The organism is Winogradskyella undariae (assembly GCF_013285155.1).
Taxonomy (GTDB): Bacteria; Bacteroidota; Bacteroidia; order Flavobacteriales; family Flavobacteriaceae; genus Winogradskyella; species Winogradskyella undariae.
Genome location: NZ_JABTEL010000003.1, coordinates 1 through 57,671, shown reverse-complemented (window position 1 = coordinate 57,671; position 57,671 = coordinate 1). Strand labels below are relative to the sequence as shown.

The window sequence follows — 57,671 nt, the reverse complement described above, 5'->3', positions numbered from 1 at the left end:
CTGTTGATAGCGAAGATTTTGTACTGCTCAAATTATATGTTTTTTGTAAAAATGATTGCGAAGATAGTCTGAAAAATAATCCTAACCAACGTTAAACTTTAGTTTTAACAATAGCACTTGACTATTACGACATTACAATTCGACAATGATGTTTAGAAAATTAAAGTTCTATAGCAATGAAATTAAAAATCATTATACCAATTAAATATATCTGTTCTTACACCAATACTAAACCAAAGTGTATTAGAATCTGTAGTTGAAGCAGTAATAGTTTCAGGATTATAGTCTCTATAAATAATATTTGTAAATACTTTTAAATTGGTTGCTGGGTTTAATAAATAACCAGCTTGTATTTCGGTCATAAAACTATTAGTTTTATTTCCTTGTCCTATTTCTATACCTATATCTGCATTACGATCGTTATAATCTCTGTAAATATCTCCACCGTAAGAAAAACTATCTTCATCTGTATTATAATCTAAACCACGTTGCCCAAATATAAATTTAGCATCACCAAACCATCGTTTATAATTATAACGCCCAATTAATACCAATTCTTTAAAATTAGCACCCCAAAGATGTGCCATTGGTTGATTAAAGTTTGCATAATTTAGAATTTGTGTATTATGAGAATAAACATAAGGTCTTACACGATTATATTCTGCTTGAAGCAATAAATTATCGACATCAAAGGCATTAAAATATTTAACCCCTAACTGATATCCGAATTTATTTTTCCAACTTTTTTCTCCAGCTTTAACATCTCCTAATGAAAATTCATCTAAAACAAATTGTCCATATAGGTTTACTTTATTATTCCATTTATATTTTGAAGATAATCCTAAAATAGCATTACCGGCACCTTGACCTGTTTGAAATTCTATAGCTCTAAAAAATATGATAGGATTTAAATAATTAACATCAAAACCTCTTCCATTTGAATCAGCCCATATTACAGATTCAAACAAACCTATATTTAATCGTTTAGAAACATTCCAACTTAAATAATGATTAGCCATATACTTAGTTAAAAATGCTTTATCATCTACAACTTCATCTCTAACATCTTTTAACCACATCCACGTGCTGGTATATTTAATTTTCCAAAATGTAGCATTCAGTTTTAAGTATGGATAAGGACTTGAAACATCACTCTGCAATAAAGAACGATAACCATCACCAATAAAATTTTTACCGTGACCAAATTGTACATTTAAAAAGTCTGCTGGTGTATAAGACAAGTAAGCTTCTGCAACAGGGTAATCGTAAGCATCCTCTTTAAAACTCTTTGCTATTCCTCTACCAGGAATAATGGCTGGATCTGGTCCAAAAGCCTTCAAGCTCTCTGCATATTGATTAAAGTAATCCGCAAACCTACCTTGACTTTCATAAACCGAAGCTGATAAATTAAAACGTTTTCCTAATCCGGCTTGAATATTTACACCTCTTGTATTGTTCCAAGTGGTATTAAAATCAGCCTCAGTATCTTTTCCTACTTGTAAATCTAAAATAGGATCTATTGTAAACCAATAATCTTTACCTTGAACTTCTACTAAGTGCTCATTAAACAACTTTCTACCTAACCAAGAATCTGTATCTTTTACTAAGCTTTCTTTTTCTGCTTTAATATCATAATACCTAGCCACATCAATATAAACAAATGGTTTTGATGCGGTATGACTATTAGTACCAATAGCATTCATTTCGTCATCAAACCTTGCGTAATAAGAATGTGTAAAAGGAATATTTAATTCACTACTATATTCAAGTTTCTCATAGGCTTTCAATGCTTTATTAACATCATCAAACTCACTAGACAAAGTAAGATTTAGAGCTTCTTTTTCACTTAACTCCTTTTCTTCTTCAACAGTTAGCTTTACAACCTTTATTGGCTCGGTTAATGGAATATTAATACTAATACTGTATTGAACAAATGTTGGAATACCATTATAAGTTGCTGGTTTTATTTTTGGGAGTGAATCGAAAACACGTTTGCTTTCAATTTTTAATTCATCATAAATAGCATCTATGTATAATGTTCTAAATTCTCCTTCTTTATTAACTTCAAATAAAACTTTAATATCACCCACATAAGACTCATCAATAACGATTTGAGGTGTTTTAAAATTTTTATAAATAAAACTATTCAAAGTGTAGTTGAAACATGATTTTAATTGATCTACTTCAACCGAGTTACATTCCTTAAATACTGGAGATTTCTCGTATGACAATAGGGTTTGAGCATAATCATAAGTGGTCGTTAATAAGATAACAAATAGCACAATGCGCTTCATATAATACTAATTTTTAATGGGCGAAAGATACTTATTTTTTTTAGTAACCATCGATTCTATTTAGGCATAAAAAAACCGCTATATAGAGAATAGCGGTTTCTAATTATTTCTGTTAATTAATTTCTAACTTGATATGTTATAGGAAGAGAATACACTACACCTACAGGAACATCACCTTGTATTCCTGGTTTCATTTTAGGAATCTTATTAATAACACGATTAGCTTCTTTTTCTAAAACAGGATGTGGACCTCTTATTTTTATATCGGTTACATTACCTAATTTATCAATTGTGAATTGGGTAAAAATTCTTTGCTTACCAGATAACCCGTAACCAGAAGCAATATCTACATCAAATCTTTTACCTATTAATTTATTAATTTTATCTGACATACATTTTTTACGACCTTCATTTGTCTTACGTTTTTCACAACCTGGATATACAGGAACTTTCTCTACGGCAACAAAATCGACAATAACATCATCTGATGTATCTACATCTGGTACATCACCTAAGGTAAATGGGGTTTCAACCATAGACTTATTGCTCTTTGGTAAATCGATAACATTTTGAACAAATGGATCATCGTCTTTAACAACCTTAACTATATCGATTAAATCGCTACTAGGCAATTTCTCTATAGTTTTTGGTTTAATTACCTCAACGATGTAGGGCGGCACATAATCGATTGTAAGTTTATCGACCTCAACTTCTTCTTCAACAAAGTTGATTTTCTTTTCTTGAAATTGCATTTCAAAAAGTGCATACGTACCCAATAAACAAAGTATCAAACCTATTTGGAAATAAAGGCTTGAGTTTTTTTGTAAATTTGCATCGTGCTTTTGTGATTTTCTCACCTCAGTAGTACTCTGACCAGTACCGCTGAATTCTTTTTTAGAATTTTTCATAATATGATTTTAAATGTTAATATTATGATAAAATCACAATAAGCATACCAAAACGAAAATCCCGCTCAATTAATTTTGAACGGGATTTTTATATTAGAAAAAATTCTATTTTATTCTTAGTCTTGTACTTGGAATACAATAGGAATAGAGAATGGCATAACCACTGCTTTTCCTCTTTGTTTACCTGGTTTCATTTTAGGTAAACCACCAATAACACGTTTTGCTTCTTTCTCTAATCCTGGGTGAGGACCACGAGCTACAATATTTGTAATGTTACCAGACTTATCTACTTTAAATTGAACGAAAATTCTTTTTTTACCAGGAGGTAATCCTAAATCACCAGCTAAGTCTGTATTAAACTTTCTACCGATATATTTATTTACCTTATCGTTCATACATTGTTTTTTAGCAGCATTTCCTTTTTCCTTTTCACAACCAGGAAAAACGGCTACATTTTCAATAACAGAAAAAGGTACTTCTAAATCTTCTTCTACTTCAGCCACCTCTACCTCTTCAACTTCAACAATTTCTGCTTCCATTTCAGTTTCTGTAGATTCAATTACAGTTTCTTCTATCTCAACCTCATCTTCTACAACCTCAATAATTTCTGGCGCTGCTGGTGGCGGCGGTGGTGGTGGTGGTGGGGTTACTATTTGTTCTGTAATTGGTACTTCTTCATCTAAATCATCATCTAAATTTAGAGAATCTGCAATTACACTTACGGGATCGTAAGTCTTGTGATTAATTGCCATATAGGCTATCCCCATCATTAAGGCTAAACCAACAGCGAAGTACAGCGAACTGTTTCTACTTACGTCTGATTTCGGATTCTTTTTAGGTTCCATATTATTTTTCTTTAATATAACGTTGCTAATTTAACCAATAAATAGTAAAAAAAACAAGGCTTTAGGTTAATTTTATTTATATATGTTTATTTGACTTGCAATTAATGTACCAAAAACGGCACCGATGCTATTTGCAATTAAATCATATGTATCATAAGTTCTATTTTCTGTAATTAGATATTGTAGCAATTCTAATATAAAGCCAAGAAAAATAGCAGCAAAGCATAATTTTAAAAACAAATGCTTTGATTTAAAATAAAGTCCCCAAACTAATGTCAGACACAAATAAGCAACAATATGATAAATTTTATCATCGAATGACGAACCTATACTAGGCACACCATTTAGAGTTATTAAACTCGCAACCACTAATGCCAACGTATAAACGATTGACATTAGCAGAAGTACTTTTTTAACCAACAATAAGTGACTTATAATCTTCTGCAGATAGTAAACCCTCTATTTGAGATGCATCTGAAAACTTTAATTTAATCATCCAACCACTACCATAAGGGTCTGTGTTTACATTTTCAGGTTCATCTTCTAATCCTTCGTTAAATTCTACAATCTCACCAGATAATGGCAACATTAAGTCTGAAACAGTTTTTACGGCTTCAACAGTACCGAATACTTCTTCTGCTTCTAAAGTTTCATCTAAGGTATCAACTTCTACATAAACGATGTCTCCTAGTTCGCTTTGCGCAAAATCTGTAATTCCAATAGTGGCTATATCTCCTTCAATTTTCACCCACTCGTGATCTTTTGTGTACTTTAATTCTGATGGTATATTCATATTATAGAGTAATTATAAATTTTAGATGCAAATGTAATTTTTTAATAGATTCAATTCAAGCTTAATTTCCAAAATTATATCGTAATGTAATTCCAGATCTAATTGAGGTTTGTGGATATGATGTAGAAATAGCAAATTCAGAAAAACTATAATCAAAGTAAAATATAGCTGATAAATTTTTACTAAAAGCATAATCAGCATTGTATTGTAATGCCCAAATCGTTTGCCCTGCTGTAATTTGATTACTATCTAAATCTAAGTATCTTATAATCGTTTTATTATCTCTTACCGATACATCTAAACTCATATTTAAATCACTTACAATGATCTGACCTGGTCCTGCCAGCTCTGATCGGATTCTTAAATCTTTAAAACGGTAACCTAATCCTAATGTATATTCTTTACCTTGAATTTCTGTCATTAAATTATTATCAAAACTAAGCGACAATAATCTATCTGTTTTAATTTCGGCTAAGATTTTAATAGAGTTCTTCATTTCAAAATCTAAACGAATTAATGGACTAAACTGTTCTTCTAAATTAATGTTACTAAATAAAGTTTCATTTTTTAAATTATCAGATTCGTCTAAAGCATCTTCATTTCCTGGCGAATCAAAACCTAAATCTTTATCGTATTCTGTATAATTTAAATTAGTACTAAATTGATTTATAGTATAATTAGAACGATAACCATGTTGAACAGAAAAACGTTTAAAGCGTTCCTTAAACCATGGTAGTTTCATTAAGCCTGTGTATTTTAAGTTCCAATTAGGAATTGGAATATCTCTAAATGCACTAGTATTTACTTTTTCTGGATCAGAGCCTTGATATGCTGATAAAAATGCTGGTAATAATACACGCTGACTATTTTTACCAAAACCTTGTGGAAAACCATCAGCGTCTGTACTGTAAGGTGTATCTCCATAAAATTCTTTTGCTAATCGATTTGCTATGATTAATCGGTTAGCTCTAAAATCATCGAAAGTAGTCGATTGATTTTCATCACTTTTATTAAATGTTGTTTTAAATAATACGGTTGAGATATTAAAGTTCCCGTAAGAGTTTGTAATTAAATCATTATACTCATCACTTAAACCATCATTATTAGTATCTGTTGTATTAAAACTTTCAGTTGTAGTTTCAGCATAAGTTCTATTACCTGTAAAATCTATTTTTAAGTCTGTTAGAGGCTCTACATTAATCGAATAATCAAGTATTTTATTTGTAACCTCTGTGTATTGCTCGTTAAAACTTGAATACGTTGTTAACCAACCGTTACTAGCCGCTAGACTTCTAATATCACTCTGACTACCTAAAGTATACCCAACAGTTGGTTTTAGAGTTCCTATAAATCCTGGAGTTGGTAAATAACCAGGCAAATAAGTACCATTGTTCTCCGCGTAGTTAAACTGTACACGTTTTACCATAGTAACAATATCTATAAGTGTATTATATGCTTTATCTCCTGCACTTGTCTCATCTGCTGCACTATTAGCATTTGTATTGCTTTTTGAATCTGGACTTGGTGAACGTCTACTTGCAACTGTTGATCTTGTTCTTCCTCTACCTTTTTGTTTCCCTTTTCTTACTAACCCTAAAGTCTTGTATAAGGTTTCCATATTAAGAGTAGAGTTAAGCGTATGTGTATTAGAATTCTGAATTGAGTTTCCTAAATTAACTATTTCAGAAACACCTGTTTCATCATCTATAATCTCTAAGTCGGTGTATAAATCAGAACCTTTTTGCCATTGAAAAGCACCACTGTATGCATAAGTAGACCTAAAGAAGCTTAATGCTGGTATTTTATATAATGGCAATTCATAATTTACTTGAATCTGTTGTGTCTGATAATTAGGATCTCCAAAATCAAAGAAACCATCCCAAACATCTAGTTCAGGATCTTGTTCTTCCATTTGATCATCTATAAAATAATTACGAACAATATTAGTATTAGCTGCTGTAAAGTTTAAACTCAATGCATCTGTAATATTATAATTGAAAGCATATTGAAAACTGAATGTGTAACTTCTTCTAAATAATTCTTCAAGACCAATATTATCTTCACCTAATTCTACATCTCTATATTTCTGTTTATTAAACTGTCTATTAAAATCTGAATTTATAGAAAAGCTAGAGGGCAGTAAGTTTAGATTAAAATCTTTTAATATTTTCCAGTTTTTACCTGTAAATAATGAATCATTCTTTTTGAAAGGTTCAATTTTTAATGGCTCAAAAGCATAAACATAATTAGCACCTGCTCTTACGGTTTGATCTAAAGAATTTTCAATTTCAAAATCACGATGTTCTACTTTATTATATGAGTAATTTAAGGTTAGATTTTCTACATCATAGAAATGCTTTTTAGCCTCTCCTGTTTTTTGTTTTCTTACTCCTATAAAATTTACACTTTGACGTTTTGTATAATCCTCTGATTGCTCACTAATAAGATCTGCTTCTTCGCTAGAAGTTGCAGCATCTAATCTAGATTCTAAGGTAAGGTCATTATAATACTCATCATATTTGGGTGTTATTAATTCTTCACTTTGCGAATAATTAAATGGTAATTGAACGCCCCAAGTTTTAGGAAATAATTGTCCTAATTGTATATTAGTAACAACATCATATTGCTTTACATCTTCTAAGCTGCGTTCACTAGGACCTTGTTCTATACTACCAAAACCAACAGTACTTCGTTTTCCAGTTGCACTAATGTCTGCAAAATCCGCAATTTTAGTATCCATACTTAAAATAGCGGCCCAACCCCCTTCGTCCTCCATATCAGACATACGAAGTTCATTAAACCATACTTCACTACAAGAGCTCATTTCTGTAACACCTGAATTTTTTACACCGACCATTAAAACCCTAATATCACCATAATTAGGATTCCCTTTAATACCTACGCGCTGTTTTTTCTCAGTATCTACAATATCTCCATAAAGTGGATTTAATGTTCCTAAAGGATTTTCATCTAGCTCACCATCTATAACATCATAAAAAGTAGCATCTTCATTACTTAAAGTTCCTGCAGAAATACCTAATGATTTAATTGTTTGTAAAAACTCAAGAGGCATCTCAATTTCATTCTGTTCTGGCCAAACTTGTTCTCTTATACTTCCTTCGGCATCACTAGACGGTAATAAAGGCACTTCGATTTGATAATAATTTTCTGTTAAATCATTACCCATTCTAATAAACCCAACCATTTCTGCAGGTTCCAAAAGACTTCCATCCTGTGGTTCTGCATGAATAAACATACGCAATTTCTTATACTGGCGCATATCTAAATCAATATTCTTATAAACCCCTTTAGAATCTGTAGGTGCTAAATCACAAGCCTGAAGTACTAACGACTGCTCATTCTCACTAATAATTGTGTTATTGCTATTTATCTCTTCTTGTTCCACTCCTGGAGGTCTTACATACCCTGCATTATCTTGTATACCTACAACACCGACGCTAAAGTCTACATTAGTACTGTTATTTGTATCATCATTATCTAAATCTAAAGTATAACGTCTCCAATCACTACGAACTAAATCTAAAGAAGCAAAACGCAACACTGTAGTCTCTGTAAAATCAGACATAAATAAACGTGCAAAACGTATAGAACGAATATCTGAAATACCTCCTACTGCTTCGCGAATATCACTATCAGCTATAGGTATTCTAAATTGGTACCACTTTACTGTCCTTGTTCCTCCATTTGCTAGGGTTACATCTTCTGTTTTAACATCATTAACTATTGAGTTAGAAAGATTTAAAGAGTTACTTGTAATATCTATTTCATATTGATAATAACTATTAATAGTATTCATAGTATTATCTCTATTGATATCTTCAACATCGGGTTGTGTAGTAGAACCTCTGTTAGTATCTGTAAAGGTTTCTGGTGAATTCCCTTCTGTACCATTATATTTTTTATAACGATTAAAGATATCTCCATCCGTATTTAAATAATAAGTATAGTTATCATTCGCAGGATCTTCACCAAACTGTGAACCAAATTCCACTAATTCTTCTGTATCATTAAAACCATCAAATCCAACATCCTGATTAGTCCGTTCTGCTCCTGTGGTACCAAAGGTGTAAACAAGAGATTGATTTTCTGGCACTACACTACCAAAATCAGTTCTGGTTAAAGTTGAAACATCACCATCTTCGGGTAAACCATTCTCATATTGCTTTTTACCATCTCTTAAAATATCTTCTGAAATATTACCAAGGTTTAAATATAATTTACCTCCGGCATTTGATGGATTATCTAAAAATGGATCTTGAACCCAAAATTCGATATACTCAACATTAGCCTGTTCAAAATCTGTAGACGTTATTTGTCTTGTGATACCTGCCCAACTGTTAATAGGGTTTAATGCTGTATCATTTGCTGCACTAGGATCAAAATTATAAGGACCACGTTCTCTAGGATAATAAGCTAAATCTAAAGTATTTATTACTGTTGTTTGTCCTTGAGCTATATCTTGGTCATATATTTCGTCTATATAAACACGACGTGTATATAAATCTGAAATATCATCATCTGTTATACCACTTGGTCTTTGAGTACTGTAAAATATAGGATCTACAGTATACCAGTTTAAAAGCGCCCTACCATAACCATTTTGTATTCCATTTACATCACTACCTGGTACATTGTTTGGTAAATTTAAGGGACGACTAGAAAGTGTCCAAGATGTTGGACTTAATAAATCTATAGCGCCTTGAGAACCTTCAAAATCATCAATGTAAGCCGTAGCTTCATCATTAAAATCAGTCCCACTTGACGCTCCTGGTAATAAATAAGCAAACTCTCCTCTTACAGAAAGACTAGAAGGAACATCTGTATCTATATTTGGTAATTTGTTTACCATCCGTGTTAAGAATGGAACTTCTGTTGAATAATTACCATTAAAACCAAAAATCGTATTATTAATAGATTCAGAATTATAATCAGCTTTTTGAGTTACGGGTTGTTCACTAAGATTTAATAATGTAGCTCCTAAAACAAAATTCTCATTAAATTGATGTTCTACGTTAACACCAGCAAATCTTTTTGTTTGTTGACCAAAAACAGAATTACTTTCAACAGATATATTAATTGGTGTGTTTGATGCTATTAATGATTCGTCTAAAATTTCTACACGCCCTAATGTATAGTTTACCGTGTAATCTAGTCCTTCAATAAGTGTACGTCCACCTGCAGTTACTGTTACAGAACCTCTAGGCACATTAAATGCCCCTATAGGAATACCACTATCACTTCCACTACTTGTATAACGTCCTTGTATTTGAAACTTATTTTTCTCTGCTTCATCTAATGCCGCTGTCTTGGTTGATTTATAAAGAATATCATAAACATATTTCTTTTGGTTTTCATTAAACCCACTTTGTGTATCTGCAACATCCTCGTAATCAACATCATTATTACTAGGGTTACTATCATCATCTAAAATATCAAATAAATAACGCCCAAAAGGCTCTGTTTTTGTAAAAATAATTTTCCCATTTTGTGATAAAACAGTAACGCCTTCTACGTAATCAAAAAAACCATCTCCTTGACTTTGTGCATCTCCATTATAATCTAATTTATCTAAATGAAAAAGGCGTATTAATGGTGTTTCTCTTATTTCTGTACCATCCGTAAATGCAGGAAAAGGAACTTCAGAACCACCAACAACCGCTGGAGTTATATAATTGACAGAAGATGCTTCTGTATAAAAAATATTTAATGTAAAATCCTCTTTACTTAATTGATATGCACCTGTATCATAGATATTTTTCATCATTAAATCCCAAATAGGCTGATCTACAGATGTCACAGCACTTTTCAGCATTTTAGTCACTAAACTTTGGTTACTAACTACAGCAGTTCCTGTTGTATTATCTACAGAGGTAGCTTCTACACCATCATTAGCAAATTCACCAACTTGAAATACTTGACCACCTAACGTATATTGAAATGATACGGCTAAAACTTCATCATTAAGTAAACGCTGACTTAATGAAATATATCCTAAATCTGAATTTAGCACATAATCCTGTCCTTCTATTAATTTACGAGCAGACTCTAATTTACCGTAATCAAAACCTTCTTGGATTGATACATTAACACCGCCTTGTGTATTTGTAATATCTCTAACTGATTCTGTTAATAATGAACCCGCTCCTCCTATATTTGTTGGGTCAAAATCATTATTTTCATTATTTGGTTTTGCTCCTAGATTGTTAATAAAAGTGGCCGGTAAAGGATCTAACCCTATATTACCTGGATCAGATTCTCCTAAATCTTGAAACGCAACAATGTTTCTTACATTTTCAGTTTCGTTAGTTCTGTTAGTTACCCAAACTTCTGTTTTGGTAATTTGAAGTCCTTGATTATTAATAAATGGATATTGTAATAAAGATTTATCGTAGTTATCTCTAAAGTACTGAGCTAAAAAGAAGTGTCTATTTTCATCATAATCTTGTGCAAAAAACTCAAATTCTTCAACAGTACCACCACCCTCTGCTATAACAGATGTAGATTCTGATTGTTGTTCTGAGAATACAGCTGTCACTCTCGTTTTACCAAATTGCAATTCTGTTTTTACACCAAAAAGACTTTGTGCTCCCGTAATTAAAGAACTATTTAATGGCATACTAACATTACCTACTTCAATTTTACGAATAATATCATCTTCTGTAGGTGTATATTCTAATTTAACAACTTGTTGAAAATCAAAAGTTGCTTCTGTATCATAGTTTGCAGTAACTTGAAGTTTTGTACCAACCTTACCTAATAAGCTTAAACTAATTCTCTGATCGAAATCAAATGTGAAATTCGATCTGTTTTGTGGTGACAGTGTAGGATTATCTTGTTTTGAAAAAAGAATACCTAAATCGACCTCTACAGAACCTTGGGGAATTATATTTATAGTGTTTCCTCCAAAAATAGTTTCAAATAATCCTGAATTTACATAAAACTCTGGCAATAAATTTTTCTGATCTTCTTCAGAACCTTCTTTTTGACCCGCTGCAGCATCGGCCATTTTTTTGTAATAATCCTTCATCTTCTCCTCCAATACTCTTTTTTGATATTCTTCTGGAGTAAGAATTAATGGATAATCAATATTGAAATTCCCTATTTTTTCTGAATATACATAGCGGTCTAAAACAGGATCATATGTATATTTTGAAACAATACTGTTTGGATTTGGCATGTTTAACTTACCAAATGCAAATGTTGTTTTAGTAGAATCTTGTTCTGTCTCTTGTTCTTCTTCTTGTGCAAAACCAAAATTACCTATTAGCATTACAAAAGCTAACATTAAGTAACATTTAAAAGAGAAGCTTTGCTTATGTTCTGGTCTATTCAATTGCATTATAAGTTTTTTAGAGCTTCTTTAATAATTTGCTCCACTTGGGCATCTGGTTGGGCTTTTAATATTTTTTCTACAACTTTTTCAGATTGTTTTTTGTTAAAGCCTAACACTTCTAAAGCTGATAACGCTTCTTCTTTATCAGTATTGCTCTGGGCTAAAGAAAGTTCTTCCATACCAAAGACTTTTAACACTTTATCTTTTAAATCGATAATAACACGCTGAGCTGTTTTTATCCCTATCCCCTTAACACTCTGAATTAAAGCAACATCTTCACTTGCAATTCCTTCCTTTACTTGGTCTGGTGAAAGCGATGATAACATTGTACGCGCAGTATTGGCTCCAATACCACTAACAGAAATTAATAATTTAAAAATTTCACGTTCTACCTTAGACGAAAACCCATAAAGACTATGAGAATCTTCTCGGACCAATAAATAAGTATAAAGTCTTAATTTTTCATTACTTGGAATTTGAGAGAATGTATGTAATGATATATTGATAAAATAGCCGACACCATTGCAATCTATAACAACGTCTGTTGGATTTTTTTCTACGAGCTTGCCTTCTATATGTGTAATCATTGATAAAGAAATGTTAAAAAACCAAATGTAATAAAATTATTTTCATTAAAGTAGATACAGATGTAGTATGAAAGAGAGAAGACTGTTAATTTTTTAAAACTATAAATGCCCACTTAGAGCAGGCATTTATAGTTGAAATTAATAATCTTTTTGTTATTGATCTCGAAATTATTTTGATTGTCTTTTTTCGCGTTCTTGTGCATCAACAACTGCTACAGCTGTCATATTTACAATTTCGTCTACACTAGCTCCTAATTGTAAAATATGAATAGGTTTTCTCATCCCCATCATAATTGGACCAATAGATTCAGACTTATTAAGCTCTTTTAATAATTTGTATGTAATATTTGCAGCATCTAAATTTGGAAAAATAAGCGTATTGACTTTACGACCTGCTAATTTTGAAAATGGAAAAATATCTTGAAGCATTTTTGCATTCAATGCAAAATCCGTTTGCAATTCACCATCAACAATCATTTCTGGATATGCTTTATGTAAATAAGCAACGGCTTCTCTTACTTTTTCTGCTCTTGGATTTTCAGAAGACCCAAAATTAGAATAAGATATCATTGCCGTTACAGGTTCTATACCAAACATTTTAGTGACTTGTGAGGTCATTCTAGCAATTTTAGCTAAATCTAATGCTGTAGGATCAATATTTATTGATGTATCGCTTAAAAACATTGGTCCACGTTCAGTCATCATAACATTAGTTGTTGCAACTCTACTAACTCCATCAGCCATTCCTATTAATTCTAACATCGGTTTTATTACCGATGGATAGTTACGAGAATATCCTGTAATTAAAGAATCCGCATCTCCTTCATTAACCATCATTGCTGCAAAATAATTACGTTCTCGCATTATTTTTTTAGCAGAATAAACCGTTACGCCTTGACGCTTTCTTTTTTTCCAATATGCTTCTGCATATCTATTTTTACGATCAGTCTCTTCATCTGATTTAGGATCAATAATAGGCACATCTGCATCAAATTCGATCTCTTCCATTAATTTTATAATAGCATCTTTTCTACCTAATAGAATTGGATGTGCTACACCTTCATCGTAAGCAATTTGAGCTGCCTTAAGAACATCTAATTGATCTGCTTCCGCAAAAACTACACGTTTAGGATTCGTTTTAGCACGCCCCAATAGCATACGCACCAATTTATTATCAGAACCCAAACGTTCTAACAATGAATTTTCATAACGTTCCCAATCTTCAATAGGCTCTTTAGCAACTCCACTTTCCATTGCTGCTTTTGCAACAGCAGGAGGAACTACAGCGATTAATCGAGGATCAAATGGTTTTGGAATGATATAATCTTTACCAAACGTTAAACGTGTTTCGGCATAAGCTATATTTACTTGTTCTGGTACTGGCTCCTTTGCTAATTTAGATAAAGCTTTAACTGCAGCCATTTTCATAGCTTCGTTAATTTTAGTTGCTCTAACATCTAAAGCTCCTCTAAAAATAAATGGAAATCCTAGAACATTATTAACCTGGTTAGGATGGTCACTACGACCCGTTGCCATAATAATATCGTCTCTTGTGTCTATTGCTAACTGATAGCTAATCTCTGCAACAGGATTAGCCATTGCAAATACAATAGGATTGTCTGACATAGATAATAACATCTCTGGAGTAACAATATTTGGTTGCGATAAACCTATAAATACATCAGCATCTTGCATTGCTTCTGTTAATGTATCAATTTTACGATGCGTAGCAAATTCTGCTTTTTGAGAGGTTAAATTATCTCTATCATCTCTAATAACGCCTTTACTATCTAGCATTACAATATTTTCGCGTTTTGCACCAAATGCTTGGTATAAACGTGTACAAGAAATTGCAGCTGCACCAGCTCCGCTGACTACAATTTTTACATCTTCAATCTTTTTTTCTGAGATTTCTAAAGCATTTATTAAAGCTGCTGCTGAAATAATTGCTGTTCCATGCTGATCATCATGCATTACAGGAATATCTAATTCTTCCTTTAAACGACGCTCAATTTCAAAAGCTTCAGGTGCTTTTATATCTTCAAGATTAATACCACCAAAAGTAGGTGCTATATTTTTTACGGTTTCTATAAACGCATCAACATCTTCAGTATTTACTTCAATATCGAAAACATCTATGTCAGCGAAAATTTTAAACAGTAAACCTTTACCTTCCATTACAGGTTTAGAAGCTTCAGGACCAATGTTACCTAATCCTAAAACAGCTGTTCCGTTAGAAATTACAGCAACCAAATTTCCTTTGGCTGTGTATTTATAAACATTTTCTACATCCTTCGCAATTTCTAAACAGGGCTCAGCCACACCTGGTGAATAAGCTAAAGATAAATCGCGTTGTGATGCGTATTTTTTAGTCGGTACTACTTTTATTTTTCCAGGAGTTGGTTTAGCATGGTATACTAAGGCTTCTCTACGTTTGCTTTGTTTGCTCATAATCTAATTGGATTAAGCTACAAATATAAGGATTTGAACCTTTGCTATAGAAACCTGTGTTTTTAAAAACGAATGGCTATTTCTTATTTTTAATTAAACTATTTTTTAGTCTGACAATAAAGTTCTTAGATAAGAATTAATCCTTCAAAAACTCAATATTCCGTTCCAAACCCGAAAATTTAGTGCGTTTTACGGCAGATTTCTGAAACACTTTTCTAAAAGTATCCTCTGTAATTTCTTCCCAATTCTTTTTAGTCATATCCAATAATTCAGGATGTGGATTAAATAAGGGTTCGTTGTGTGGTTTTGAAAAGCGATTCCATGGGCAAACATCTTGGCAGATATCACAACCAAACATCCAATCGTCAAATTTGCCTTTAAATTCGGTCGGAATGTTTTCTTTTAACTCTATCGTGAAGTAAGAAATACATTTACTTCCATCTACCACATAAGGATCTGTAATGGCTTCTGTTGGGCAAGCATCTATACAAGCTGTGCATGAACCGCAATGGTCCGTAACTGGAGTATCATAATCTAATTCTAAGTCGATAATCAGTTCCGCTATAAAATAGAAAGACCCTACTTTTTGAGTTAAAAGGTTTGAATGTTTCCCTATCCAACCTAAACCAGATTTTGCTGCCCAAGCCTTATCTAAAACAGGTGCTGAATCTACAAAAGCACGTCCGCCAACTTCACCAATTTCATCTTGAATAAAATATAAAAGTGATTTTAACTTGTGTTTTATAACATGATGGTAATCGTTACCATAAGCGTATTTTGAAATCTTGTAAGAATCATCGGTTTGAATTTCTTCAGGATAATAATTCAATAATAAGGAGACAACACTTTTTGAACCTTCCACAAGTAAAGTTGGGTCTAAACGTTTATCGAAATGATTTTCCATGTAACGCATTTCACCATTCATATTCTTATTTAAATATGCTTCTAGTCGTGGTGCTTCTTCTTCTAAAAATCCTGCTTGGCTTATACCACAAGATAAAAAACCGAGACGTTTAGCTTCGGTTTTAATCATTTCACTGTATTTTATTTTATTGTTTAATATCAATGTCTCGCTTCAAACTTTAAAAATGCATTTTTAGGCTTTAAAGTAATCAATGGTGTAATATTAATGCTTTCGAAATTTGGAATCATTTTATAGTTGGAAACTAATTCAGAAACGGCAATAATCATTTCGAACATTGCAAAATTATTACCTATACATTTTCTAGGACCAGCACCAAAGGGAAAATATTGTGATGAGAATTTACGAGATCCTTCATTGAAACGTTCTGGTAAAAATTCATTTGGTTGATCCCATAATTTAGGATGACGATGCATTTCGTAAACGGAGAATAAAAGATTACATCCGGCTTCAAAATCCAAACCATTAAAAGCGTCTGCTTCCTTATTCACACGATCTATAAAATAAACCGGTGGGTATAATCGCATACCTTCTTCAATGACTTGTTGACAAACCTTAGATTTAGTTACCAAATCCATTAAATCATCACTTTCGGAAAGAATAGTATTTCGTTCTACTAAAATTCGTTCTTGCCATTCCGGATGCAATGCTAGAAGTTGTGTTATAAAAGTGAGCGCATTAGATGTAGTTTCGTGACCTGCTGTAAATAGAATTAAAATCTCATCGATAAGTTGTTCTTCTTCCATCGGATTACCATCCTCATATCTGGCATCTAACAACATGTCTAATAAATCATTTTCTTTAACTGTTAAAGCTCGGCGTTCGTTAACAATACGTTTTAGAATTTCTCTAGCCTCATCTGTTAAATCAACATGTTTTTTAATTTCGCCACTTACATTAAACCACCAACCTAAATATGGTTGACGCAACTCTTTTACCAACATTTTTTGAGCTGCTTCCGTTATATACTGAAGTCTATTAATATCTTCTTGATTGGCTGCACTACTAAAAAGGGATTTTACTACCGCTTGAAATGCCAAATCATTTAGAATCGGGAATATGTCAATCACCTCATTAGGCACAATCTTAATATATTCTGAAACTATAGCACCTTTAATACTATCTAATAGATTTGCTAATTGTTTTTTATGAAACGCGGGTTGAATTAATTTTCGTTGTTTTTTCCAATGTTCACCTTCAGCTGTTAACAAACCTGTTCCGACATATTTAACTAAGTCTACAGTCTGAATCTTAGACTTGGTATAGTTCTTTTGATTCTTTTGAAGGACATATTCTGCTAAACTAGCATCTCTAACAAATACCACACTATTTTTAAGTCCTATTTTCAATCTGAAAACGTCCCCTTGTTCTTCAAAATTTTGATGATGAAATGGTAAAGGATTCTTCAAAATTTCTAGTGAATGTTTGAAAAACCGACTTAACGGAACTGTTGGTATGTTGTTATCTGATTTCAAAATAGGGCTATTTGTAATTAAATTAGCATTGAAATATCATTTTTAAACTAGCAATCGAATTAATTAGAACAATCCGCCTTGCGTTGCTCCTTTAATCTTTCCTAAATGTTTATAAGCTTGTTCTGTGACTTCACGTCCTCTAGGAGTTCTCATGATGAATCCTTGTTGAATTAAGAACGGTTCATAGACTTCTTCAATAGTTTCTGTACTTTCGCTCACAGCTGTGGCAATTGTACTAATTCCAACAGGTCCTCCTTTAAATTTATCGATAATAGTCATTAAGATCTTATTATCCATTTCATCTAAACCATAAGCGTCAACATTAAGTGCCTTTAAAGCAAACTTAGCAATCGCTATATCGATTTTTCCATTCCCTTTGATTTGAGCGAAATCTCTAACACGTCTTAATAATGCATTTGCAATACGAGGTGTTCCTCTACTTCGACCTGCAATTTCAATAGCAGCTTCCATAGAAATTGGCATATTTAAAATAGAAGCACTACGCTGAACAATCGTAGTGAGTAATTCTGTTTTATAATATTGTAGGCGACTCTGAATCCCAAAACGTGCACGCATAGGAGCTGTAAGTAATCCTGATCGCGTCGTTGCACCAATTAAGGTAAATGGATTTAAGTTTAATTGAACGGTCCGTGCATTAGGACCAGATTCAATCATAATATCAATCTTATAGTCTTCCATTGCAGAATATAAATACTCTTCTACAATTGGACTTAAACGGTGTATTTCATCAATAAAAAGTACATCACGCTCATCTAGATTAGTAAGTAATCCTGCTAAATCTCCTGGTTTATCTAAAACGGGTCCTGAAGTGACTTTAATACCAACATCTAACTCATTGGCTAATATATGTGCCAAAGTTGTTTTCCCTAAACCTGGAGGGCCATGAAACAAAGTATGATCTAAAGCTTCTTCTCTAAGGTTTGCAGCTTGAACAAAAACCAGTAAATTTTCGAGTACCTGATCTTGACCTGTAAAGTCATCAAACGATAAGGGTCTTAATTTCTTTTCGACATCTAGTTCCTCTGAACTAAAATTATCACTATTTGGGTTTAAGTTTTCGTTCATATTACTTCCCGTGAAAACGGAAATCTTATTAGGTTACACTGCTATTAGAAATATAGATTCTAAGCTTAGCTGTAGATGACAACAAGCCTAAACAAATATAAAGAAAAAGACCTTTGGAAACTATAAGCTATCCAAAGGTCTTTTTTAATCTATTATGAAGTTCCTTTTGTCAAAGGAATTAATTTAATGTTGTAATTCTTCTTCACCTTCCATTAAAGGAATATTCTGTGGTACAAAGTCTACATCATGACCTGGCTTACTGTAATCATAAGGCCAACGATAAACATGAGGTATTGGACCTGCCCAGTTACCATGAATATGTTCTACAGGAGTTGTCCACTCTAAAGTTGTAGATCTCCAAGGATTCTGTTCTGCTTTCTTACCATAGAATATACTAACAAAGAAGTTATATAAATAAATGATTTGAGCAATTCCTCCGATAATAGCAAACATTGTAATGACAACATTTGTGTTTGTTAAATCATCAAATAAAGGAAATGAAGAGTTAGAATAATAACGTCTTGGTAAGCCAGCCATACCTATAAAGTGCATTGGAAAAAATACACCGTAAGCACAAACTGCTGTTATCCAAAAATGAATATAACCTAAATTCTTGTTCATCATACGACCAAACATTTTTGGATACCAATGATAAATACCAGCAAACATACCATATAATGCAGATATCCCCATAACTAAGTGAAAGTGAGCAATAACAAAATATGTATCGTGAACGTTAATATCTAATGCACTATCACCAAGAATAATTCCTGTTAAACCACCTGTGATAAATGTTGATACAAAACCAATTGAAAATAACATGGCAGGATTCATTTGGAGATTACCTTTCCAAATGGTCGTTATCCAGTTAAAAGCTTTTACGGCTGATGGTATTGCAATTAATAAAGTTGTAAATGTAAATACAGATCCTAAGAAAGGATTCATACCTGATACGAACATATGGTGACCCCAAACAATCGTTGATAAAAAGGCAATCGCTAAGATTGAAGCAATCATTGCACGGTAACCAAAAATTGGTTTACGTGAATTACTCGCCATAATTTCAGATACTAGACCCATTGCAGGAAGAATAACGATATATACTTCAGGGTGACCTAAGAACCAAAATAAGTGTTCGAATAATACTGGAGAACCACCTTGATAATGTAAAACTTCACCTTGAATAAATATATCTGATAAGAAGAATGAGGTTCCAAAACTTCTATCCATTATTAATAATAAAGCTGCAGATAATAATACAGGGAATGATACAACACCAATAACGGCAGTTACAAAGAAAGCCCAAATTGTAAGAGGCAATCTTGTCATAGACATACCTTTAGTACGCATGTTTATTACTGTTACAATATAATTTAAAGCCCCAATTAAAGAAGAAGCAATAAATATAGCCATTGATACTAACCATAATGTCATACCTAAACCAGAACCACCTGATGCCATTGGCAAAGCAGATAATGGAGGATAAATTGTCCATCCTGCAGCAGCTGGACCAGCTTCTACAAATAGTGAACTTACCATGATAACACAAGAGATAAAGAACAACCAATAAGAAACCATATTTAGGAATCCAGAAGCCATATCTCTAGCACCAATTTGCAATGGAATTAATAAGTTACTGAACGTACCACTTAATCCTGCTGTTAATACAAAAAAGACCATGATAGTACCGTGAATGGTAACAAGTGCTAAATAAACATCTGCACTCATAACACCATCTGGTGCCCATTTTCCTAATAAAGCTTCGAACAATACATTTGGCTCTGATGGCCAAGCGATTTGCATACGAAACATTATAGACATTAAAATACCGATAATCCCCATAAAAGTACCTGTAATTAAGTACTGCTTAGCAATCATCTTATGATCTAAACTAAATATATATTTAGTAATAAATGTTTGTTTGTGATGATGTACCTCGTGATCCTCGTGATCGTGTGTATCTATAGTTGCTGACATAAGTTTGTTATCTTTTTCTTAAAAGCTTAATTAATTTAATGAATTTGGGAATGTGGTTTGTTCTTTTAACCATGCATCAAATTCTTCTTGAGTCTCTACAATAATCTTCATCTGCATATTGTAGTGAGAAGTACCACAAATTTTATTACATAAAAGTAAGTAATCAAATTCGTATATTAATTCTTGACCTGATTCTTCAATTTCAGCTGCACGTTCACTTCTCAGTTCATTGATGTTTTTTACTTTATCAATCATCTCAGGTCTTTCACGCATATCTGCTGTAGTTACAGAAGGCGTAAATCCAAATTGAGTCACCATACCTGGTACACAATTCATTTGAGCTCTAAAATGAGGCATATATGCTGAGTGTAATACATCTTGAGATCTCATTTTAAATACCACTGGTTTCCCTACTGGTAAATGTAATTCAGATACAATAATGTCATCTTGAGCATTTGGGTCTTCTTCATCTACTCCTAAAATGTTAGCACGGTCAATATCAATTAATCTAACATTAGCTTTACCTAAAACATTATCGGCTCCACTGTAACGTGCTTTCCAGTTAAACTGCTGTGCATATAACTCAATAACCATAGGATCTTCATCTTCATCGATATTCATAATATCATTCCAAGTGAATAAACCATAGATTATTAAACCCGCTAAAACAATAACAGGAATAATAGTCCAAATAAACTCTAAAGTATTGTTATCAGCATAGAAAAATGCTTTTTTACCTTTTTCACCTTTATATTTAAAAGCAAAGTAGTGTAATAAAAACTGAGTTATAGTTTGTACTATAAAAATAACAACTAAAGAGATAATCATAAGATTATCTACTTTAGATCCATGTTCTGAAGCTGCATTTGATAATAAAGGCAAATCACCAATAAACCAAAAACATAAAATAGTAATTACGTAAACAAAAATTAAGAACGCAATCATTAAATAGCCATTGATCTTGTTATCCTTATCGTCTGCTACTTGTGTTTGTGTTGTACCAACTTGAGCAATGTCAAAAATCTTAACCATTTGCCATATAGCAACTGCTACAAAAAGTACAATTATAATCGTAAATAATGCTGTCATTATCTTTTCTTTTCTTGTTTAATATTAATAATGGAAATGTTCACTTTCTTTAACGAAAGGATTCCCTTTTGCTAATAATGGATATTTACCAAGCGAATTAAATACTATTAGTATAAATAATCCAGCGAAGAATAATATTGATCCAATTTCTGGGATTCCAATAAACCATCTATCTCCAACTGTTGCAGGCATAATCATATTGAATATATCCAAATAATGACCAAATAAGATCACTACACCAGCCATTACTACAAACCAAGGAATACGTTTGTAATCACTATTCATTAATAGTAATAAAGGGAATAAGAAATTTAATGCAACCATACCAAAGAATGGTAAGTTATAATCTTCTATACGTGTAACGAAGTATGTAACTTCTTCAGGAATGTTAGCATACCAAATTAACATAAATTGAGAAAACCATAAGTAAGTCCAGAAAATACTAATACCGAACATAAATTTAGCTAAATCATGAATATGGCTATCATTTACAAATTCTAATAATCCTTTAGATTTAAGGTATATTGTAATTAAAGCAATTACTGTAATACCACTTACAAACATACTTGCAAATACGTACCATCCAAATAAAGTACTAAACCAGTGTGGATCAACACTCATAATCCAATCCCAAGACATCATAGATTCTGTATAGATATAGAATACTAAAAATGCTGCAGAGATTCTAAAGTTCTTTTTAAAGTTGCTATTATCATTAATATCAGCAAGATCTTGTGCTACAGAAAACTTTCTTGAGAAATGACGATAAGTAGACCATCCTCCTAAGAAAATTAAACCTCTGATTAAAAACCAAGTTTTATTTAACCAACTCGATTTATTTTGAATTAACGCATCGTGTGCAACTACATTTTCATCCATCCAGATAAAAATATGACTATCCGCTACCCAAACAATTATCAATAAAATAAGTCCACCAGGTAATACATAAGAAGTAATACCTTCCATAACTCTAAAGAGTACAGGAGACCAACCAGCTTGTGCTGCATATTGAATAGCGTAAAAAGCTAAAACACCTAATGAAATCATAAAGAAAAAGAATGCTGCTACATATAAAGCTGCATATGGTCTATTATGAATTTGGTGTAAAACATGTTCTTCATGAGATAATTCATGACCTTCAACTTCTGCTTCAGCTCCATGTCCATGATCAGCTTCAACGTGATCTTCTTCTAAACCATGTGCTTCAGTAGCGTGTTCATCTCCATGATGACCTTCGTTTGCTATAAATTCAGCAATATTATCTTCATCAACACTATGTGAATCAATAAACCCATAACCAACACCTAAAGCTCCTAAAAACATTAATATGATAGCTACAATTCTTAATCGATTTGAAATTTTATATTCCATTATATAATCTTTATCTAAATCTTATTTTTCTAAATCAGCCTTAAGTTTCTCAACATAAGCAACAACTTGCCAACGTTCTTCTTCGTTCAATTGGTTAGCATAAGAACCCATTGTGTTTTTACCATAATAAATTGTATGATAAATACCACCTTCAGTAATTGCTCTACCAGCATCATCGTAACGAGGAACACCTAATATTTTTTCTCTTTGTACCAATTTACCTTTACCATCACCTTTATTACCATGACAAATACCACAGTAAATAGCAAATAAAGGACCTCCTTTTTCGTAATCAACTTGAGTTGAATCTAAAGGGCTTTTTAGGTTCTCTTTAGCATATAGGAAACCTTCGTTTGTGTTTTCAATTTCAAAAGGCATAAAATCACCTCTTGGTATTGATCCTTCAGCTGGTAATTGAGCTTCTACTCCATTTCCAAAAGCATCAGACTCTTGATAAGCTTCATAACCAACAGACTCATACATGTTAGGCATGTATTGGTAATTTCTACTAGAGTTATTTTGGCAAGATACAAGACCTACCAACATCCCTAATACTGCGATATACTTTGTGGCTATCTTCATATTAATGTGCATCTTCATCTTTATCTACAATATTTATCTCAACGGCACCTGTAGTTTTCAACAAGTTAGTTAATGATTCTTCGTTATTATGAACAGCTATTTCCATTAAAAAATGGTCATCTGTTGTTCTAGGATCAGGGTTTTCAGCATCTTTAAATGGCCATATTCTACTTCTCATATAAAAAGTGATTACCATTAAATGGGCTGCGAAAAACACTGTAAGTTCAAACATAATTGGTACAAACGCAGGTAAGTTTTCTAAAAAACTAAAACTTGGTTTTCCACCAATATCTTGTGGCCAATCTACAATCATTATATAGTTCATCATTGCCGATGCAACTGCTAAACCAACACAACCATATAAAAATGCTGTTATTGCTAAACGTGTTGGAGCTAATCCCATTGCCTTGTCTAGTCCGTGAACTGGAAAAGGTGTAAATACCTCTTCAATGTGATATTTTTCTGCCCTTACTGTTTTCACAGCTGACATTAATACATCATCATCGGTATAAATAGCATGAATTACTTTTGAAGCTTCCATATACTATATTAGTTGTTTAATAAGGTTTTTGCTTGTCCAGACCAATCATCACGTTCTGCTCTTCCTGGGAAAGAACCTGTAATTTCGTCTAACAAATCATATTCTTTTTTTGTCATTTTACTTACTTGTAAGTAAGTAAAGATACCTATATCATTAAGTACTTCTTCCATTTTTGGACCAATACCACTTATAACTTTTAAGTCATCAGCTTTTTGAGATGAAGCATCAAATTCACCAATACCTTTCAATAAATGATCTAATTGCTCTGTAGTATCTTTAACAGGCTTAGTAACTATTGTTTCATCACTAGTAATTTTAACATGAGAAGTTCTGACGTCAGAACCAGTTCCTGATAGTGACTCTCCATTTTCTCTCATACGTTTGTAACGCTCACCTGAAGACTTTAATATTGTTTTCACTTCCGCTTGTGCAATCACAGGGAATGTACGTGAGTATAATAGGAATAATACAAAGAAGAAACCTATTGTACCAATAAAAATTCCGATGTCTACAAATGTTGGTGAGAACATTGTCCATGATGATGGTAAGTAATCTCTGTGTAATGATGTTACAATAATCACGAAACGTTCAAACCACATACCTATGTTTACTACGATAGAAATAAAGAATGAGAACAAAATACTTGTTCTAAGTTTCTTGAACCACATAAATTGAGGTGAGAAAACATTAAAACTCATCATACACCAGTATGCCCACCAGTAAGGTCCAGTTGCTCTGTTTAAGAATGCAAACTGTTCGTATTCTACACCAGAATACCAAGCAATAAATAACTCTGTAATATATGCTACACCTACTATAGAACCTGTAAGCATAATTACAATGTTCATTAGCTCGATATGTTGTACTGTAATATAATCTTCAAGGTTACACACTTTTCTCATAATAATAAGAAGTGTATTTACCATTGCGAATCCTGAGAAGATTGCACCTGCAACGAAGTAAGGAGGGAAAATTGTTGTATGCCATCCTGGTACAATCGAAGTAGCGAAATCAAAAGATACAATAGTGTGTACAGAAAGTACTAAAGGTGTTGCTAAACCAGCAAGTACTAAAGATACTTCTTCAAAACGTTGCCAATCTTTAGCTCTACCTGACCAACCGAAACTTACTAAAGCATAAATTTTCTTTTGGAAAGGACGTACAGCTCTGTCTCTTAACATTGCAAAATCTGGTAATAAACCTGTCCACCAGAATACTAATGATACAGATAAATAAGTAGAAATTGCGAATACATCCCAAAGTAAAGGTGAGTTAAAGTTTACCCATAACGAACCAAATTGGTTTGGAATTGGTAATACCCAATATGCTAACCATGGACGACCCATGTGAATAATTGGGAACAAACCTGCTTGGAATACCGCAAAGATTGTCATTGCCTCTGCAGAACGGTTAATTGCCATTCTCCATTTTTGACGGAATAATAAAAGAACAGCTGAAATCAGTGTTCCTGCGTGACCAATACCAACCCACCAAACGAAGTTAGTAATATCCCACGCCCAGTTTACAGTCTTGTTAAGACCCCAAACTCCAATACCCGTAGATACGGTATAAATAATACAACCTATTCCCCAAAGGAATGCAACCAAAGCAATACTGAATACAATCCACCACGCTTTATTGGCTTTGCCTTCAACTGGTCTTGCGACATCGACAGTAACATCGTGATACGATTTTTCTCCTGTAACTAAAGGTCTTCTAATAGGTGCTTCGTAATGAGACGCCATAATTATATAATTGTTTCTTTAATTTATTTACGCTTTTGATGTATTTCTCACTTTTGTATGGTAAAATACGTTAGGTTTTGTTCCAACATATTCTAACAAGTGATACATACGATCATCTTCTTTTAACTCTGCAACTTTACTTTCTTTGTCATTGATATCACCAAATACCATAGCGCCGTTTCCACATGCTGCAGAACAAGCTGTTTGGAATTCTCCATCTTTAACAGGACGTCCATCACGTTTAGCATCAAGAATTGTTTTTTGTGTTTTTTGAATACACATAGAACATTTTTCCATCACACCACGAGATCTAACTACAACGTCTGGGTTTAATACCATACGACCTAAATCGTCATTCATGAAATAATCAAACTCGTCATTTTGGTTATATAAGAACCAGTTAAAACGACGTACTTTATAAGGACAGTTGTTAGCACAGTAACGTGTACCTACACAACGGTTATAAGCCATGTGGTTTTGACCTTGACGACCATGAGCTGTTGCAGCAACAGGACATACAGTTTCACAAGGTGCGTGATTACAATGCTGACACATTACAGGTTGAAATACAACCTGAGGATTATCATCTGGAGCTTCTAATCTAGAAAAAGTAGATAATGATCCATCACTCTCTCTATCACCAAACATATAATTACCTAATCCAAGACCATCTGTAGCTTCTTTTTCTTCAATATCTTCAGCAAAAGTATCTTGATGAGAATAATAACGGTCAATACGCAACCAGTGCATATCTCTACTTCGTCTCATTTCAGACTTACCAACTACAGGCACGTTGTTTTCTGCGTGACATGCTATAACACATGACCCACAACCTGTACAAGCATTTAAATCGATAGATAGGTTAAAGTGATGTCCTACTGAACGATCAAATTCATCCCATAAATCTACATCTGGAGATGTAACAGGAGTTTCTATATGATTAAGAGACACTTCTGGAATTGCATTCCAATGTTTCTTATCTTTAGTATTGAATATCTCTAAGCTAGTTTCTTTTATGATATCTCCACGTCCCATTAAAGTATTATGCAACTGTACACAAGCAAATTCATGCTCACCAGTAGCTTTCTCAATAGTAACGTTTTGTACAGAATTGAAATTTTGGTATAACGGATATGCGTTAACACCTGTTTTCATTTCCTCTTTTAGAGCATTAGATGTTCTACCAAAACCAAATGATAAACCAGCAGAACCTTTAGCTTGTCCTGGTTGAATAAGTACTGGTACTGTAATTGCTTCAGCTCCTTTTACAGAAATCTTAGCATAACTACCATTTAATCCTCCATTAGCAACATTCCAATTTTCTAATCCTAATTTTTCAGCATCTGCTTGAGAAACTGTTAAATAATTATCCCAAGTTGTTCTTGTGATAGGATCAGGAAATTCTTGTAACCAAGGGTTGTTAGCTTGTTGACCATCACCCATACCTGTTTTGGTATAAAGTGATAATTCAAAACCACCTTCTTTAACTGAAGCTGCTAACGCTCTTGCTGCAGCTCCTCCTGTTAAAACAGAAGCTACATCTACACTACCAACCGTAGTTGATGATGTTGAAGTAACATATTGGTCTTTATCTTGATCTTTGATTCCAACACCTACAGCAACGTCATGAATGACACCACCTAAAAATGTTCGATCTTTTTTATCTTGTAATTCCGTTGTAGACGTTGTTGTCGTAGTTGATCCATTAGAACCAAATCCATTTGAACCCGTTACAAAAACACCATCTTGAATTGCTTTATTAAATGAAGCACCATTTAAAACACTTTGAGTCCATACAGATTTTAAATAATCTCTGTAAGAACCAGAAGTATTTGTCCAACTCATTAATACTTCTTGGAATTGCTTAGTATCAAATAATGGACGAATCGTAGGCTGCATCATTGAATAATGACCCGTTTTGATTTCGATATCTCCCCAAGATTCTAAATAATGAGGCGCAGCTGCTATATACTGACAATTAGTTGACGTTTCATCTTGCTTCATTGAGAAAGCAATAGATAAATCTGTCTTAGCTAATCCTTCTTTAAAATCAGCAGCATTTGGTAAAGTATATAATGGATTAACACCATTCATAATAATCGCTCCTACTTTACCAGCCTTCATATCGGCTACTAATTGAGAAACTGCTTTATCGTTACCTTGTCTTGTCTTAATTGTTGTTTTAGGATCAAAAGCTTTACTTTTTAAATGCTCATTAATCTCTAAAACTGTAGTTTGTGCATTTACATCTTGAATACCTGTAAGCACAACTGCATTGCTACCTGCTAAACTTAACTCTTTAGCAGCAGCTTTAACCGCTGTATCTAAAGCTTCAGGTAGAGCGCCTGGTAAAGCAACACCAGTAACATAACTATATAATTTAGCTAATACTAATTTTTGTTGACTAGGTGTTAATGGCACACGTTTATCAGCATTGGCACCAGCAAGTGACATGTTAGATTCAAACTGAATATGTCTAGACATTTTACCATTTGCAGGCACACGCTTTTTAGCATAATCAGACTCAAATCCACCACCTTGCCAATCCCCTAAGAAATCAGCTCCGATAGAAACAATAGTCATTGCTTTAGAGAAATCGTAATTAGCCATTCCTCTAGAACCGTATTTGGCTTGATAAGCATCTAATGTTGCAGATTCTGAAACAGCATCATAAGCCACATGACTTACATTACCATATTTAGATTTAAATTCTGCAATTAATTTATTTGTTGAAGGACTAGGCATTGATTGTGTTAAAAGAACAATCGCTTTACCATTAAGTCCATTTAATTTCGAAGTCGTTTCAGACATGAAAGTGTCCCAAGAAATCTTAGACTCACCTTTCATTGGTGATTTAACCCTTAGACTATCATACAATCCTAAAACTGAAGCATTAACTCTAGCGTTTGCTGTTCCGTTTGTAGCAGCATCCGTGTTGTTTTCAATTTTAATTGGTCGCCCTTCTCTAGTCTTTACTAAAACACTAGCAAAATCAAAACCATCTGCAATAGTAGTTGCATAATAATTAGCAACACCAGGAATAATCTCTGTTGGTTGAACTATATAAGGTATTGATTTGATCACCGGTCCTTCACATGCTGCTAAAGAAGCTGCTGCTGTACTGAAACCAACGTATTTTAAGAAATCACGACGCGATGTAGACGAAGACTCTAAAGACTCTTTATCTCCTAAAAATTCGTCTGTAGGAATCTCTTCCACAAATTCATTCTGTTGAAGCGCCTCAACAATAGAGCTATTTTCGTTTAGCTCTTCAACACTTTTCCAGTATTTCTTGTTTGATGACATAGTGTTTATTTATAATTTTCGATTTGTGAATTAAGATTTACAGTTATTAAACTTAAACCCATTCAATCTAAATATTTAATTTTTAAACTTTTATTTTCTCTTTTTAAGTGATTCTCACTTTACAGAGATAATCACTTAATGTATTAGTAATGACACTTACCACATTCTAAACCACCCATCTGTGCTACCGTTAATTGGTCAACACCATATTTTTTAGATAGTTGTTCGTGAATTTTAGTATAATACTCGTTATCCTTAACCTTTACATTAGTTTCTCTGTGACAGTTAATACACCATCCCATTGTTAAAGGAGCATTTTGATACATAACTTCCATTTCCTCTACAGGACCATGACAAGTTTGACATTCGATACCTCCAACTGAAACGTGTTGCGAGTGATTAAAGTAAGCAAAATCTGGTAAATTATGAATACGAATCCATTTAACTGGTTTGGACTCGCCAGTATATCCTGTTCCATCCCAACCTACAGCTTCATATAATTTCTGAATTTCAGAATTATAATCAACACCATACTCATTACCTTCAGCTAAAGTTTCTGGTGCCACTTCAGATATTGATTTATGACAATTCATACAAACATTTAAAGAAGGAATACCTGATGTCTTACTAACTCTTGCAGATGAGTGACAATATTTACAATCAATACCGTTATCACCAGCATGTATTCTATGTGAATAATGAATTGGCTGAACAGGTTCGTAACCTTGATCTACACCAACCTGCATTAAATATCCATAAACAAAATATCCACTTGCTAATAAAAAGACAATTGTAGTTACTAAAACTAAGAATTGATTTTGAGCAAAAGCTTTCCATAATGGTGTTCTTTTCTCTTTCTCAGTTACAACACTAATACCCTTAACTTCCGCAAAACGATTTAATGTACGATTCACTATAACTAAAGCCATAGCTAATAAAGCAAACAACAAAGCAAGAGCCCCAAGAATTAAATCATTAGAGACACCTCCTTGCTGTGCAGCTTGACCATCACCTGCTGTTTTTTCAACAACTACTGGTTCTGGTTTAGGAGCAGCGGTATAAGCTAAGATATCTGAAATATCTTGATCACTTAATTGAGGAAATGGAGTCATTTGTGTTCCGTTGTGCTCATTGTATACTTTGTTAGCATAAGCATCACCAGATTTAACTAACGCAGAACTATTTCTAATCCATGACGACAACCACACTCGGTCTAAACCTTCATCATCAGAAAGTCTTGTTTCAACATTTCTTAAAGCAGGCCCGGTCATAGGTGCATCTAATTTATGACAAGCAGCACAATTTGAATTAAAAAGTGACTTCCCATTAACTGGATCACCTTCTTGAGCCATAAGAGAGGTTGAAAACGTAAGCAATAGAAAAAGACAAAGACGAGACATCTTTGAGGTTAAACTACAGTAAATCACCTGTTTCATATTATAATTTGGATTATCTTCTAAACTTTGGTACGATTTTTTCATTAAAAATGAAAAATGTTATTTGTAAAAAACTCTCGCAAAAGTAACATTTAAAGTGAGTATTGAAAATCTAAGTGAGCTGTTAACAGCTAATTTATACCAATTCTAAATAAAGTGTTTTAAAATTTTAGCTAAGAATATTCGTTAGATATATCGATTACCTGAAATGCAATTAATTACAAATTAAATGAGTTTTAAAAAAAATTATTTATGTTAATTCGAATACTATACCTTTGTAAAATAATTATACCCTATGAAATTAAAAAGTAAATCTATAGCAACATTAATTACAGGCTTTGGTCTTTGTCTAGCATTAAATGCCCAACAAGGTGTAGTAAATGTAAGTCAAGATAGTGATATTGATAAATTACTAGCTTATAAGAAAGACACAAAAACAACTAAGGTTTATAAAATACAAGTCTATCAAGATGTAGATATTGATAAAGCCCGACGTGAGAAATCAAACTTCTTAAATCAATACAATGAGTGGCCGGTAGAAATAGTTTGGAACACGCCTAATTATAAGGTTTGGGTTGGTAACTTTTCTAAACGTTTAGAAGCTGACCGTGCATGGGCTAAAATTAAAGAGAAATACATGTATGCTATTATCTTTCAACCTAAGAGTGACGATTAAATTATTAGCTCATTAAAGACCATAAAAAAACCGACAATTACTTGTCGGTTTTTTTTATTTATAAGAAGTTGATATTACTTCAACTTTTTCTTTACTTCTACTTCTTGGAATGCTTCTATAACATCACCTTCTTGGATATCGTTATAGCCTTTAATTTGCATACCACAATCGTATCCTTTAGCGACTTCTCTTACATCATCTTTAAATCGTTTTAAAGCTTCTAGAGTTCCCATATGAACAACGACACCATCTCTAATAATTCTAATACCAGAATTTCTAAAGATTTTACCATTCATTACCATACAACCTGCAATGTTACCAACTTTAGATACTTTAAATATTTCTCTAATTTCAGCAGTACCCGTAATCTCTTCTTTAACTTCAGGAGATAACATACCTTCCATTGCATCTTTAAGATCATTAATCGCTGCATAAATAATAGAATAAGTTCTGATATCAATTTCTTCTTTATCAGCAATCATTCTTGCATTACCTACAGGACGAACATTAAATCCGACAATAATAGCATCTGAAGCCGTTGCTAATAACACATCACTTTCTGTAATGGCACCAACGCCTTTATGTATAATATTAACTTGAATTTCTTCAGTTGATAATTTCTGGAATGAATCTGTTAACGCTTCAACAGAACCATCAACATCACCTTTAAGAATTATATTCAATTCTTGGAAATCACCAAGAGCAATACGTCTTCCAATTTCATCAAGTGTAATATGACGTTGAGTTCTTACAGACTGCTCACGTTGTAATTGTGCACGTTTCGTTGCAATTTGTTTCGCTTCACGCTCATCTGCAAAGACATTAAACTTATCACCTGCTTGAGGTGCTCCGTCTAAACCTAATATTGATACAGGAGTTGCAGGACCAGCTTCTTTTACATCTTGTCCTCGCTCATCTTGCATAGCTTTTACTTTACCACTGTTCTTACCAGCTAAAACGTAATCACCAACTTTTAATGTACCAGCTTGTACTAAAATTGTTGATACATAACCTCTACCTTTATCTAAGTAAGCTTCAACTACTGTTCCGCTTGCTGCTTTATTAGGGTTGGCTTTTAATTCTAAAAGTTCTGCTTCTAATAATACTTTTTCAAGTAAATCTTTAACACCTGTTCCTTTTTTAGCAGAGATATCATGAGATTGAATTTTACCACCCCAATCTTCTACTAATAAATTCATTTGTGCCAATTGCTCTTTTACCTTTTCTGGGTTAGCATCTGGCTTATCAATTTTGTTAATTGCAAATACGATTGGTACTCCTGCAGCTTGTGCATGAGAAATCGCTTCTTTTGTTTGAGGCATTATAGCATCATCCGCAGCAACAACAATAATTGCAATATCTGTAACTTGAGCACCACGAGCACGCATCGCTGTAAAGGCTTCGTGACCTGGTGTATCTAAGAATGCTATTTTTTGACCACTCTCTAATTGTACACCATAAGCACCAATGTGCTGTGTAATACCTCCAGATTCACCTGCAATAACATTTTCTTTACGTATATAATCTAATAAAGATGTTTTACCATGATCTACGTGACCCATTACGGTTACAATAGGAGCTCTTTCGATTAAATCTTTTGGATCGTCTTCTACAACCACAATTGATTCTTCAATATCTGCTTTGATAAATTCTACATCAAAACCAAATTCTTCAGCAACAATAGTTAAAGTTTCAGCATCTAATCTTTGGTTCATGGTAACCATCATACCTAAAGACATACATGCAGAAATCACTTGCGTAACTCCAACTTCCATCATCGTAGCCATTTCACTTACTGTAACAAATTCAGTAACCTTAATGGTTTTACTTTCTGCAGCTGCAATTTCTTGATCAATTTCTGTTTGTTGACGGTGATGATCTCTTTTATCTCTACGATATTTTGCTCCTTTACCTTTATTAGACTTCCCTTGAAGTTTTTCTAAAGTTTCACGGATCTGTTTTTGAACATCCTCTTCAGTTGGTTCTGTCTTAACCACTTTAGGTCTTGCAGCATTACCACCTCTTCCTTTAGGTCCACCACCTCTTCTATTATCGAATTTAGGCTTATTGTTAGTTGTTGTAGTGTCACCTGTTTTACTAATTCTACGTCTTTTACGTTTATTAGCATCACCTGGTTTAGCTGTTTCAACTTTTTTCTTCTTCGGTTTATTAAATTGAGATAAATCAATTTTTTTACCTGTTGTAGTTGGACCTGAAAGTTTTTGATATTTAGTCTTTATCGTTTCTTCTACAGGTTCAGTTGGAGTTGAAGGTTTATCTTCCTTCTTAGCAACAACTCTTGGTTCTGGTCTTGCAGATTGCGCAACTTTATCAAGATTAGTTACTCTTGGTTTAGGCTTAACCTCTTCTACCTTTTCTTTCTTCTCTACTTTTGGCTCAACCTTTTCTACCTTAGCAACCTCCTCTGCTTTAGGAGTCTCTTTTGGTTTTTCTGGTTCTTTAGCCTCAACCTTAGGAACCTCAGCTTTTACCTCTGGTATTTCTACTTTCGGTGTTTCCGCTTTTGGAGTTTCCTTAACTTCTGGAGTTTTAGGAGCTTCTTCCTTTACAGTTTTAGACTTATTATCTAAGTCTATTTTACCAACTTGCTTAGGACCACTTAACTCAGCTTTAGCTTTAACCACTGCATCTCTTTCAGCCTTTTGCTTTTGCTTTTCCTCAATTTCGCGTTCTCTTTGTTCGCGAAGCTCTTCTTTTTCCTTAAGTTTAGCTTCACTTACTTCTTGAGCTTTTTCACGCTTAGATGCATCTGTCTGAAATTCACCAGAAAGCGTGTTATAAACCTCTTGCGAAATTTTAGTATTAGGACTTTTCTCAATTTCCACACCTTTGGATTCTAAAAAATCCACTGCGCGATCTATTGAGATATTCAGTTCTCTTAATACTTTATTTAATCTTGTTGTTTGAGCCATAAATTGCCTGTAAAATACTTAAATATATTATATACTAATTATATATAAAAAAGTTAATAAAATATTTTTTGCTTTTGTAAAAGTAAAAAACATCATTTTATTAAAAGTCAATTATAAATAAAAATTAGTATGGTACCAATGCAATTTCAAAATGTATTGACTAAATCATTTCAAAATTACGCTGATATTATTCTTCAAATTCTTCTCTTAGAATCCTTAAGACATCTAAGATTGTTTCTTCTTCTAAATCTGTACGCTTCACTAAATCCTTAACATCTTGTTCTAAGATACTTTTTGCTGTATCTAATCCTGCCTTGCTAAATTCAGAGATTACCCAGCCTTCAATTTCATCAGAGAATTCTTTTAATTCTACATCTTCTTCTGCACCTTCTCTAAAGACATCAATTTCGTAACCTGTTAATTGACCTGCTAAACGTATATTGTGACCTCCTCTACCAATCGCTTTAGAAACCTCTTCTGGTTTCAATAAAACCTCAGCTCTCATGTTTTCTTCATCTAATTTAAGAGAAGTTACTCTTGCTGGGCTTAATGCTCTTGTTACAAAAAGTTGAACATTATTTGTGTAATTAATTACATCGATATTTTCGTTTCCTAACTCACGTACTATACCATGAATTCTAGAACCTTTCATACCAACACAAGCTCCAACTGGGTCAATTCTGTCGTCATAAGAATCTACTGCAACTTTTGCTTTTTCACCAGGGATACGCACAACTTTTTTAACGGTGATTAAACCATCAAAAACTTCTGGAATTTCCTGTTCAAATAATTTTTCTAAAAACAATGGTGATGTTCTAGACATCACAATTGCTGGTTTACTTCCTTTTAATTCAACACTTTCAATAATTCCTCTTACATTTTCTCCTTTTCTGAAAAAATCTGAAGGTATCTGTTTGTCTTTTGGAAGTATAATTTCATTTCCTTCATCATCTAACAAAATAATTGCTCTATGACGAATGTGGTGAACTTCTGCTGTATATATTTCGCCTTCTAATTCCTTAAATTGCTTGTATATATTTGTATTATCATGTTCATGAATCTTAGAAATTAAGTTTTGTCTCAATGCTAAGATAGAACGTCTACCTAAATCAATCAACTTCACTTCTTCGGCAACATCTTCACCAACTTCAAAGTCAGGCTCTATTTTCTGAGCTTCTGATAATTCAATTTCTTGGTTAGGCTCTTCAACTTCTCCATCTGAAACAACGATACGGTTTCTCCAAATCTCTAAATCCCCTTTATCTGGATTTATAATAATATCAAAATTATCGTCATCACCATACTTCTTCTTCAATGCATTACGTAATACATCTTCAAGAATTGCCATTAGCGTAACTCTATCTATTGATTTGTCGTCTTTGAATTCTGAAAATGAATCAATTAACGCTATATTCTCCATGATTGATATGAATTAAAATTTTATTTTAACTTTTGCTTCTTTAATATTGTTGAAAGCAACCACTACTGTTTTTGTAACTGTTACTTTCCCTTTCCCAATGGGCTTAGGCTCTCTTGCCTTCCAACTTAAAACCACGTTATCATCATTTACTTCGGTAAGTTCACCTTCTAAATTTTGATTATCGATAGTTTTAATCTCTAAATTTCTACCAACATGCTTATCATATTGTCTTGGCAAAATTAATGGACTTGCAGCACCAGAAGAAAGTACTTCTAAAGAAAAATCGTGTTCTTCTCTATCTATATTATTCTCAATAGCTCTGCTAATAAACATACAGTCCTCTACTAACACACCATTATCACCGTCTATTACAATTTTTACAGCATTATCTGCTGAGTAAGAAAAGTCTATTAAGAACAAATCCTCTCTCTCATCTAACGCACTTTGTAATAAGTCTTCTACTATTTTCTTTAACATTTCTTAATATAAAAAGAGAGGACTTTTCGTCCTCTCGCTTATTTATTTTAGTAAATAACGGTGCAAATATACGATATTATATTCACTTACCCAAGCGATATAATATTCATTTATTTTATTAACTTTAAAGAGACTAAGTAAACTAAAACACAACAACTATGAAAAGAATACTCGTACCGACTGATTTTTCAGTGCAAGCGGAAAACGCATTAAAAGTTGCCGCTATGATTGCAAAAATGAACGATGCAGAAATTTATTTACTGCATATGATGGAAATTCCGATGCAACAAACAGACCCCGGAAAAGCCAAAAGCATAATTCCTGAAACTTTATTTTTTATGAATTTAGCGCGTAAAAAATTTGAAACCATCAAAAATCAAGATTATTTAAAAGGTATTAAAGTACACGAAACCGTAAAAGAAGATATTACTTTTAATGAAGTAAAAGATTCTTGTGATGAATTTAATATCGACTTAATTGTCATGGGCTCGCACGGCACCTCAGAAATTATGGACATGTTTGTAGGATCTAATACAGAAAAAGTAGTTCGTTCTTCCGAAACACCTGTTCTAGTAATAAAAAATGAACATCAAAACTTTAATGTATCTGATTTTATATTTGCATCAGATTTTCAAAACGACAATAAAGAAACCTACAAACAAGCTGTAAAATTCGCAGAGATATTTAATGCGAAAATCCACCTATTACTCGTTATTACACCAAATAGCTTTATGACAACATATGAAGCAAAATCAAGAATCACCAACTTTATATATAGTCAATCATTTAAAAACTACAGCACAACCATACACAATGATTTCTCCGTTGAACAAGGTATACTAAACGTTTCTAAAGACATAAATGCTGACCTTATTGGTATTAGCACACACGGAAGACAAGGTATAGCACATTTTTTTAATAGCAGCATCAGTGAAGACATCGTAAATAACGCTAACAGACCTGTAATTACCTTTAAGATATAAACCAAAAAAATTCCTAATCAGTGCTGATTAGGAATTAATTTTTGTTGGCCCACTAGGTTTCGAACCTAGACTCTTCTGTACCAAAAACAGATGTGTTGCCAGTTACACCATGGGCCAATCTCTTATTTGAGGGTGCAAATTTAATACAAACTTTTAGTTTGACAAAATAAAAATTGATTTTTTTTCAAAAAACTTAACGTTAACTTAAAAACGTCATGTTTTAGCTAATAATTAGTAAATTCGCCAGCATTATTAAGCAAGGTTTTTCATGACAGATTTTAACTTTAAAAAGTGGAACAACATCTTAGGATGGATTGTTTTTGCCGTAGCATGCGTCGTATATGCACTTACTATAGAACCAACCGTTAGTTTTTGGGATGCTGGTGAATATATTTTAACCTCTTCTAAATTACAAGTAGGGCATCCACCAGGAGCACCATTGTTTCAAATGTTTGGTGCGTTTTTCTCTATGTTTGCTTTAGAACCTTCTCAAATTGGGATGATTATGAACATGATGAGTGGTGTTGCAAGTGCATTTACCATTCTTTTTATGTTTTGGACTATAACTTTACTACTTGTAAAGCTTACCAAATACAATGAAGATAAAGATACAAGTAAAGCCTATGCTATTTTAGGAAGTGCTTTAGTAGGAAGTTTAGCTTTTACATTTACAGACTCTTTTTGGTTTAATGCTGTAGAAACTGAAGTTTATGCCATGGCGACTTTAATAATGGCTGTTTTATTTTATTTAGGTCTGCGTTGGGAACAAGATATGAATAAGCCTCGTGGTAACCGTTGGCTTATATTAATTTCTTTTGTAATTGGATTATCTTTCGGTGTTCACTTTATGGGATTATTAACGATCCCTGCAATTGGCTTACTTTACTATTTTAAGAATTACAAGACTATAACTGTTAAGAATTTTATTATTGCAAATATTGCTTCTGCAGCAATTTTGCTTTTTATATTTAAATTTTTACTTCCTTCAGCATTAAAACTCTTTGGTTACTTAGAAGTGTTTTTCGTAAATTCTATTGGATTGCCATTTAATTCTGGCACTATTATCACAGGTATTATGGTAATAGCCTTGTTTTATTTCGGATTAAATTATACCATAAAAAAAGGCTTCAAACATGCCAATACATTAGTACTTTGCTTAATGTTTATATTTATTGGTTTCTCTTCTTGGATGATGTTACCTATACGTGCTAATGCTAATGTGGTTATTAATGAAAATAATCCTTCAGATGCACGAGAGTTATTAGCTTATTATAACTTAGAACAATATCCTGAAACACATTTATTCTACGGACCATTTTTCACAGAAGCTTATTCTGGTGCAGATAAAGACGAACCGTTTATAGACGACAAAAAGAATTACGAGCGTGATGATGAAGCAGGGAAATATGTCATTATTAACGATTGGGAAAAAAGTAAGCAAAACTACAATCACGAGCACGCTGCTATTTTACCTAGAATGTGGAGTTCTGAACATGCAGAAAACTACATGATGTTTACAGGTTTGATTGACTTTAAGGTTGACCCTACCATACAAACAAATGCCTATAATGAAGCTATGAACGCTGGTTTATCAGAAGAACAATCAAGTCAGTATGCGTTAGGTGAAAAACAACAAATTGACCAACTTGTTAATGACTTTAGAATGCGAGTTGCCAATGGCGAAATTGACTATGAAGGTTACAATCAGTTTTTAAAACGTTATGGTCAACAGTATTTAATTATTGAGAAACCATCCTTTGCGGATAACATTGTTTACATGTTTCAATATCAATTTGGCTACATGTATTGGCGTTATTTTATGTGGAATTTCACAGGACGTCAAGACGATATACAAGGTAGATACACCTATAAAAACGGTAACTGGATTTCTGGAATATCTTCTATTGATGAATTACATTTAGGAATATCTCAAGATAATTTACCTACTGATGTTACTGAAAACAAATCTAGAAATACTTATTATTTCTTACCTTTATTATTAGGACTAGCAGGTTTCTTTTTCTTAATGCAATCAGACTTAAAACGTTTTTGGGTATTATTAGTCTTCTTTTTACTGACTGGTATTGCTATACAATTCTACACCAATGTAAGGCCTTTTGAGCCAAGGGAACGCGATTACTCTGTTGTAGGTTCGTTCTATGTCTTTGCCATTTGGATTGGCTTTGGTGTTTATGCCATTTACGATCTTTTAAAGAAGACTATTAAAACAAAATTACTTGCTCCTGCCCTTACTTTAGTTTGCTTAATTATTGTCCCTGGAGTTTTAGCTGCAAATAACTGGGATGATCATGATCGTTCTGGTAAATACACTACAAACTCAATGGCTCGTAAATATTTGGAGTCTTGCGCACCAAATGCAATATTATTTACCATTGGAGATAATGATACTTTCCCATTATGGTATTTACAAGAAATTGAAGGTGTACGTACGGATGTTAGAGTGGTTAATACAAGTTTATTTCAAACAGATTGGTATATCGATCAAATGAAACGTAAAGCTTACGATAGTGACCCTATCCCTTCACAATTAACACACAACCAATATCGTGGTGAAGCTAGAGATGTTATTGCGTATAAAGAAATCAGTGCAAAAATTGCTAAAGACACCTTAGACATTAGACAGTTTATGGACTTTGTGGCAAGTGAAAAACCAAATACTAAGGTTAAGTTCGCTGTTGAAGCTCAAGGAGACGACCCTAGTCGCTACCCTAAACACTTATTAAATTCTAACTATTATCCAACACGTAATATTAGTATTCCTGTAAATAAGGAAACCGTTCTTAAGAACGGAATTGTAAAAGCAAAAGATGCAGATAAAATTGTAGGTAACCTTTACACACAAGTTAGCGGTAGCTACATCTACAAAAACCGTCTTTTAATGTTAGATATATTAGCTAACAATAATTGGGAACGCCCTATTTATTTTACAGGAGGTGCTTTTGGAGCTGAAGATTACGTTTGGTTAAAAGATTACTTACAGCTTGATGGAATGTGTTACAAACTTGTTCCTATTAAAACATCGGTTGACAAAGCGAATCCATATGATATGGGACGTGTAGATCCAGATCTTATGTACGATATGGTGAAGAACTGGAAATGGGGAGGTAGTGGTGAAGACATTTACTACGATATTGAAACCAGAAGAAATGGTATAACTTATAGAGGTAATTTAGCACGATTAATAGAACAGTTAATTAATGATAACGAACTAGATAAGGCTGAAGAAATTGCAGACATTGCAATGGAAAAAATGCCTGTTGATAAATTTGGTTTTTACTCGTTACTTGAACCTTATGTAAGTGCTTATTACGAAATAGGAAACATAGAAAAAGGACGTGCACTGTATAAAGATGTAGCTAAAAAATACCAAGAAAATCTGGTTTATTATAGTGGACTTTCAATAGAAAATCAAGATCAATTAGTTGGTGAAGATATCTATATGGATATACAACGCTACAGATCATTAATTGACATTCTTGTTATTTATAATGACAAAGAGTTTGCGCTTCAGGAAACGAAAACTTTTAATAGTTATCTAAGTTTATTTGATGAACTGATGAACCGTTACAGTGAAGACACATTACCAGAAGCACCAAATGATATTGATATTATGGAATCAATTAAAGATACCATTGACAAAATTGCGCCTGAAAATTAGAATAGCATGAAGATTATTCCAGTTAAAATACCCAACATTGTAAAAACATTGTTACCTAATTTTACCTGGAATATCAACACGCTTCATAAAGAACTCTATTTAACTTTTGATGACGGCCCAACTCCTGAAATTACAGACTGGGTACTTTCTCAATTAAAAACATACAAGGCAAAGGCCACCTTCTTTTGTATAGGAAATAATATAGAAAAGCATCCTGATATTTTTCAGAAGGTTATAAAAGAGGGTCATAGCGTTGGAAACCACACTTACAATCATTTAAAAGGTTGGAAAAGTAAAACGGAACATTACCTAGAAGATGTTGAAAAAACACAACTTTTAATCAACTCTAACAAAGCTAAAATTGTAATTAATAAATTAGAATCTAATCCTTCTAATTTAAAATTATTTAGACCTCCTTACGGAAAGTTCAAGCCAAAGCAAAGTAAACAGATTAGGAAATTAGGCTATAAAATTGTTTTATGGGAAGTCTTACCCTTCGATTGGGACAAATCTGTTTCCGAAGAAACCTGTCTTAAAAACATTACTTCAACAGCAAAACAAGGCAGCATTATTGTTTTACATGATAGCGTTAAAGCTTCACGAAATTTAAAATATGTACTCCCAAGGGTTTTGGAGTATTATAGTAAGAGAGGGTATTGTTTCAAAGCTATTACCTCTTAAAAGACTTAAGGTTAAGCAGGAAAACAGCAGTTCTCCTAAAAGAAATCAGTCAACATTTCTACAAAATTCGACTTTTTAAATTATGATTTACTTTGTGATTTGTATTTAAATTAAGTCATTAGAGTATTAACCTATGTTTAATACAAACCATACACTATGCATACACTAACCATATAACATCTATAGTTTATCTGTTAACCATTTATTGATCTGGTTTAAAACAGCTATACTGGTTATTAAATAAATGATATTATTTTATTGGATTCCTGCTTTCGCAAGAATGACAAAAGTGCGGAGTTTCTCTTTTGATAGGAATAAGTGTCTGGAGTTTTTTAATTGTTTTTCATTTAGCAAAAAAAGAGGATTTATTTATGACTAGAAACCGCTTGGAGGGAAGGGGCTCTTTTAATGTGGACTCATGATTTCTCAGGAATGATAAAGTGCTATTTAGATATATTCTTGAATAACATCTATTATAGCATTCGCATTTTGAACACCACTATGCCTCCATTTCATTTCTCCATCTTTATATATAACTAGAGTAGGCAAGTTTTTAACACGAAGTGCTTCAGTAAGTTCCATGTTTTTATTAATATCAATTTTAATGACTCTAACTTTATCTCCTAATACAGCCGCCACATCTCTAAGTATAGGATGCATAGCTGAAGATTCAACATTCCCTTCCGTGTAAAAGTCTAAAAGAACAGGAATTTGACCATCTATTAATTCTCCAAATTTCGACATACGTTATGGTTTTAGTTAAATTGATACTGTAGACTGAGCTTAATAAACAGCTATAAGTTACAGTATCCTTTATATAAAAGTAAGCAATTCTTTACAATTAAGCGTTTTTCGGTCCTTTTTTGAGCTCAATCACGGTGATTTCTGGCCAAATACCAACACGTCCAGGATATCCTAAATACCCAAACCCTCTATTAACATTAATATGTTGATTTAACTCAGTATAAATACCAGCCCAATGTTTATAACGCCATTTCGCAGGACTCCATTTAATCCAACCCGGAATTTCTATTCCAAATTGCATTCCATGCGTGTGACCGCTCAACGTTAAATGGTAATGATAAGGATCATTGAGTACTTTAGCTTCCCAATGACTTGGATCGTGACTCATTAATATTTTAAAATCATCAGACTGTATTTCTGATGCGGCTTTAGTTAAATCTCCAGCTTTTTTAAAACCTCCTTTACCCCAATTTTCAACACCTACTAGCGCTAATCGTTGTCCGTCTTTTTCGAGATATCGACTTTCATTCAACAATAAATCAAAGCCAATTTCTTTTTGAATCGCTTTTAAATCTTCAAGATTTTGATGTTTCGCTTCAGGTGAATTCCAATCGACATAATCACCATAATCGTGATTTCCTAAAACAGAAAACTTACCGTCTTTAGCCTTTAATCTTCCAAAGGTATCTTTCCAAGGCAGCATTTCAGACGCTTTATTATTCACCATATCACCGGTAAATAACAACACATCAGACTCTTGTTCATTTATAAGATCTATAGCATATTCAATCTTACTTTTATCATCAAAACTCCCTGAATGTATATCACTAATCTGAGTAATTCTATAACCATGAAAAGCCTCGGGTAAATCATTAAAATGTAACGTATAGTTAAGGACTCTAAAATTATATTTCCCTTTATACATGCCATACAAAAGCGAACCAAATGGTATGGCAGCTAAACCTAAAGCCACCTGACTCACAAATTTACGACGCGATGGTAAATGAAATTCATCTTTCCTAACCACCACTTTATCATAAAGCCCTATAATTCCTCTAATAATATCTTCGCCAAACAAAAATGGAATAAGTACTATATTGAAAGCCATGAAAGTCAATAAAAACCCGAATGCAAAACTTTTAGGTGGCGTTAATACGCGTCCTTCATTGCCCGAAGTAAATTGAAAAATAAAATTACCTACCACTACAATGGCAACAGCAAAAAACAGGTAATAAACCCAAGTTTGTTTAGTAACTGTTCTTATAGCTTGAAAACCATAAACCGTTAATATCAAAAATAATAGAGCAAAAAGTATCCAACGAATCATCTTGTTTATTTGAATTGACAAAATTAAGTATCTCAAAAATGACTTATCTTATGAAACTGTTAAAGGTTTAATTCGTAAATTTCAATTCAATTTTTTGAATTTTATTTCTAAACCACAAATACACTAAACTAACAATTTTATAAAATGAGTGATAATCAAAATAACAAATCGGCATTAGCCACCCTATGTACGGTTTTCTTTTTCTGGGGATTTATAGCTGCATCAAACAGTGTTTTTATTCCTTTTTGTAAAACTTATTTTAATATTGATCAGTTTCAGTCACAGTTGGTAGATTTTGCTTTTTACGGCGCTTATTACATTGGTGCACTTTCTCTTTTTGTTATGTCGAGTGCCATAAAACGAGACATCTTAAATAACTGGGGCTATAAAAATGGTATTGTTTACGGTTTACTTCTTTCTGCCATTGGTGCCTTTGTTATGTTTCCTGTTACTGCAGGAGCAGAACAAGGACAAACCGGAGTTTTCTATTTGGTACTTATCGCCTTCTTTATTGTTGCTCTTGGATTTTCATTACAACAAACCGCTGCTAATCCTTTTACTGTAGCACTTGGTGACCCAAAAACAGGATCTCATCGCTTAAACTTAACAGGCGGTATTAACTCTTTTGGAACAACCATAGGACCTATCGTTGTCAGTCTAGCCATTTTTGGTACGGCTTCTTGGTCTACAGATCAATTGGCCGAAAAAATTAATTCGAATGAAATCACATTAGTAACCGTTCAGGTTTTATACATGTGCGTTGGCGCCTTATTTTTAATCGCCGCAGGCCTGTTTCATTTTTCAAAAAAACTTCCGGCATTAAAATCTGATACCGCTTTTGAACCCGCTAATAAAGCTAGAAACTTATTACTTTTATTAACTTTAGTCATCATTAGTTGTTTTGGTTATATTTTTAGCACTTATGCTGGTGACACAGTGGCGACTGATGCGTTAGAACACACACGATTACTTATTTTATTCATTGCCCTTTTTGCTGTTATAGCTACCGTTTTTATAGCTAACACAAGAGCCTCTAAAAATCCAGAAGGTTGGGGCGCTATGAAATACCCACAACTCGTTTTAGGGATGCTCGCTATATTTACCTATGTTGGTGTAGAAGTTACTACAGGAAGTAACCTTGGTGAACTTTTAAAACAAAGTTTTGAAGACACAGGATTAAACTCCCTTGGTCTACCTGTTTTAAATGATTCGGAATTAGGAAAGTATATTTCTCTTTATTGGGGTGGACTTATGATAGGAAGATGGGTTGGCGCTATTACTGTTTTTAACCCAAGTAAAGGCTTGAAGAAAGTCCTTTTAATTATAGTTCCATATGTAGCTTTTGGCGTTATCATTTTAGCCAACTTAGTCAAATACAGTTTTACAATTAATGAAATTCTCTTTTTCGGAATTTGTATAGCCGTACAAATTGGCGGCTTTTTATTCGCAAAAGACAACCCTGTTAAGACTTTAAAAACATTTAGCACATTGGGTGTATTAGCCATGCTAATAGGACTGTTTTCTTCTGGAAACATTGCTTTATTCGCTTTCTTATCTGGTGGATTATGTTGTTCTATAATGTGGCCATGTATTTTCACCTTAAGCATTGCTGGTTTAGGAAAATACACCTCTCAAGGTTCTGCTTTTTTAATTATGATGATTTTAGGAGGAGCTATTATTCCACCATTACAAGGGAAGTTAGCAGATGTCTTTACCATTCAATCCTCATATTGGATGGCTGTAGCTTGTTTTGCTTATTTATTATTTTATGCTTTTAGAGCTAAAACAATTTTGGATAAACAAGGTGTTACGTACTAGTTGAATTTTTATTCTAATAAAACATCTTGAATAAAAAAATTGCTCTTAAGTATTTGTAATCCTTAAGAGCAATTTTAATCTAGCTTAACTAACAAAGACTAGAACCATTTAATAGTCAACCTTGTTAGCTTTTCCTTAAACCCTGTATAAGGAGGGAATAACAATTCAGTTACACCAAAAGTATTTTGTTTCATTATAGCACGTTCATTGCTAAAAGATTTAAATCCATGAAACCCATGACTCTTACCAATTCCGCTATTGTTAACACCACCAAAAGGTAACTCGTGATTGGCATAATGCAGCACACTATTATTAATACAAGTTCCGCCTGCTCTGGTATTATTTATAATTTTATTCGTGTTAGTTTTACTCTTGCTATAAATATAGAGTGCTAATGGTTGTGGTTTTGAGTTGATATAAGCAATCGCAATATCCAAACTGTTATAAGTTACAATTGGTAATATAGGACCAAAAATTTCTTCCTCTAATAGTTTAGCTTCAGGTTTTAAATCTGAAATTATAGTCGGTGCTATATATTTTGAAGCGCTATCGGTATTGCCACCAACTTCAAACTTCGCATTTAATGCTTTTGCATTTTCCAAATAAGAATTTAAACGCTCAAAATGCTTATCTGTAACTATTCTACCATAAGATTCAGATACTTGTGGATTGTCCTTATAAAAAGCATCTATCCATTTCTTACAAGCTGTTATAAATTGAGATTTAATACTTTCATCTATTAAAACATAATCTGGAGACACACAGATTTGACCTGTGTTTAAAAACTTAGCCCACATTATTTTCTTAGCTGCTTTATCAATATTCGCCGTTTTATCTATTATCGTTGGTGACTTCCCTCCTAACTCTAAAGTTACGGATGCTAAATGTTGAGATGCAGCTTTCATAACGATCTTCCCAACGTTTGGAGAACCGGTAAAAAAGATATGATTAAATGGTAATTTTAATAATTGAGTAGATACCTCAACTTCACCTTGCACTACTGCAACTTCATCTTCAGAAAAGATTGCAGCAACAATTTTAGACATCAAATCTGATGCATTTGGCGTCATCTCCGAAGGTTTTATAATTACAGTATTTCCTGCTGCAATTGCTGAGACTAGCGGTCCAAATGTAAGATTAAAAGGAAAATTCCATGGCGAAATAATTAAACAAACCCCTTTTGGCTCATACTTTATATAAGAATTAGACCCCAATAAAGACATTGGTGTTTCTACGTTTTGTTTTCGCATCCATTGGTGCAAATGCTTTTTAGCATATTTTATATCACCTATAATAGCATAGATCTCTGTAAGCTCGGTTTCTAATACTGGCTTCCCTAAATCTTTATGTAAAGCATCTTGAATTTCTGTTCTGTAAGTGACTTCAATAGCATATTGAAGTTTATTTAAAGTTTCAATACGGGTTTTATAACTTTGGTTTCCAATTGCATACTGATTTTGATGCTGCTTTGAGAACACTTCAAAATAAGGGTTATTATTAAAATCTTTCATAATTAAAAGCTATTTATACGTACTTCAATCTTAATTTATGTATTTCATCGATACGATTTATAAAAAGGTGTTTTTAAACTTAAAAATGATTGTGTTCATCTTAGAAACTAACGTTTTAAAAGGGCTAACAATAGAAACCATGTATTTCAACGTGTTTTTTTACGAGCAATTTCCTTTTAACCGTTTATCGATTGTTTTTATCTAAAAATTATAACTACACTCAGAATGTTACGTTTCTTTGACTTGAAGTTAAACAAATATAACCTCTTACTATTATGAAAAACGGTTTAATCATCTTATTCTTTTTAACAATGTCTTTTACAGGATTCGCTCAACAAGACGTTATTGTTAACAATGAAACTGAAGTTGTTGAAACCGCTAAAACAATTAAATCTGAAACTTCAGAAGCTACAAGTGCTAGTGTTTCTGCTGAAGTGAAAGCTAAAGTTTTAAAAATAAATCGTAAGAAAAGTAACGAAATTATCAGTATTAAAGCTTACAGAAAGAGTCTTCAAATTAAAGTTAAGACTATAAAAACCTGTTAAGCCTCCAAACATTACGCTATTAATCATTTATAAGAAAGTCGAAACTTACGTTTCGGCTTTTTTTTTATCTAAAAATTGATAATATAGAATCTTAATAAAAAGAACTCTTCAAGTTTAAAAACACAAAAAAACAACTACGGACTGCATACGGACTATGTACGGAGTATCTATAAAGTCCGAAATAAACTAAAACCTATTAAATACCGCTTCTTAATATTAAACCTTATTTTCATGAATTATCTTTTCAAATTAATGAAAGTGAAGCACTCAAAAAACCTATAGGTCTGATAACTTTTTCGTAGTTTTGAAGCTCCTGTCTGTTCGAGTATGGTAGAGATTAAAAATATATTTTGAATTGAAGATTGCAAACGTAGTTTTAAGAATTTGATTTTTAAAATTCCGTTACCTATAAACCTTTTGTAAGTTAGGGTTAGGTGTTTTCAATGAAACTATATTTTCATCTCAGTAATGCTTAAGGAGACATCCAATTTCAAATTAAACTTCTATATGTCAGATCAAAAACGCCTATTTTTAGTAGATGCCTATGCTTTAATCTTTAGAGGCTACTACGCTTTTATAAAAAACCCTAGAATCAATTCTAAAGGAGAAGATACCTCTGCTATTATGGGATTTATGAATTCACTTTTAGATGTTATAAAACGTGAGCGACCAGATCATTTAGCGGTATGTTTTGATAAAGGCGGAAGTGCTGATCGTGTAGAAATGTTTGAAGCTTACAAAGCCAACAGAGATGAAACACCTGAAGGTATAAAAACAGCGGTGCCTCATATCTACGAAATTCTAAAAGCCATGCATATCCCAATAATGGTAAAAGAAGGTTTTGAAGCCGATGATGTTATAGGAACCCTTGCTAAAAAAGCAGAAAAGGAAGGTTACAAAACCTTTATGGTGACTCCAGATAAGGATTTTGCACAACTCGTTTCTGAAAACATATTTATGTACCGCCCTGTTTTTGGTGGTGGTTACGAAACTTGGGGAATCCCCGAAGTACAAAAGAAATTTGAAGTTACCGATCCACTTCAAGTCATTGACTTTTTAGGAATGATGGGAGATGCTTCTGATAATATTCCTGGACTACCTGGTGTTGGGGAAAAAACGGCTAAGAAATTTTTAGCTGCTTATGGTAGTATGGAAAACCTTTTTGCAAATTCGCATGAATTAAAAGGGAAGATGAAAGAGAAAATTGAAGCCAACCAAGAACTTGGATTATTATCTAAAAAATTGGCTACTATTATGCTTGATGTTCCTGTAGAATTTGATGCTGCCGATTTTGAAATGTCTGAACCAGATATTCCTAAAGTGACAGAAATTTTTCAAGAATTAGAATTTAGACGTTTAATTGATAATTTTACCAAGACTTTTTCAGTAGAAGCAACTAAAGCTGCAACTGCTACTTCCGATAAAAAAGAAGCCCCTAAAACCACACCGACTGAAGAAAAATCTGCAGGAGCTGGTCAGTTCTCCTTATTTGGTGGCGGCGAACCTTCTGCAACAGAAATCGTATCTGAGTTTATACGTAAAACAGCAGAAAATACTTCTCATTTTTACCAAAGTGTAGCGCCTGGTATGGCAACAAAGCTTTTTGTAAAGAATTTAATGAGTCAAACCTCTGTATGTTTTGATACAGAAACTACCGGTTTAGATGCCTTAACAGCAGAATTGGTTGGGATTTCATTTTCATGGGAAACCGGAAAAGGATATTACGTTCCCTTCCCTGAAGACCGAGCAGAAGCGCAAAATCTTATAGAAACTTTTAGACCCTTTTTTGAAGCCGAAACCATTGAAAAAATTGGTCAGAATTTAAAATACGACATTAAAGTTTTAGCCAAATACAACCTACAAGTTAAAGGTAAATTATTTGATACCATGCTAGCGCATTATTTAATTAATGCAGATATGCGACATAATATGGATATCCTAGCCGAAACGTATTTAAACTATACACCTATTTCTATTACAGAACTGATTGGTAAAAAAGGAAAGAATCAACTCTCTATGCGCGATGTTTCGTTAGAAAAACTAACGGAATACGCTGTTGAAGATGCTGATATTACTTTACAGTTAAAAGAACATTTTACAACAGAATTAGGAGAAGCTAATACGCAGAAATTATTCGATGAGATTGAAATCCCCTTACTTCGTGTTTTAGCAGCGATGGAATTAGAAGGTATTAATCTCGATAAGGACTTCTTAAACTCACTTTCGGATGCGCTTAATAACGACATTCTAAATCTAGAACAAGAAATTTATGCCGCTGCGGGTGAAGAATTCAATATTGCTTCACCTAAACAATTAGGAATTGTCCTTTTTGAAAACATGAAATTAGTAGACAAACCTAAGAAAACTAAAACAGGCCAATATTCTACTGCAGAAGACGTATTAAGTTACTTAGCTAAAGAACACAAAATTATTCAGAATGTTTTAGACTACAGAGGTCTCGCCAAGTTAAAAAGTACTTATGTAGACGCCTTACCATTACAGATAGAACCAACAACAGGGCGCGTACACACAGATTATATGCAAACCGTTGCAGCTACAGGGCGTTTAAGTAGTAACAATCCTAATTTACAGAACATCCCAATTCGTACCGAACGTGGTCGCCAAGTGCGAAAAGCCTTTGTACCAAGAAATGAAGAGTACACCTTACTTGCTGCCGATTATTCGCAAATAGAATTACGAATCATTGCCGCCTTAAGTGAAGAAGAAACCATGATTGAAGCCTTTAAAAACGGTGAAGATATTCATGCTTCTACCGCTTCCAAAGTATTTAATGTGCCTTTAGAAGAAGTGACCAGAGAACAACGTAGTAATGCCAAAACCGTCAATTTCGGAATCATCTATGGGGTTTCTGCCTTCGGATTAAGTAACCAAACCGATTTATCGCGTGGCGAAGCCAAAGAACTTATTGACACTTATTACGAAACCTACCCAAAATTAAAAGCCTACATGAGTAAGCAAGTCGATTTTGCTCGCGATCATGGCTATGTATCTACCGTTTTAGGGCGTCGTCGTTATTTAAAAGATATCAACTCTCGTAACGCTGTGGTTAGAGGAGCTGCAGAGCGAAATGCTGTAAACGCACCGATACAAGGATCTGCTGCTGATATTATTAAAATTGCCATGATTAATATTTACAACAAGCTTGAAGCTGGTAATTATAAATCTAAAATGCTCCTACAAGTGCATGATGAATTGGTCTTCGATATCTACAAACCAGAACTCGAAGAACTCACCACCTTAATTAAAACGGAAATGGAAGGTGCTTTTAAATTGGATGTGCCGCTTGATGTTGAGGTGGATACTGGTTTGAATTGGTTGGAGGCGCATTAATTTTAGAGTTTGGGCGTTACCCGAAAAAGGGTCAGGCTATTCGTTGCAAGTCCTCGTTCATTCCTCACTGTGGGCTTTCCACTACTATCCTTAACGCAAATAAACATTAATGATGTATTATATTAAAAGAAATTACTCATACTTCTTTTAATATAATACATCATGCTCGTTTGCTGCTTAAATGAATTAGAATATCGCAAAGACAAGGCCTACTACTCCATTTTTTTACTAAATTAATAAAACTAAACTTTACCAAAAAGTGACTCATAGTCCGTTGTAATAAATACAACATCAGATTAAATTTGATTTATATTTTTTTTCAAATTACATGAGTATTAATAAAAAAATCGGTAAGCGTATCCTAACGCTTAGAAAAGCTCAAAAATTATCGCAAGAAGCTTTGGCCCACAAGGCCGATGTTGATAGAACCTACATGACTGGTGTAGAAACGGGAAAACGAAATGTAACCGTGAGGGTTTTAGACAGAATAATCCATGGTCTAGGAACAAACTTTGCAACATTTTTTAATGACAAAGAGTTTGACGATGAAAAATAAATATACGTTTATAGATTTGTTTTCAGGAGCAGGAGGACTTTCTGAAGGTTTTATTAAAGCTGGATTTACTCCAATTGCACATGTTGAAATTGACAAAAAAGCTTGTGAAACTTTAGAAACTAGATTAGTCTATCATAAGTTAAAATCTGAAAATAGAACACAAAATTATTACGATTACATTTCAGAGAAAATGAGTCGTGAGGATTTTTTGAAAAACTATGGTTCAACTGAACTTTCCAATTCTGTTATAAACATTCCAATTGGAGGAGATAACAATAAAATCATTTTCGACAAAATTGATAAGCTGAATAAAGGTAATAAAGTAGACTTAATTATTGGTGGACCTCCTTGTCAAGCCTATTCTCTCGTTGGAAGAGCAAGAGATAAAGATGGTATGAAAAATGACCCTCGAAACTTCCTGTATAAAGAATACGCTAAATTTTTAAAAAAATACAATCCTAAAGTCTTTGTATTTGAAAATGTAATGGGCTTAATAACTGCTGAAAAAGGAAGTTATTTTAAAAATATGCAAGCATATTTTAAACGTATAGGATATGAATTAGATTATACTATTCAAAAATCAGAGCATTTTGGAGTTTTACAAAAAAGAAGACGGATTATTTTAATAGGTTGGCAAAAAGGCACAGATTTTAAATACCCAAAATTTGACAAACTCAACGAGAAATTTACTATAAGTCAAATTCTATCTGATTTAAAAAAACTAAAACCTGGAGACCAAAAAAATGTCACAAATTATGCTAAACCTACAACAGCATATCTTGAAAAATTTAAATTAAGAAATGGAGTTGACTTTGTAACGCAACATATAGCTAGACCTCACAATGAAAGAGATTTAAATATATACAAAATTGCAATAAACAAGTGGTTGAAAAAATCAGAACGATTAAAATATCCTGATTTACCGACTGAACTTAAAACACATAAAAATGAAAAATCATTTGTTGACAGATACAAAGTTGTTGACATTAATGGTCTATCACACACAATGGTTGCTCACATAGCAAAGGATGGTCACCATTATATCTATCCAGACAATAAACAAATAAGATCTTTATCAGTTAGAGAAGCTGCAAGAGTCCAATCTTTTCCAGACAATTTCTTTTTTGAAGGTGGTAGAAGTGCTGCATTTAGACAAATTGGAAATGCAGTTCCTCCTTTGATGGCGAATGAGATTGCAAATAAAATTAAAGAACAATTATGGTAAACAAAAAGAAACATCGCATTAAAGCGAAAAGCCATATTCTAAGTCTTTTAGGAGAGGAATTAATTGGAAGTGATAGCTTGGCTATTTTTGAGCTTGTAAAAAATGCCTACGATGCAGATGCCGATAAAGTCAAAGTCCAATTTATTGACCTAAATACGGAATCTCAACAAATAATAATTGAAGATGATGGTCATGGTATGTCCGCACAAACAATAGAAAATGTTTGGCTCACCATTGGTACTGATTTCAAAAGAGGTAAAAACAGAAAAGTTAGTAATAAATATAACCGAGTGTCATTTGGAAACAAAGGTGTAGGCAGACTTGCTGTGCATAAGCTAGCAAAGATAATTGAACTAGAAACTCAAGAATCTGGTCAAATGTTCTCTAACAGACTAGAAATCAACTGGCCTAAACTGATAAACTCTAAAGAATTCATACAAGAGTTAGAAGTTGAAGTTGAAACCGTAGCAAACATAAACTTTGAAAAAGGTCAAGGAACAAGGATTACATTAAGCGATCTAACAACTAAAAACTGGACTAAAAAAAGTTTTAGAGAACTGGTTCGTAAAATAGACAATATTAAAAACCCTTTTCAAGAATCATCAGATTTTTCTATTGAAATAACTTGCAACGACTGGCATAAAGAATGGATTGAAAGTATAAAAACACCAAAAGAAATTCTTGAAAATAGTTTGTACCAATTTGATTTCAATTTAGATTTATCTAAAAAAGATGAAAAGCAGTACCCTTTTGCGAATTTTAATTGGAGTTATAAATTCAATCCTCACAAAAACATTAACATAGAAAAAGATGAAAAACAATCTGAGAAAAAAAATCCTTTGCTACTAATTGGCGAATCATTTAAAGATATAGATGGTCTTGACGCGGAAGGAAAACCATTGTACAAGAAATATCTCCAGAATTCTGATCTAAAAGGAATTGGCAATATCCAAGGTCGTTTTTATGTTTTTAATCAAAATAGAGCAATACTAGAAGGTCATTTCCCGGGTCAATTACAAGCTGTTAAAAACTACATAAGTGACAATAAAGGTGTTAAGATTTTTAGAGATAATATACGAGTTTATAATTACGGAGAATCCAATGATGATTGGTTAAACTTAGATTATGACAAAATTCAGCATGCTGGTTCTCATTTTGGAAAGAAAGTTACAATTGGCGTTATTGAATTAGATTTAGCTTCAAGCGTTAATGGTTTAGTAGAAAAAACTAATAGAGAAGGTTTAATTGAGAATATCACTTACGATAAGTTTCAAATAATAGTTAAGTCTATTTTTAGTTTTTTTGAAAAAAATGCTTTACAGGATAAAGAAAAAATAGATGAATTTTTAGAGGAATTAAAACCTATTAAAAAAATTGGCTTTGGAGATACTATTAGAGAATTAGAAGAAAAATTAAAAGAAAAAAATCTTGACAAAGAACTTGATCCTTTATTGAAAAAAGTAGGCAAGGATTATAATGAAATGCGTGATATTATGATTAATTCTGGGATGACAGGATTAAATCTTGGAATAGCTTTTCATGAAATAGAAAGAGAAATGAAATATATTAATTCAGACTTACAAACTGATAAAATTAATATTATCGAAATTAAAGATAGAGTTTCAAGTCTTCTGCAAATTATGGAGAGTCTATCTCCACTATTACGAAAAAACAAAAAATCAAATTCAACAGCTAAGACAATCATAGAGATTTCTAAAAGAAGAAATGACAACAGATTTAATTACCACGAAATTGTCTTTTCTTCTCCCGTTTTAACAGGAGAACTGCCAGATTTCAAATTTAAAGGACCTACTAATTTGATAATTAGTGCTGTTTCAAATTTAATAGATAATAGTATTTATTGGACAACTGCAAAACGAGATTTAAAAGGTAGCACATATCAACCTGCTATATTTATAGGTACTGACATAGCAACATACGACGCTCCATCAATCATTATAGCTGATAATGGAAATGGATTCTCGATGGAACCTGAATATTTAACACAAGCTTTCAAAACAAACAAAGAAGAAGGCGGAATGGGACTAGGCTTATATTTTGCTGATTTAGTAATGAAAATGACAGGAGGCAAATTATTGTTTCCAGATGTTGCAGATTTAGATCTACCGCCAGCATATACAGGAGCATGTATTGTATTAGTTTTTCCAAAAAATCAATAAAAAAAATGATTACACCTCAAAATAAAATAATCATCGTTGATGATGATAAATCTGAATTAGAAACTCTTACAAAAGCATTTTTAAGTACAGGTGTTGGCTGTAGACCTTTTGAATATGAAATAGAATACAACACTCCCTTAAACGGAATTAGACTAGCTTTTTTTGACCTAAACCTAACTACAAGTAGAGTAAATAGTATCGCAGATACTCAAAAAGACCTAATCCAATTAAACACTGCTGTATTTAATGATTTAGCGATTGCTATTAACCAATATATTTCTAAGGAAAATGGTCCATATGCATTAATATTTTGGACTAAAAACAAAAAAGTCATCCAAGCTTTTATAGAATACATGCAAGATCCTACAAGAGGTTTTTCAGACACAGCTTCTCCATTTTTTATAGGAGAACTCGATAAATCTGAAATTAATAATGATAATATATTAGAAAAATTATCTACCATTTTTGAAGATGATAAAATTAAATTCTATTTTGATTTTGAAGAAAAAGCGAGAATAGCCGGATCAAAAACGATAGACAAATTACATTCCATTATCCCTAAGGATGAAAAATGGGGAGATACAGTTTTATATTTTGAAAATATAGATAAAGTTCTTTCTAAAATAGCCATTACAACTATTGGGTTTGATTACGCAAAAGAAAAACCCGAAAAGGGTATTTATGACGGTTTAATTCAGATTATGAACAATGAAATAATAAATTCAAGCCCTAAAATTAACAAAGAAAAATTAATTCCGACTTTAACTAATGCTATGAAATTTGGTGATGTAAAATTTCCTTGTATCGCAATTTCACAGAAACTAAATACAATATTTCATATTGACTATGAAAGAATACAAAAAGATGACAGAGGTGTTGTTCTTAATTTAGATAAAAAAAACAATAAATTAATTCAAACATTTGGTATTACAAATCTCGATGAATGGATAATAAGAGTTTTGGCAATTAAGGATAATAAAACTGAATTAATTAAGAAAATAAAAAAGGATTCTAAATTTATTGCTATTGAATTTAGTTCTGCTTGTGATTATTCTCAAAAAAAAGATAGAGCTAATAAATACATATTAGGCGTTTTAATCCCAGAAATAGATTTCACTAAGGATGTTAATACTAGAGGCCGTATAGAAAGCAGCTATCATATAGGAGGTTGCACTTTTTATTATGAAAATTCACCTGTTCAAATATGTCTTGATTTAAATTTTGTCATAGGCACAACACCGCAAGACTCAAGATTAGGAGACCCTCTTTTTTCTTTAAATAAAGAAATAATTGATATGTTAGGTAATAAATATGCTAGTCATGTCTCTAGGATAGGTATCACAAGTTTTTAACCAATAATGAAATCCTACAATAAATCGCAAAAGAGAAGCAAAGAGTTTCTAGAGGTAAGTTTTTATTTTTCAAAGTTTGGAGAAGTAAATAACAACGAAAATTATCCTTCTCCACCATCTCGCCTTAAGGTTGATAAATGGAATAACGCTTATAGAATTTTCTATGAGAAATTAAATAGAGGTAGAACAGTTTTAGCTTTTGAACGCAGTTTAAAAAATGCACGTGACGCATTTGATAGTCACTTGCCAAATTCTCAACGCATTGGATGGTTATCAGACAATAAAAACCAAATCCATTAGGGAAAGAATCTCAAATTATTTTTGATGATTTAATTGACAAAACAGAAGATCAGGTTTGGGATATTATTAAAATATACTCTGATTTAAAAGCAAAAGACTACAAGCAAATTTTTGATGATCTTATTAGTATTCAAGAAAGCGAATCTGAATATAAAACAGGAAAAACAGAAGGAGGTATAAAAGTAGCTACTATAAATAAATATGAAAGACAGCCTTCCATTAAAAATGAAGCTATAAAAATTCATGGATTAGAATGTGTTGCTTGTGGGTTCAACTTTCAGGATTTCTATGGAGATTGGGGAAAAGGATTTATAGAAGTACATCACATCCAACCATTATCTGAAAACAAAGGAATAGAAATTGAAACTAACCCGAAAACAGATTTAGCTGTACTATGTGCTAATTGTCATAGAATGGTTCATCGAAAAAAAAACATTACACTATCAGTTCAAGAATTAAAAGAAAAAATTAAAAAAATTAGAAGATAATACCAATTCTCTTTTACACCCTTAAAGTCCCCTCAAGGGGACATTTGATAAAGGAAAATAGAATATTCATAGGGTTTATTGATGTTGTCTAGCGCGTTCTTTTAACTCTGGATTGTATGGTATTATTTTGTTTTCCATTGTACTAATTTATCACTCTTCTTTTCAACACCCCTAAAGTCCCCTCAAGGGGACATTTGATAATGGAAAATAGAATATTCATAGGGTTTATTGATTGGGAATTGGGAAAATAAATTTAATTCTTTACACTTATACTTCTTGGTGAGGATTGTCCCCTTGAAGATAAACGAGAAACAAAATATATTTTGTTTTGAAGGTTGCAAGTGTAGCTCTTTAGGGGTGTTTTAAAACCTACTCGGTTAATTCTTTTATTTTCTCTTCTATAACCAACAACACACTAAACATATTCTTTTTAACCTCCTAATTAGAAAACCTTAAAAAAGTAACATCATAAGCCTCTAGTTCACTTTGCCGTTTGGTATCATATCTAAAACGATGCTCATGGCTATCGCCATCAATTTCAATCACCAACCCTATTTCATGGCAATAAAAATCTACAATGTAATTTAGCATTGGTACTTGCCTATGAAACTGAACACCATAAGCACGCTGTTTTATATGTTGCCATAGTAAGACTTCAGGTAA

General features: G+C 32.8%; 40 protein-coding genes and 1 tRNA gene (1 of these 41 running past the window's edge). 13 read left to right on the top strand and 28 right to left on the bottom strand.

Annotation, left to right across the window (positions count from 1 at the left end):
- From cyoE to HSX10_RS04670, 20 genes are all read right to left on the bottom strand, one after another.
- Positions 1-31 carry the start of a heme o synthase gene (gene cyoE / locus HSX10_RS04765; protein WP_173587069.1) on the bottom strand. 872 nt of this gene lie to the left of the window's left edge, so 31 of the gene's 903 nt are visible here — the first part of the coding sequence; it begins with the start codon at positions 29-31; the stop codon falls past the left edge of the window.
- Positions 32-182: 151 nt separating this feature from the next.
- Positions 183-2,294: a gliding motility protein RemB gene (locus HSX10_RS04760; RefSeq protein ID WP_173587068.1), complete on the bottom strand. Its 2,112-nt coding sequence runs from the start codon at positions 2,292-2,294 to the stop codon at positions 183-185.
- Positions 2,295-2,410: 116 nt separating this feature from the next.
- Entirely contained in the window at positions 2,411-3,202 is a 792-nt protein-coding gene (locus HSX10_RS04755; RefSeq protein ID WP_173587067.1) for an energy transducer TonB, read from the bottom strand.
- A gap of 116 nt (positions 3,203-3,318) precedes the next feature.
- Positions 3,319-4,047, bottom strand: a complete 729-nt coding sequence (locus HSX10_RS04750; protein WP_173587066.1) for an energy transducer TonB — start codon at positions 4,045-4,047, stop codon at positions 3,319-3,321.
- Positions 4,048-4,119: 72 nt separating this feature from the next.
- Positions 4,120-4,443 (bottom strand): VanZ family protein, encoded by a 324-nt coding sequence (locus tag HSX10_RS04745; RefSeq protein ID WP_173587065.1) that lies wholly within the window; start codon positions 4,441-4,443, stop codon positions 4,120-4,122.
- A gap of 16 nt (positions 4,444-4,459) precedes the next feature.
- Positions 4,460-4,840, bottom strand: a complete 381-nt coding sequence (gene gcvH, locus HSX10_RS04740) for a glycine cleavage system protein GcvH (protein WP_173587064.1) — start codon at positions 4,838-4,840, stop codon at positions 4,460-4,462.
- 61 nt (positions 4,841-4,901) lie between these two features.
- Positions 4,902-12,200, bottom strand: a complete 7,299-nt coding sequence (gene sov / locus HSX10_RS04735; protein ID WP_173587063.1) for a T9SS outer membrane translocon Sov/SprA — start codon at positions 12,198-12,200, stop codon at positions 4,902-4,904.
- Positions 12,200-12,781 carry a Holliday junction branch migration protein RuvA gene (ruvA, locus tag HSX10_RS04730; protein WP_173587062.1) on the bottom strand — a complete coding sequence of 194 codons (582 nt, stop codon included), beginning with the start codon at positions 12,779-12,781 and terminating at the stop codon, positions 12,200-12,202. The genes sov and ruvA overlap by 1 nt, the downstream gene beginning before the upstream one ends.
- 168 nt (positions 12,782-12,949) lie before the next feature.
- Positions 12,950-15,232, bottom strand: coding sequence for an NADP-dependent malic enzyme (locus tag HSX10_RS04725; protein ID WP_173587061.1), 2,283 nt, complete (start codon positions 15,230-15,232; stop codon positions 12,950-12,952).
- 136 nt (positions 15,233-15,368) lie between these two features.
- Positions 15,369-16,265, bottom strand: a complete 897-nt coding sequence (gene queG, locus HSX10_RS04720; protein WP_217363231.1) for a tRNA epoxyqueuosine(34) reductase QueG — start codon at positions 16,263-16,265, stop codon at positions 15,369-15,371.
- A gap of 29 nt (positions 16,266-16,294) precedes the next feature.
- Positions 16,295-17,629 carry a cytochrome P450 gene (locus HSX10_RS04715; protein WP_173587060.1) on the bottom strand — a complete coding sequence of 445 codons (1,335 nt, stop codon included), beginning with the start codon at positions 17,627-17,629 and terminating at the stop codon, positions 16,295-16,297.
- 63 nt (positions 17,630-17,692) lie between these two features.
- Positions 17,693-18,715: a Holliday junction branch migration DNA helicase RuvB gene (ruvB, locus tag HSX10_RS04710; protein WP_173587059.1), complete on the bottom strand. Its 1,023-nt coding sequence runs from the start codon at positions 18,713-18,715 to the stop codon at positions 17,693-17,695.
- 183 nt (positions 18,716-18,898) lie between these two features.
- Entirely contained in the window at positions 18,899-20,692 is a 1,794-nt protein-coding gene (locus HSX10_RS04705) for a cytochrome c oxidase subunit I (protein ID WP_173587058.1), read from the bottom strand.
- 30 nt (positions 20,693-20,722) lie between these two features.
- Complete coding sequence (locus HSX10_RS04700) at positions 20,723-21,781, bottom strand: cytochrome c oxidase subunit II (RefSeq protein WP_173587057.1); 1,059 nt, start codon at positions 21,779-21,781, stop codon at positions 20,723-20,725.
- A 24-nt stretch (positions 21,782-21,805) separates the two neighbouring features.
- Positions 21,806-23,152, bottom strand: a complete 1,347-nt coding sequence (locus HSX10_RS04695; RefSeq protein WP_173587056.1) for a quinol:cytochrome C oxidoreductase — start codon at positions 23,150-23,152, stop codon at positions 21,806-21,808.
- Between the two features lie 21 nt (positions 23,153-23,173).
- Positions 23,174-23,734 (bottom strand): c-type cytochrome, encoded by a 561-nt coding sequence (locus HSX10_RS04690; protein ID WP_246293559.1) that lies wholly within the window; start codon positions 23,732-23,734, stop codon positions 23,174-23,176.
- Position 23,735: 1 nt separating this feature from the next.
- Entirely contained in the window at positions 23,736-24,275 is a 540-nt protein-coding gene (locus HSX10_RS04685) for a DUF3341 domain-containing protein (protein WP_173587055.1), read from the bottom strand.
- An 8-nt stretch (positions 24,276-24,283) separates the two neighbouring features.
- A complete protein-coding gene (locus HSX10_RS04680; RefSeq protein ID WP_173587054.1) occupies positions 24,284-26,020 on the bottom strand; it encodes a helix-hairpin-helix domain-containing protein in 1,737 nt (578 codons plus the stop codon).
- A 27-nt stretch (positions 26,021-26,047) separates the two neighbouring features.
- Positions 26,048-29,326 carry a TAT-variant-translocated molybdopterin oxidoreductase gene (locus HSX10_RS04675; protein ID WP_173587053.1) on the bottom strand — a complete coding sequence of 1,093 codons (3,279 nt, stop codon included), beginning with the start codon at positions 29,324-29,326 and terminating at the stop codon, positions 26,048-26,050.
- 143 nt (positions 29,327-29,469) lie between these two features.
- On the bottom strand, positions 29,470-30,762 hold the full coding sequence (locus HSX10_RS04670) for a c-type cytochrome (protein WP_173587392.1): 1,293 nt from the start codon (positions 30,760-30,762) through the stop codon (positions 29,470-29,472).
- A gap of 295 nt (positions 30,763-31,057) precedes the next feature.
- Between HSX10_RS04670 and HSX10_RS04665 the strand changes: the two genes are divergently transcribed.
- Positions 31,058-31,438, top strand: coding sequence for an SPOR domain-containing protein (locus tag HSX10_RS04665; protein ID WP_173587052.1), 381 nt, complete (start codon positions 31,058-31,060; stop codon positions 31,436-31,438).
- Positions 31,439-31,512: 74 nt separating this feature from the next.
- On the opposite strand, the gene infB is transcribed toward HSX10_RS04665, so the two are convergent.
- The 3 genes from infB to rimP form a co-directional block, all read right to left on the bottom strand.
- Positions 31,513-34,371 (bottom strand): translation initiation factor IF-2, encoded by a 2,859-nt coding sequence (gene infB / locus HSX10_RS04660; RefSeq protein ID WP_173587051.1) that lies wholly within the window; start codon positions 34,369-34,371, stop codon positions 31,513-31,515.
- A 187-nt stretch (positions 34,372-34,558) separates the two neighbouring features.
- The gene (gene nusA, locus HSX10_RS04655) at positions 34,559-35,791 is read right to left on the bottom strand and encodes a transcription termination factor NusA (RefSeq protein ID WP_173587050.1); all 1,233 of its coding nucleotides are present in this window, start codon (positions 35,789-35,791) and stop codon (positions 34,559-34,561) included.
- Between the two features lie 12 nt (positions 35,792-35,803).
- Positions 35,804-36,268 (bottom strand): ribosome assembly cofactor RimP, encoded by a 465-nt coding sequence (gene rimP, locus HSX10_RS04650; RefSeq protein WP_173587049.1) that lies wholly within the window; start codon positions 36,266-36,268, stop codon positions 35,804-35,806.
- Positions 36,269-36,426: 158 nt separating this feature from the next.
- On the opposite strand from rimP, the gene HSX10_RS04645 reads away from it, so the two are divergent.
- Positions 36,427-37,251 (top strand): universal stress protein, encoded by an 825-nt coding sequence (locus HSX10_RS04645; protein WP_173587048.1) that lies wholly within the window; start codon positions 36,427-36,429, stop codon positions 37,249-37,251.
- A gap of 44 nt (positions 37,252-37,295) precedes the next feature.
- Here the strand turns inward: HSX10_RS04645 and HSX10_RS04640 are convergent.
- Positions 37,296-37,368, bottom strand: a tRNA-Gln gene (locus HSX10_RS04640).
- A gap of 151 nt (positions 37,369-37,519) precedes the next feature.
- Between HSX10_RS04640 and HSX10_RS04635 the strand changes: the two genes are divergently transcribed.
- Together HSX10_RS04635 and HSX10_RS04630 are read left to right on the top strand one after the other, a co-directional pair.
- Positions 37,520-40,930 (top strand): glycosyltransferase family 117 protein, encoded by a 3,411-nt coding sequence (locus tag HSX10_RS04635; RefSeq protein WP_173587047.1) that lies wholly within the window; start codon positions 37,520-37,522, stop codon positions 40,928-40,930.
- A gap of 6 nt (positions 40,931-40,936) precedes the next feature.
- Entirely contained in the window at positions 40,937-41,611 is a 675-nt protein-coding gene (locus HSX10_RS04630) for a polysaccharide deacetylase family protein (protein ID WP_173587046.1), read from the top strand.
- Between the two features lie 447 nt (positions 41,612-42,058).
- On the opposite strand, the gene HSX10_RS04625 is transcribed toward HSX10_RS04630, so the two are convergent.
- Positions 42,059-42,355, bottom strand: coding sequence for a thioredoxin family protein (locus HSX10_RS04625; protein WP_173587045.1), 297 nt, complete (start codon positions 42,353-42,355; stop codon positions 42,059-42,061).
- 97 nt (positions 42,356-42,452) lie between these two features.
- Complete coding sequence (locus HSX10_RS04620; RefSeq protein WP_173587044.1) at positions 42,453-43,682, bottom strand: metallophosphoesterase; 1,230 nt, start codon at positions 43,680-43,682, stop codon at positions 42,453-42,455.
- A 144-nt stretch (positions 43,683-43,826) separates the two neighbouring features.
- Here HSX10_RS04620 and HSX10_RS04615 point away from each other — a divergent pair, with 144 nt between their 5' ends.
- On the top strand, positions 43,827-45,500 hold the full coding sequence (locus tag HSX10_RS04615; RefSeq protein ID WP_173587043.1) for an MFS transporter: 1,674 nt from the start codon (positions 43,827-43,829) through the stop codon (positions 45,498-45,500).
- Positions 45,501-45,598: 98 nt separating this feature from the next.
- On the opposite strand, the gene HSX10_RS04610 is transcribed toward HSX10_RS04615, so the two are convergent.
- The gene (locus HSX10_RS04610) at positions 45,599-47,011 is read right to left on the bottom strand and encodes an aldehyde dehydrogenase family protein (RefSeq protein ID WP_173587042.1); all 1,413 of its coding nucleotides are present in this window, start codon (positions 47,009-47,011) and stop codon (positions 45,599-45,601) included.
- A gap of 275 nt (positions 47,012-47,286) precedes the next feature.
- On the opposite strand from HSX10_RS04610, the gene HSX10_RS04605 reads away from it, so the two are divergent.
- The 8 genes from HSX10_RS04605 (at position 47,287) to HSX10_RS18865 (ending at position 57,008) form a co-directional block, all read left to right on the top strand.
- Positions 47,287-47,556 (top strand): hypothetical protein, encoded by a 270-nt coding sequence (locus HSX10_RS04605; RefSeq protein WP_173587041.1) that lies wholly within the window; start codon positions 47,287-47,289, stop codon positions 47,554-47,556.
- 507 nt (positions 47,557-48,063) lie between these two features.
- Positions 48,064-50,907 (top strand): DNA polymerase I, encoded by a 2,844-nt coding sequence (gene polA / locus HSX10_RS04600; RefSeq protein ID WP_173587040.1) that lies wholly within the window; start codon positions 48,064-48,066, stop codon positions 50,905-50,907.
- A gap of 328 nt (positions 50,908-51,235) precedes the next feature.
- Positions 51,236-51,463 carry a helix-turn-helix domain-containing protein gene (locus HSX10_RS04595; RefSeq protein WP_173587039.1) on the top strand — a complete coding sequence of 76 codons (228 nt, stop codon included), beginning with the start codon at positions 51,236-51,238 and terminating at the stop codon, positions 51,461-51,463.
- Entirely contained in the window at positions 51,453-52,688 is a 1,236-nt protein-coding gene (locus tag HSX10_RS04590; protein ID WP_173587038.1) for a DNA cytosine methyltransferase, read from the top strand. The genes HSX10_RS04595 and HSX10_RS04590 overlap by 11 nt, the downstream gene beginning before the upstream one ends.
- Positions 52,682-54,868: an ATP-binding protein gene (locus HSX10_RS04585; protein WP_173587037.1), complete on the top strand. Its 2,187-nt coding sequence runs from the start codon at positions 52,682-52,684 to the stop codon at positions 54,866-54,868. Before HSX10_RS04590 ends, HSX10_RS04585 begins: the two co-directional genes overlap by 7 nt.
- A 5-nt stretch (positions 54,869-54,873) precedes the next feature.
- Positions 54,874-56,220: a hypothetical protein gene (locus HSX10_RS04580; protein WP_173587036.1), complete on the top strand. Its 1,347-nt coding sequence runs from the start codon at positions 54,874-54,876 to the stop codon at positions 56,218-56,220.
- 6 nt (positions 56,221-56,226) lie between these two features.
- Complete coding sequence (locus HSX10_RS04575; protein ID WP_173587035.1) at positions 56,227-56,520, top strand: hypothetical protein; 294 nt, start codon at positions 56,227-56,229, stop codon at positions 56,518-56,520.
- 14 nt (positions 56,521-56,534) lie between these two features.
- Entirely contained in the window at positions 56,535-57,008 is a 474-nt protein-coding gene (locus tag HSX10_RS18865; protein WP_173587391.1) for an HNH endonuclease, read from the top strand.
- A gap of 438 nt (positions 57,009-57,446) precedes the next feature.
- On the opposite strand, the gene HSX10_RS04565 is transcribed toward HSX10_RS18865, so the two are convergent.
- The coding region (locus HSX10_RS04565) for an endonuclease domain-containing protein (protein WP_254453198.1) at positions 57,447-57,671 on the bottom strand (225 nt) is incomplete at its 5' end.

Bases quoted from the DNA above. Each gene is read 5' to 3' on its own strand.
- HSX10_RS04760 (WP_173587068.1), bottom strand. From the start codon at position 2,294: ATGAAGCGCATTGTGCTATTTGTTATCTTATTAACGACCACTTATGAT.
- HSX10_RS04755 (WP_173587067.1), bottom strand. From the start codon at position 3,202: ATGAAAAATTCTAAAAAAGAATTCAGCGGTACTGGTCAGAGTACTACT.
- HSX10_RS04750 (WP_173587066.1), bottom strand. From the start codon at position 4,047: ATGGAACCTAAAAAGAATCCGAAATCAGACGTAAGTAGAAACAGTTCG.
- HSX10_RS04745 (WP_173587065.1), bottom strand. From the start codon at position 4,443: ATGTCAATCGTTTATACGTTGGCATTAGTGGTTGCGAGTTTAATAACT.
- gcvH (WP_173587064.1), bottom strand. From the start codon at position 4,840: ATGAATATACCATCAGAATTAAAGTACACAAAAGATCACGAGTGGGTG.
- sov (WP_173587063.1), bottom strand. From the start codon at position 12,200: ATGCAATTGAATAGACCAGAACATAAGCAAAGCTTCTCTTTTAAATGT.
- ruvA (WP_173587062.1), bottom strand. From the start codon at position 12,781: ATGATTACACATATAGAAGGCAAGCTCGTAGAAAAAAATCCAACAGAC.
- HSX10_RS04725 (WP_173587061.1), bottom strand. From the start codon at position 15,232: ATGAGCAAACAAAGCAAACGTAGAGAAGCCTTAGTATACCATGCTAAA.
- queG (WP_217363231.1), bottom strand. From the start codon at position 16,265: ATGATTAAAACCGAAGCTAAACGTCTCGGTTTTTTATCTTGTGGTATA.
- ruvB (WP_173587059.1), bottom strand. From the start codon at position 18,715: ATGAACGAAAACTTAAACCCAAATAGTGATAATTTTAGTTCAGAGGAA.
- HSX10_RS04705 (WP_173587058.1), bottom strand. From the start codon at position 20,692: ATGTCAGCAACTATAGATACACACGATCACGAGGATCACGAGGTACAT.
- HSX10_RS04700 (WP_173587057.1), bottom strand. From the start codon at position 21,781: ATGACAGCATTATTTACGATTATAATTGTACTTTTTGTAGCAGTTGCT.
- HSX10_RS04695 (WP_173587056.1), bottom strand. From the start codon at position 23,152: ATGGAATATAAAATTTCAAATCGATTAAGAATTGTAGCTATCATATTA.
- HSX10_RS04690 (WP_246293559.1), bottom strand. From the start codon at position 23,734: ATGAAGATAGCCACAAAGTATATCGCAGTATTAGGGATGTTGGTAGGT.
- HSX10_RS04685 (WP_173587055.1), bottom strand. From the start codon at position 24,275: ATGGAAGCTTCAAAAGTAATTCATGCTATTTATACCGATGATGATGTA.
- HSX10_RS04680 (WP_173587054.1), bottom strand. From the start codon at position 26,020: ATGGCGTCTCATTACGAAGCACCTATTAGAAGACCTTTAGTTACAGGA.
- HSX10_RS04675 (WP_173587053.1), bottom strand. From the start codon at position 29,326: ATGTCATCAAACAAGAAATACTGGAAAAGTGTTGAAGAGCTAAACGAA.
- HSX10_RS04670 (WP_173587392.1), bottom strand. From the start codon at position 30,762: ATGAAACAGGTGATTTACTGTAGTTTAACCTCAAAGATGTCTCGTCTT.
- HSX10_RS04665 (WP_173587052.1), top strand. From the start codon at position 31,058: ATGAAATTAAAAAGTAAATCTATAGCAACATTAATTACAGGCTTTGGT.
- infB (WP_173587051.1), bottom strand. From the start codon at position 34,371: ATGGCTCAAACAACAAGATTAAATAAAGTATTAAGAGAACTGAATATC.
- nusA (WP_173587050.1), bottom strand. From the start codon at position 35,791: ATGGAGAATATAGCGTTAATTGATTCATTTTCAGAATTCAAAGACGAC.
- rimP (WP_173587049.1), bottom strand. From the start codon at position 36,268: ATGTTAAAGAAAATAGTAGAAGACTTATTACAAAGTGCGTTAGATGAG.
- HSX10_RS04645 (WP_173587048.1), top strand. From the start codon at position 36,427: ATGAAAAGAATACTCGTACCGACTGATTTTTCAGTGCAAGCGGAAAAC.
- HSX10_RS04635 (WP_173587047.1), top strand. From the start codon at position 37,520: ATGACAGATTTTAACTTTAAAAAGTGGAACAACATCTTAGGATGGATT.
- HSX10_RS04630 (WP_173587046.1), top strand. From the start codon at position 40,937: ATGAAGATTATTCCAGTTAAAATACCCAACATTGTAAAAACATTGTTA.
- HSX10_RS04625 (WP_173587045.1), bottom strand. From the start codon at position 42,355: ATGTCGAAATTTGGAGAATTAATAGATGGTCAAATTCCTGTTCTTTTA.
- HSX10_RS04620 (WP_173587044.1), bottom strand. From the start codon at position 43,682: ATGATTCGTTGGATACTTTTTGCTCTATTATTTTTGATATTAACGGTT.
- HSX10_RS04615 (WP_173587043.1), top strand. From the start codon at position 43,827: ATGAGTGATAATCAAAATAACAAATCGGCATTAGCCACCCTATGTACG.
- HSX10_RS04610 (WP_173587042.1), bottom strand. From the start codon at position 47,011: ATGAAAGATTTTAATAATAACCCTTATTTTGAAGTGTTCTCAAAGCAG.
- HSX10_RS04605 (WP_173587041.1), top strand. From the start codon at position 47,287: ATGAAAAACGGTTTAATCATCTTATTCTTTTTAACAATGTCTTTTACA.
- polA (WP_173587040.1), top strand. From the start codon at position 48,064: ATGTCAGATCAAAAACGCCTATTTTTAGTAGATGCCTATGCTTTAATC.
- HSX10_RS04595 (WP_173587039.1), top strand. From the start codon at position 51,236: ATGAGTATTAATAAAAAAATCGGTAAGCGTATCCTAACGCTTAGAAAA.
- HSX10_RS04590 (WP_173587038.1), top strand. From the start codon at position 51,453: ATGAAAAATAAATATACGTTTATAGATTTGTTTTCAGGAGCAGGAGGA.
- HSX10_RS04585 (WP_173587037.1), top strand. From the start codon at position 52,682: ATGGTAAACAAAAAGAAACATCGCATTAAAGCGAAAAGCCATATTCTA.
- HSX10_RS04580 (WP_173587036.1), top strand. From the start codon at position 54,874: ATGATTACACCTCAAAATAAAATAATCATCGTTGATGATGATAAATCT.
- HSX10_RS04575 (WP_173587035.1), top strand. From the start codon at position 56,227: ATGAAATCCTACAATAAATCGCAAAAGAGAAGCAAAGAGTTTCTAGAG.